This is a genomic window from Micromonospora sp. WMMD961 (genome assembly GCF_029626145.1).
GTDB lineage: Bacteria > Actinomycetota > Actinomycetes > Mycobacteriales > Micromonosporaceae > Micromonospora.
Map to the genome: position 1 here is coordinate 6,191,340 of NZ_JARUBJ010000002.1, position 56,600 is coordinate 6,247,939.

Sequence of the window (56,600 nt, forward strand, 5' to 3'; positions counted from 1 at the left end):
TGCCCGACCGACGCCTCGACTGGCGGAGCCCCGGCGCCCACGAGCTGTCGAGCGACGAGCGCGGCGTGGTGAGGTCGTACATCGACGCCCATGAGCGCAACGACCTCGACGGGCTGATGTCCCTGCTCCGCGACGACCTGCGCTTCGTGATGCTGCCCGAGGCGGGCACCTCGGTCGTCACGGCCAAGGACGCGGTGGACGGCTGGGTCTCCGGTGGGCTCTTCCAGCCCGGCTACGACGACTGGCGCTGTATCGCCACGACGGTCAACCGCATGCCCGCCGCCGCGCTGTACCTCCGCACCCCTGACGACCCGGAGTACCGGTTGTTCACCATGGCGGTCCTGCACATCGTCGACGGGAAGATCGCCGAGCTCACCGGATTCGACGCCACCGACAAACCATGGCTGGGCCTGCCCCCGATGCTGCGATCAGACAAGTCCCCGCCGTCGACGAGTCCGGCGCCACGGGCCGGCGTCACCGACGTCACCGCGGAATGAGCACCCCGACCAGCCGAACACCAACGCGACAACGCGAACACCACCGCCCCGCCGTCGTTGCCGGCGGGGCATCGTGATACCTGAAGAAACGTCAGGAAGGATGTCGACCCGGCCTCACGAACCGAGCAACTGGCCCGTGCTCATCGCCTCGTCTCGTATCGGGTCAGCACCACGCCGCCGGGAAACGTCCGCGTCTCCACCAGGTTCAGGTTCACCCAGCTGTCCAGGTCCGTGAAGAACGGCGTGCCGCCGCCCACCAGGACCGGGTATGCGACCAGCACATACTCGTCGATCAGCCCGGCCCGCATGGCCGCCCCGGCGAGCGTCGCGCCGACGATGTCCATCGGGCCGCCGGCCTCTGCCTTGAGCCGGGTGATCTCGGCGACCGCGTCGCCGGTGACCAGACGGGTGTTCGAGTCGACCTTGTCGATCGTCGAGGAGAACACCACCTTCGGCATGTCCCGCCAGCGGCGGGCGAACTCGATCTCCGCCGGGGTGGCGCCGGGCCGCTGGTCGGCGGTCGGCCAGCGGGAACTCATCGCCTCCCACAGCTTGCGCCCGTACAGCGCCAGGCCCGTCGCCCCCACCCGGTCGGACCACCACTGGAACAGCTCGTCGCTCGACGACGAGTCCGGTCCCTCACCCCCACTCCAGCCGAGGTCGTCGCCGGGCGCGGCGATGTAGCCGTCCAGGGTCACGTTCATGCCGAAAGTCAGTTTCCGCATCATGCCAGCCTCTCGTAGGTCGATCTCATACGTACAGACGGGCGCTGCGCGAGAACCTCATCGGTGCGCGCTGCTGGCCGGGGGCACCACGAGATCCTTCACCGGGCGCAGGAGCATGTCGGCTCCCCGCGCCCGGTTCTTTGCATCCGCTGCCCGGCAAGATCAATATTGTCGTCATGCTGTTTCTCGGATTGCTCCTCGCCGCGCTGGGCGGAGCCGTCACCGCGACGGTCCTCACCGTTCGTGGGCTGCGCGCGGTGTTCCGGAGGTCGGGGCGGCTGAGGGCCGCAGCACTCCTCGTCGGCGCAGCGACGGTCGCCGTGTACGCGTGGGGTCTGCTCCACCTCGGCTACGCGGTGATGCGGGCGGAGGACGGCGGAGCCGGCTCCTTCCCGATCGAACCCTGCCGGGAGGTCGGGCCGCGGGTGGCAAGCATGGTCGACGGGTACGACGTCAGCTTCCTTCCGCTGCACTTCGAGTGCCACCTCAGCGGCGGCGGGTCGTACGTCACCTCGTCGGTGCCCGGGTACGTCACCCCGACCACGATCGTCCTCGGGCTGGTTGCCGTTACCTGCGGAGCCCTCACGACCAGGGCGGCGGGGAGAACCTGACAGCCAGTCGCCGAAACCGGAGGCGGTCAGCCGCGGCTGAACCGCGGCGACCACCAGCCAGCCACCGAGCCGGGACAGGAGGCCGTCACCGGCCGACGTACGTCGCCAGGTGCTCGCCGGTGAGGGTGGAGCGGCCGGCCACGAGGTCGGCGGGAGTGCCCTCGAAGACGATCTGACCACCGTCGTGACCGGCACCCGGGCCGAGGTCGATGATCCAGTCGGCGTGCGCCATGACCGCCTGGTGGTGCTCGATGACGATCACCGACTTGCCGGAGTCGACGAGGCGGTCGAGCAGGCCGAGCAACTGCTCGACGTCGGCCAGGTGCAGACCGGTGGTCGGCTCGTCCAGGACGTACACGCCGCCCTTCTCGGCCATGTGGGTGGCCAGCTTGAGTCGTTGCCGCTCGCCGCCGGACAGGGTGGTGAGCGGCTGCCCCAGGCTCAGGTAACCCAGCCCGACGTCGGCGAGTCGGTCGAGGATGGCGTGCGCGGCCGGCGTACGGGCGTCACCCGCGCCGAAGAATTTCTCCGCCTCGGTCACGGACATCGCGAGCACCTCGCTGATGTCGCGACCGCCGAGCCGGTATTCCAGCACCGACGCCTGGAACCGCTTCCCTTCGCAGTCCTCGCAGGGGGCGGCGACACCGGCCATCATCCCCAGGTCGGTGTAGATGACACCGGCGCCGTTGCAACTCGGGCACGCGCCCTCGGAGTTGGCGCTGAACAGCGCCGGCTTCACCCCGTTGGCCTTCGCGAACGCCTTGCGGATCGGGTCCAGCAGCCCGGTGTACGTGGCCGGGTTGCTCCGCCGCGAGCCACGGATCGCGCCCTGGTCGATCGACACCACCCCCGCACCGGCCGGAATCGACGCGCGTACCAGGGAACTCTTGCCGGAGCCGGCGACACCTGTCACGACGACGAGCACGCCGAGCGGCACGTCGACGTCGACGTCGCGCAGGTTGTTGGCCGTCGCGCCGCGGATCTCCAGTGTGCCGGTGGGTGTGCGGACCTGTTCCTTGAGGGCTGCCCGGTCGTCGAGGTGACGGCCGGTGATGGTGCCGCTGGCGCGTAGGCCGTCCAGGCTGCCCTCGTAGCAGACGGTGCCGCCGTCGGTGCCCGCGCCCGGGCCGAGGTCGACGATGTGGTCGGCGATGGCGATGGCCTCGGGCTTGTGTTCCACGACCAGCACGGTGTTGCCCTTGTCGCGCAACTGGAGCAGCAGCTTGTTCATCCGCTGGATGTCGTGCGGGTGCAGCCCGATCGTCGGCTCGTCGAAGACGTAGGTGACGTCGGTGAGCGACGAGCCGAGGTGGCGGATCATCTTGGTGCGCTGCGCCTCGCCGCCGGAGAGGGTGCCCGACGGCCGGTCGAGCGACAGGTAGCCCAGCCCGATCTCCTCGAACGAGTCGAGGAGGTGCTGCAGCCCGGCCAGCAGCGGGGCCACCGACGGCTCCTTGATCTCGCGTACCCAGGTGGCCAGGTCGCTGATCTGCATCGCGCACGCGTCGGCGATGTTCTTTCCCTTGATCTTCGACGACCGAGCCTCCTTGCTGAGCCGGGTGCCGGCGCATTCGGGGCAGGTCGTGAAGGTCACCGCACGCTCCACGAAGGCGCGGATGTGTGGCTGCAACGCGTCGATGTCCTTGGAGAGGAAGGACTTCTGGATCGACGGGATCAGGCCCGCGTACGTCAGGTTGATGCCGTCGACCTTGATCTTGGTAGGCTCGCGGTGGAGCAGGTCGTGCTGCTCCCGCTTGGTGTACTTGCCGATCGGCTTGTCCGGGTCGAAGTAACCGCAGCCACGGAAGATCCGGCCGTACCAGCCCTCCATGCTGTAGCCCGGGATCGTGATCGCGCCCTCGTTGAGCGAGAGGCTGTCGTCGTAGAGCGCGGTCAGGTCGATGTCGGTGACCGCGCCCATTCCCTCACACCGCGGGCACATGCCACCGAGCCGGGTGAAGGTCGCCTTCTCGGTCTTCGTCTTGCCAGCGCCACGGTCGACGGTGATCGCACCGGTCGCCTTCACCGAGGGGACGTTGAAGGAGTACGCGTTGGGCGAGCCGATCTGCGGCTGCCCCAACCGGCTGAACAGAATGCGCAGCATCGCGTTGGCGTCGGTGGCGGTGCCCACAGTGGACCGGGAGTTGGCCCCCATCCGCTCCTGGTCCACGATGATCGCCGTCGTCAGACCGTCCAGCAGGTCGACCTCGGGCCGCGCCAGCGTCGGCATGAAGCCCTGCACGAACGCGCTGTACGTCTCGTTGATCATCCGCTGCGACTCGGCGGCGATGGTGCCGAAGACCAGCGAACTCTTGCCGGAGCCGGAGACACCGGTGAACACCGTCAGCCGCCGCTTCGGGATCTCGACGCTCACGTCCCTGAGGTTGTTGACCCGCGCGCCCTGCACACGGATCAGGTCGTGGCTGTCGGCGACGTGCGGCGCGGACCGCTGGGAGGCCGTGCTCATCGTGTCTCCATCTCTCGGGCGCGAATGACTCAGCGCACTTCCTGGATGCGGATCATGTTGCCCGCCGGGTCCCGGAACGCGCAGTCCCGCACGCCGTACGGCTGCTCGGTCGGCTCCTGCACGACCTCGGCGTCGCTGGCCTCCAGCTTCGCGAACGTGGCGTCCAGGTCGGGGGTGGCCAGGTTGACGCCGAAGTAGCTGCCCTTGGCCATGAGCTCGAGGATGGTCTGCCGCTCGTCGTCGGTGATGCCCGGGTTGGCGGCCGGCGGGTGCAGGACGATGGACGTGCTGGGCTGGCCGACCGGCCCGACGGTGATCCAGCGCATCCCCTCGTACCCGACGTCGAGACGGACCTCGAAGCCGAGCACGTCCCGGTAGAAGGCCAGCGAGGCCTCGGGATCGGTGTGCGGAAGGAAGCTCGAGTGAATGGTGATGTCCATGGCGATCACGCTAGTTGCGGGGCCGTGACCCGCGCTTCTCGATTCCTGACCGGTCTGGTCACCTGCTTCTCCACGCACGACGGAATCCCCGCCGTCGCCTGCGCCGCCTGCCGCCGGTAGACGCTGGGCGGCACGCCTACCAACTCGGTGAAGCGGGTGCTGAAGGTGCCCAGCGACGAACAGCCGACCGTGAAACAGACGTCGGTGACGCTCAGGTCGCCACGACGCAGCAGGGCCATCGCCCGCTCGATGCGCCGCGTCATGAGATAGCTGTAGGGGGATTCGCCGTAGGCGAGCCGGAACTCACGGCTGAGGTGCCCCGCCGACATGTGCGCGCCACGGGCCAGCGCCTCGACGTCCAGCGGCTGTGCGTACTCCCGGTCGATCCGGTCCCGGACCCGGCGCAGCCGTGCCAGGTCGGCGAGGCGCTGGGTCGCGTCGGCTTTGCTGCTCACCTGGGAAATCGTGCCACAACCCACCGACAAACCGCCGCCCGCCGGGCGCGAGCGGGGGGCCGCCGAGCCTGGTCAGCCGGCCTCGCGGCGGGCGCGGGCCCGGCGCTTCCCCTCGTGCATGGCCTGCACCCGGGCCACCGGGATGGTCCGACCCTCGGCGACCAGGTCGGCGGACAGTGCCTGCGGGGCAGGCATCAACGCAGCCCACGGGTCGGCGCCGGCGAGCAGCGTCGGCGCGGTCCGGATGGTGAAGTCGGCAGGGGTCACCTCGGTCAGGTCGGCCCAGTCGACCGGGAACGAGACCGGCATCCCGGGGCGCAGCCGAGGGCTGTACGCGGCGGCCACCGTCGCCCCGCCCGCACGGGTGGCGTCCACGAAGACCCGGCCGCCCCGGTCCTCCTTGATGTACGCCGTAGTGGCCAACGCCGGGTCGAGCCGCTCGGCCCGGACGGCGAGGGCCCGGGTAGCGGCGGCCATCTCCTCCGCCGTGGCTCCGTCGGCCACCGGGACGAAGACGTGCACGCCCTTGGCTCCGCTGGTCTTGACCGCACCGGCCAGGCCGGCGTCGGCGAGCGCCTGGCGGACCAGCAGGGCCGCGTCGACCGCCGCGCGGAACCCGTCGCCGTCCGGCGGGTCCAGGTCGAGGATCAGGTGGGTCGGGCGGTGCAGATCCGCCACGGTGGCCAGCGTCGGGTGGTACTCCACCGCCCGCTGGTTGGCGAACCAGAGCAGGGTGCGCCGGTCGTCGCAGAGGGCGTAGGAGATCTCCCGGTGTGACGCCTCCGCCCACACCGGTGCACGGCGGACCCAGTCCGGGGTGTAGCGGGGCAGGTTCTTCTGCATGAACGGTGGCTGGCCGGGGCGGACCCTGATCACGGACAGCGGCCGGCCCCGCAGCTGCGGAAGGATGCGGTCGTGGACCGCGTCGAGGTAGTCGACCAGGTCCCGCTTCGTCGCGTCGTCGCGGTCGGACAGCGGCTGGTCCAGGTTGGTCAGGGCCACGCCGTCCCGGGTCTCGTCAGCCTTGGTCACCCGACCACCCTCCCGGCCCCGGTGCCGCCGGTCAACCGGACCTGCCGATCGTCGTCGGTGCTGGACGTGTCCGGGTCCGACGGATCGGCGGGCCAGCGGGACGGGACGACACGGTCCATGGAACCTCTCCTTGGTGCACGGTTTGTTACCGAGGTCATCTTCTGTGACCATGAGCCGGAGCGGAAGGAGGCACTGTTGTGTCCCAGCGGAACAGCGACGTGTCCGCGCAGGTCGAGGGCGAGTTGACCTGCGCACCCGGGAACGTGCCGTTCACCGAGGGGCAGGCCCGCGCCTGCACCGTCCGCGAGGTGCTCGACCGGGTCGGCGGCAAGTGGAGCATCAGCATCCTGGTGTCCGCCTCGCACGGCCCGGTGCGCTTCACCGAGCTGGAGCGGCACGTCGAGGGGATCAGTCGGCGGATGCTCACGCTGACTCTGCGCAACCTGGAACGCGACGGCCTGCTGCACCGCACCGTCTATCCGACCGTCCCGCCCAAGGTCGAGTACACCGCCACCCCGATGGCGCTGGAGCTCTACGAGTCGCTGGTGGCGCTCACCAGCTGGGCCGAGCGGCACCGCCGGGCCATCGCCGAGGCGCGGACCAGGTACGACGCCGAGCACGCCGGGTAAACCCGACAGTGGTGTGGTGAACGCCACCGCTTCAGTCTGACCGATCGGTCAGGATCTGACCGATCGGTCAGGCATGCTGGTTCGCGGAGGTGGACCAGTGATGGCCAGAGCGGTGTCCGAGACGCACGGCGAGATCCTCGCCGCAGCGGCGCGGCGGTTCGCGGTGACCGGCTACCGGGGCACCTCGCTGCAGGACATCGCCCGTGAGGTCGGCTGTTCCAAGGCCACAGTGCTCTACCACTTCGCGAACAAGGAAGCCCTGCTCGCCGAGCTGATGGCCCCAGCGATCGGGGTGCTGCGGGACCTCGACGACCGGCTCACCGGCCTGACCGGGGCGGCCGCCCAGGAGGTCGCCGCAGAGGGCTTCGTCGACCTCGCGGTCCGTTTCCGGCGGGAGATCGCGGTGCTTCGCGGCGAGTTTCCGGAACTGCTCTGCCAGCCGGCCTTCGCGCACATCCAGGAGATCTCCGACCGGCTACGCGACGCGTTGGCCGGACACTCCGACCGGCCGGGTGCCCGGATCGCCGCGCTCGTCCTACTCGCCGGCATCTCCGAGGCGTGCGCCGAGTTCGTGGACATCCCCGACGACGAGCTGCGTCCCGCCCTGCTCGCTCTCGTCCGACGGGCCGTCGAGCCCGTCGCCGTTCCCCTGCCCCAACCACCCACGACCGAGGACAAGGACTCCTGATGGCCACCCTGCTCTACCGGCTCGGCCGGGGCGCGTTGCGCCGGCGACGGCTCGTCGTCGCGCTCTGGCTCGTCGTACTCGTCGTCGCCGGCCTGGCCGCGGCGACCCTGCGCGGCCCGACGGCGAGCAACTTCACCATGCCCGGCACCGAGAGCCAACGCGCTCTCGACCTGCTCGCCGAGCAGTTCCCCGCCGCCAGCGGCGCGACCGGGACCATCACGGTCAAGGCACCGGCCGACGGCCAACTGGCCACCCCGCAGGGCCAGGCCGTGGTGCGGGAGCTGGTCCAGCAGGCCTCCACACTGCCCGGCGTGGTCGGCGCCGTCGACCCGTTCCAGGTCGGCGCGGTGACACCCAACGGCCGGTACGCGCTGGTCCAGGTCCAGTTCGCCACCGGCGGGGACGAGGTGACCGACGCGCAGCGCACCGCGTACGAGGAGGTGGGCTCGGCGGCGAAGGCACAGGGTTGGCAGGTCGCCCCGGGCGGCGAGGTGCTCGGCGGCGAGCCCGAGATCGGCTCGACCGAGGCACTCGGCGTACTGGTCGCCGCGATCGTCCTGATCATCACGTTCGGTTCCCTGGTCGCCGCCGGCATGACCATGCTCAACGCGCTGATCGGCGTGGGCGTCGGGATGGCCGGCCTCTTCGCGCTCAGCGGGGCGATCCAACTGACCAGCACCGCCCCGATCCTGGCGCTGATGCTCGGCCTCGCGGTCGGCATCGACTACTCGCTTTTCATCACCTCCCGGCACCGGCAGAACCTGCTCGACGGCCTGTCCCCCGAGGAGGCGGTCGGCCGGGCGGTGGGCACCGCCGGTTCCGCTGTCGTCTTCGCCGGTGCCACAGTCGTCATTGCACTGGCCGGGCTTGCCGTGGTGAACATCCCGTTCCTCACCGTGATGGGTCTCGCCGCCGCCGGCACGGTCACCGTCGCGGTACTCGTCGCGATCACCCTCCAGCCGGCGCTGCTCGGCTTCGCGGGTCGTCGGGTACTCCCCCGCCGCCTGCGGGCGGTCGCCACCGACGGCACTGCGGCCACCGACGGCACTGCAGCCATCGACGGCACGCCGGACACCGGCGCGGATGTCAGCGACCGGCCGACCGCGACCGAGGACCAGTCCGCGTTCGGCTTCCGCTGGGCGCGGATGGTCACCCGGTTCCGCGTACCCGTCATCCTGGTCGGTCTGCTCGGCCTGGGCCTGCTCGCGCTGCCGACGCCGGACATGCGGCTGGCCCTACCGGGCGCCGCGACGGCCGCCGTCGGCTCACCCGCCCGGGTGGCGAACGACCTGACCGTCGAGGGCTTCGGAGCGGGCTTCACCGGCCGGCTCGCGGTGGTCGTCGCCGGTGACACACCGCAGGCCACCTCGGCCGCCGTGCCGCAGGTGACCGCGCTGCTGCAGCGCACCGAGAACGTCCTCGCGGTGGCCCCGCCGCAGCTCAGCCCGGACGGTCGGACGGCGCTGCTCGGGGTGGTGCCGAAGACCGGCCCGACCGACGAGGCCACCGAGACCCTGGTGCACGACATCCGCGACTCGGTGGGCGGGATCCGTGACGCGGACGTACTGCTCACCGGCGTCACGGCGATCGGCATCGACGTCTCCGAGAAGCTCTCCGACGCGCTACCGGTCTACCTGTTGCTGGTGGTCGGGCTCTCGGTGCTGCTGCTGATGCTGGTGTTCCGCTCGCTGCTGGTGCCGGTCAAGGCCGCGCTGGGCTTCCTGCTCACCGTCGCCGCCACGTTCGGCATCACGGTGGCGGTCTTCCAGCAGGGGCACCTCGCCGACCTGGTCGGCCTGGACACGCCGGGCCCGCTGATCAGCTTCCTGCCGATCCTGCTCATCGGCATCCTGTTCGGGCTCGCGATGGACTACGAGGTCTTCCTGGTGTCCCGGATGCGAGAGGACTTCGTCCACGGTGAGTCGGCCCGCCAGGCCACCATCAGCGGCATGGGGCACGGCGCACGGGTCGTCACCGCCGCCGCGCTGATCATGATCTCCGTCTTCGGGGGCTTCGTCTTCCTCGAGGACCCGGTAATCAAGTCGATGGGCTTCGCACTCGCCATCGGCGTCGCCATCGACGCGTTCGTGGTCCGGATGACCATCGTCCCTGCGGTGATGTCACTGCTCGGCGACCGCGCCTGGTGGCTCCCGCGCTGGCTGAACCGCGCGCTGCCGAACGTGGACATCGAGGGCGAGGGCCTACGCGCCCAGATCGAGGACCGCACCCCGACGCACGTCTGACCCACCCGCACCGTCGATCATGGAGTTGTGGTGCCCGCAGTGCCCCGATCGGAGGCATTCGTCCAGCAGCACAACTCCATGATCGACACGATCGGGCACTGCGTCAGACGCCCGCCGGGTAGGTCTCCATCTCGCCCGGAACCGCCGGGACCGGGAGCGGGTGCAGGGCTGTCGTATCGTCGCACCAGATGAAGGCGTCGTAACGGTCACCCAGGCGGGTCGGCACGTAGTTGCCCCAGGACTCGAACGACGGGTCGTAGACGACCCCGATCGCCCGATGGTCCGCGATGTCGGTGACCCAACCCGGCTGGTCGTCGCCACCGAAGATGAGGACCGCCCGCTCCGGCATCAGCTCGTGCAACCGCCGCTCGATCGACCCCTCCCGGGCCGGCGGCACCACCATCGCCTCGGGCGGCGAACCCCAGCGGGGAGCGGCGATCACCGTGCCCCGGTAACTACCGAAGCCGATCAGCGCCACCGCGTCGTCGCCGTGCCGTTCCCGGGCCAACTGTCCGATGTTGACCATTCCGTCGGCGGCCATGTCGGTGGCCCGGGCATCCCCGACGTGCGTGTTGTGCGCCCAGACGATCCCCCGGGCGTCCGGTCCGTACCGGTCCAGCAGCCGGTCCAGGGTGTCCTGCATGTGGGTGTCGCGGATGTTCCAGGAGTCCGGCCCGCCGGCCACCATCGCCCGGTAGTACCGCTCCGCGCCGGCCACCACCTCCGCGTTCTGCCAGGCCGAGAACCGATCCGGGCCGTCGGAGAGGGCGTGCTCGCGGGTGCGCGCGAGGAGCCGGACCACCTCCTCCTCGCACCGGGCGGAGACGAACCTGGAGGCCGCGCCGTACTCCTCGACCCTCTTGCCGTACGGCTCGAAGCAGCGGTACGCGTCCTGCGCCGCCTCCAGCGACTTCGGGTCCTCCTCCCCCAGGTAGTCGAAGATCGCCTGCATCGACTCCCAGAGGCTGTACACGTCGAGCCCGTGGAACCCGGCCCGTTGGTCCTCCGGCCGCTCCACGTTCCAGGCCCGCAACCAACGGGTGAACCGGCTCACCTCGGCGTTGGCCCACATCCACGTCGGCCACCGCTCGAACTCGTCGAGCGCGAGCTGCGGTTCGAGCGCACCACCCGGCGCGGCAGTCACCGATCGGTGCACCCGGTCACAGTCCGGCCAGTCACCCTCCACCGCGACGAAGGAGAAGCCGCATTCCGCGATCAACCGGCGGGTGAGCTGCTCTCGCAACCGGTAGTAGTCGTAACTGCCGTGGGTGGACTCGCCGATCATCACCATCCGGGCGTCCCGGACGCGCGACAGTAACGGGTCGAAATCGCTCGGCGCGCCGAGCCGCTGAACCAGCATGCCAGCGGCTACCCGGCCGCCACTGCGACAAACCGTGGCCACGGCCCCGACCACCCACCCCCACCCGAACCCCTCCGGCACCGCCCTTCGGCCCGGTGATCAAGAGGTTTGCGTCGCGACACGCCGTGCCGGATGACGAACCTCTTGATCACCGCGCGGAGCGGGGGCGCGGAGCGGGGGTCAGGCTGGGAGGGGGACGGTGCGGGATTCGGCGCGGGCGGTTTCGGCGGCGGCGATGATGCCGACCACCTCGCGGCCGAAGCGGACGTCGCAGCGGTGATCCCGCGTACCGGCCCGCACCTGCTCGATCAGTTGGTCGATGGCGACGCCGAACGCCGTCGCGGCGTCGTTCTCGCCGAACGGGACGTTCTCGATGCCGTTCTCGCCGTAGAACACGAACTCCCGGGTCATCGACTCGGTCGGGGCGTCCAGGGAGAGCGAGGCGCTGCTCGTGGCACCGCCCTCGTGGGTGAGCAGCAGGTGCACCATGCCACTCGGCCCGTCCATCGCCGCCACCTGGGTGACCCGGCCCAGCACGGGAAGGAGGATGGAGAGCGCGTGCGGGGCGATGTCCCAGAGCGCGCCGTGCTCCCGGCGCCACAACGAACCACCGTACGGGCTGCCCTCCTGGAAGATCGAGGCGAACGCGGTGGTCCGGCCGTGCTGCCAACCCCCGGCGGCAGCGGTAGCGGCGAGGAACGCGGTCACGTTCGGCTGGAAGCGCTGGGTGAAGAAGACGACCGAGGCGACCTCGGACTGCTCGGCGGCGGCTACCACCCGGTCGGCGTCGGCCACGCTGAGCGCCAGCGGCTTGTCCAACAGCAGGTGCCGTCCGGCGGAGGCGGCCCGCACCGCGATGTCGGCCTGGACGTCCGGCGGCAGCGCGACGGCGACCGCCTCGCACTGCTCGATCAGGGCGTCGACGTCGGCGAAGGCGGGCACCCCGTACCGTTCGGCCAGTGCGGCGGCGCGCTCCGGGTTACGCCCCCACACCCCGACCAACTCCGCGTCCGGGTGTGCGTGCAACGCCTTTCCGTGCGTCTCGATCGCCCAGTGACCGGTGCCGAACAAGCCGAACCGCAGCACGTGTACCTCCGCTTTTCCCCCGCCGCGGCGACGCCACGGACGTGATCCACGCTAGTCGCCCCGGCGGGGACATCGGCGGCGGGTCGACCAACCGGAGCAGCTCGGACCCCTCGCGGCACGGCGCTGACCTGGCGTGGCGAGTGCCTGTAGAGCGGTAGACACAGCCGGCCCGGCTGCGGGGCGCCAGTCGCAGCGCGCCCGGCTGCGGGCTCCGGTCGCAGCCGGGCCCGCCGCTCGCAGCCCGCCGGTCGCAGCCCGCCGCCCGCAGCCCGCCGCCCGCAGCCCGCCGCCCGCCGCCCGCAGCCCGCCGCCCGCAGCCCGCCGCCCGCAGCCCGCCGCCCGCAGCCGGGGACGTCGCGCTGCCAGCGTGATCTCGACGCCGATGGCGTGGTACGGCCGGCGACGGCCCGCAGATCTTGGAAACTTTCCGTTCCGCGCGAACGGAAAGTGTCCAAGATCTCACGACGCGCGGCCGAAGCAGCGCCGAGACGCGGCCGAAGCGCGGCGGGCGGTGCAGGACAGCCGGCCCGGCAGCGGTCAAGCCGAGACGCGGCCAAACCGAGCAACAGCCCACAACCGAGCAACAGCCACAACCGAGCAACAGCCCACAACCGAGCAACAGCCCACAACCGAGCAACAGCCCAGAGCCGAGCAGCGGTAATGCCCGGGTTCACCTGATTACTACGACGGTTAGTAGGCTGTGCCGGTGACCGAGGCAACGACCGGGTGGGTCCGGTGACCAGCGTGGGCACCGACTCGCCGGTGGACGGGATCGTCGCGACGGTGTCGATCGTGCTGTCGCTACTCGTCGCGGCGTGGGCGCTGGTCGTGGCGGTGCGTCAACGACCACCGGACCGGGTGCAGTTCGCCGGTCTGGCCGTACTCGAAGTGTCGTTGCTCGTGTTGGGCGTGCTGGCGCTCGTCGCGGTGGGCGGCGGGGACCGGCCCGGCGAGCCCGGCGCCTTCTTCGGTTACCTGCTCACGCTGGTCTGCCTGCCGCCGCTGGCCTGGGTGCTGGCCCGGATGGAACCGACCCGGTGGGGCTCGGCCATCGTGTGTGCGGTCTGCCTGGTGACCCCGGTGGTGGTGGTCCGGTTGCAGCAGACCTGGGAGGTGCTCGGTGGTTGAGGCCGATCCGGCTCGGGGCCGCACGAACTCCGGCCCGGGCCGGCTACTGATCGCGGTGTACCTGCTCTTCGCCATCGCCGCGACGAGCCGGGCGGGTCTGCAGATCGCGACCAAGTTCGACGAGGCGCCGGTGGCGTACCTGCTGTCCGCGCTGGCCGCGCTCATCTACATCGTGGCGGCGGTGGGGCTGGCCCGGGCCGGGCACACCGGCCGACGGGTCGCGCTGGCCTGCTGCTCCGTGGAGCTGGTCGGCGTGGTCGCGGTCGGCATCCTGAGCCTCGTCGACAAGGAACTGTTCCCGGACGAGACGGTCTGGTCGCAGTTCGGCAGCGGGTACGGCTACATCCCGCTGGTGTTGCCGGTGCTCGGTCTGATCTGGCTCTGGCGCACCCGCCGCGCCCCCAGCTGACCCGGCGGCGGGGCGCCCCCTACGCGAGGGAGCGCCCCCGCCGGGGGTACGGGTCAGTCCCGTGGGCCGCCGGCGACGTAGATGACCTGGCCGGAGACGAATCCCGCACCCTCGCTCGCCAGGAACGAGATGGTGTGCGCGACGTCCTCCGGCCGCCCCGGACGGCGCACCGGGATCTCGGCGGCGGCGTGCTTCTGGAAGTCGTCGAAGTCGACCTTCATCCGGGCGGCGGTGGCCGCCGTCATGTCGGTGACGATGAAGCCCGGCGCGACCGCGTTGACGGTCACCCCGAACGGCCCCAGCTCGATGGCGAGCGTCTTGGTGAAGCCCTGCAGGCCGGCCTTGGCGGCGGCGTAGTTCGCCTGGCCCCGGTTGCCCAGCGCGGAGGTGCTGGAGAGGTTGACGATGCGACCCCACTTGCGGTCCACCATGTGCTTCTGCGCGGCCTGGCTGAACAGGAACGCGCCGCGCAGGTGTACGCCCATCACGGTGTCCCAGTCGGCGCTGGTCATCTTGAAGAGCAGGTTGTCACGCAGCACGCCGGCGTTGTTGACCAGGACGGTCGGTGCGCCCAACTCGGTGGCGATCCGATCCACGGCCGCCTCCACCTGCTCCCGGTCGGAGACGTCGGCGCCCACGCCGAGTGACCGGCCACCGGCGGCGGCGATGGCGTCCACCGTCTCCTTGGTTGCCGACTCCTCGATGTCGACCACGGCGACGGCCATCCCGTCGGCGGCCAACCGGCGGGCGGTGGCCGCCCCGATACCGCGTGCGGCTCCGGTGACGATGGCGACGCGGGGCTCCTCCGACATGATTACCTCCGGGTAACTTGGGGTCGATCGAAGGAGCTTATCGTCAGCAGGCCGAGCCTCGGCATAGGCGAATCCACCGGTATCCGTGGCCGGAGACCTTCACCGCGCCGAGCTTGCCCAACTCGCCGTAGCCCCGATCGGCGAGCACGTCGATCGGGTGGTCGGCCTCGGGTTCGAGACTGCTCAGGTCCACCTCGGCGTCGTCGGTGCCCAGGTTGTGCAGGAAGACCATCGTCCCGGTCGGCCCGTCGGCCCGGTGCGCGAGCACTCCGGGTGGCACCGCCACGTCGATGTGGGTGGTCGAGCCGGAGCCGATCTCGGGGGCCTCGCGCAGCGTACGGATCATGCGCTCGAACCAGGCGAGCAGCGACTTCGGGTCGCCCCGCTGGGCGGTGACGTTGACGTTCTGGTAGCCGAACTCACCCTTGTCGATCACCGGGCGGACCAGCTTCTCCGGGTCCGCCGTGGAGAAGCCGGCGTTCGGCTGGTACGACCACTGCATCGGGGTACGGATCGCCTCCCGACCGGGCAGCGACAGGTCCTCGCCCATCCCGATCTCCTCGCCGTAGCGCAGCACCGGCGTGCCGCGCATCGAGAACTGCAGGGCGTACGCCAGTTCGAGGTGCCGCCGGTCGTTGCCGAGCATCGGGGCGAACCGGCGACGGATGCCCCGGTCGTAGATGCGCATCGTCTCGTCCGGACCGAACTGCGCGTACACCTGGTTGCGTTGTTCGGTGGTGAGCCGGGACAGGTCGATCTCGTCGTGGTTACGCAGGAAGGTGGCCCACTGCCCGCCGACCGGCAGTTTCGGGGTGTCCCGCAGCGCCTCGATCAACGACTCCGGGTCCTCCCGGGCCAGGGCGAGCATGAGCCGACCGTTGAGCATGAAGTCGAAGAGCATGTGGATCCGGTTGCCGGAGCCGCTGGCGTCGCCGAAGAACGTCGGTAGCTCGTCCGGCTCCACGTTCGCCTCGGCCAGCAGAACCGCGTCGCCGCGGCGCCACTGCACGTGCTGGCGCATCTCGGTGAGGAACTCGAAGTCCTTCGGAGAGTTCGGGTTGCCCGGCTCGGTCAGCTCGATGATGAACGGCACCGCGTCCATCCGGAAGCCGGAGACGCCGAGCTGGAGCCAGAACGACATGATCTTCTTGACCTCGGCCCGGACCTGCGGGTTGGCGAAGTTGAGGTCCGGCTGGAACTTGTAGAACCGGTGGTAGAACCACGCCTTGGCGGTCCGGTCGTAACTCCAGGTCTCGTTCTGCTCGCCGGGGAAGACCATGCCCTGGTGCCGGTCGTCCGGCTCGGTGTCGGACCAGACGTACCAGTCGCGGTACGGCGAGTCGGGCGAGGAGCGGGCGGACTGGAACCAGGGGTGCTCGTCGGACGTGTGGTTGACCACCAGGTCGATGATCACCCGGATGCCCCGGTTCTGCGCCTGGTGCAGCAACTCGGCGAAGTCGCCCAGGGTGCCGAAGCGCGGGTCCACGTTGTAGAAGTCGGTGACGTCGTAGCCGTCGTCACGGTTGGGCGACGGGTGGATCGGGTGCAGCCACAGGCAGGTCACCCCGAGACGGGCCAGATAGTCCAGTCTCCCGATCAACCCTCGGATGTCACCGACCCCGTCTCCGTCGGAGTCGGCGTACGTGTCGATGTCGAGGCAGTAGACGACGGCTTCGGAATACCAACGGTCACCCATGCCGAAGGAACATCTCCGAACGATCAGCGCCGCAAACCCTTGGTTTATCGTGCCGGTCATGGGAAACGACCTCGTGCCGCCGAGCGAACCGATGGACTGGTCCGAGGGCAGGTGGCTGCACCCGCCGGTACGCGTCGAGAAGAGCCCGACCGGTGAGCTGGTCGTGGAACCGGCTGCGGGGAGCGACCTCTGGCGGCGGACCAGCTACGGGTTCGTCCACGACGACGCTCCGGCGCTGTTGGCGCCGCTTTCCGTGGGCGCGGCCATGGAGGTGAGCTTCCGGCTCGACTTCTCGGCGCAGTTCGACCAGGCCGGTGTGCTCGTCCGCGTCGACGAACGGACCTGGACCAAGGCCGGCGTCGAGATGAGTGACGGCGAGTCGCAACTCGGCGCGGTGGTGACCCGGGAGTTCTCCGACTGGTCGGTGTCGCCGGTGCCGGAGTGGTCGGGCCGGGAGGTGACCGTGCGGGTCAGCCGGGCCGGCGACGCGCTGACCGTCCGCGCCCGGGCCGACGAGGCGCCGTGGCGACTGGTCCGGCTCACTCCGCTGGACCCGGCGGCCGAGGCGCTGGCCGGGCCGTTCTGCTGCGCGCCGTCCCGCGCCGGCCTGACCGTGGTGTTCACTGGTTGGCGGCAGGGGCCGGCGGACACCGCGCTGCACCCGGAGCACTGACCGCGGGTGTAGCAACGGCTGCAGTGGGTATGACCACCCGATCCCCGGGAGCACACTGCCCGGAAGCCCACGCGGAAGGACGACCATGGCGTACGCCCGGAGCGGCGACCCGTCCGAGTTCACCGGGCTGACCGGTTGGGTGGCCTCGGTGATCGAGGCGATGGGCCCGGTCGGCGTGGCGCTGCTGGTGGCGTTGGAGAGCATCGTCCCACCCATCCCCAGCGAGATCGTGTTGGCGATGGCCGGCTTCCTGGCTCACGAGGGCCAGTTCAACGTGGTGGTCGTGGTGGTGGCCGCGACTGTCGGTTCGCTCGTCGGTGCGCTGGTGCTCTACTGGCTCGGCGCGGCGCTCGGCGAGGAACGGCTGAAGCGTTGGCTGGACCGCATTCCGCTGGTGGACCGCGACGACCTGGAGAGGGCCGACCGCTGGTTCGAGCGGCACGGCCGGTGGGCGGTGTTGATCGGCCGGGTGGTGCCGGTGGTCCGCAGTCTGGTCTCCGTGCCGGCCGGCGCCAACCGGATGCCGCTGGGCCAGTTCATCCTGTTCACCACGATCGGCAGTGGGGTGTGGAACGGTCTGATCGTGGGGGCCGGCTACGCGCTGGGCAGCCGGTGGCAGGACGTCGAGCGCTACAGCGACTGGTTCAACTACGCGATCGTCGCGGTCTTCGTGGTGCTGGTTGTCGCCTGGGTGGTCCGTAAGCTACGGCGACGTCGGGACCGCGACGACCGGCGGTCGGTGACCGCCGGTCGCTGATCCGCGTCACCGCTGGCGCTTGCACACGCCGGCGGCGGTGGTCAGGGCAGGGTGTCCAGGTGCGGGGCCACCGTGCGGGCGAAGGTGTTGCCGTTGCTGACGTCCCAGTTCACCGACCAGGTCATCGCGCCACGGATGCCGGGGTACGTGCGCGGCGGCCGGAAGCTGCCGCAGTTGGTGCCCCGGGCCAGGCAGTCCAGCGCCGCGTTGACCACGCTGGGCGCGACGATGCCACCACCGGCCGCGCCCGGCCCGGCCGGCAGACCGAGACCGACCTGGTCGGGGCGGAGCCCGGCCTCCAACTGGATGCAGGCCAGCGCGACGATGAAGTTCACAGTGCCCTGGCCGTACGCGGCGTTCTGGTCGCAGCCGAGCATCGCCCCGGAGTTGTAGAACTGGGTGTTGACGACGGTGAGGATGTCCTTGATGTCGAGCGCCAGCTTGAAGTAGCCGCCGGCCGGGTTCTGCATGTCGATCGTCTGCGGCGCCATCGCGATGATCAGGCTCGACCCGACCTTGGCCCGGAGCGCGCGTAGCGCCTGCGCCATGTAGGTCGGGTTGAGGCCGTTCTCCAGGTCGATGTCGATGCCGTCGAAGCCGTACCGGGCGATCAGCGCGGCAGCCGTGTCGGCGAACGCGGTGGCCGAGGCCGCATTGTTGACGGTGACCCGGCCGGTCTCGCCGCCCACCGAGAGGATCACCCGCTTGCCCCGGCTGTGCAGGGTGCGTACGTCGTCGGTGAAGTCCGCCTCGGTGTAGCCGCCGAGCGACGCGGCGAGCCCGGGGTCGACGCCGAAGGTGAGCGCGCCGGGTGTCGAGGTGGCCTCGGCGAAGGCGACCGCCACCAGGTCGTACTCGGCGGGGACGTCGCGCAGCCGCAGTTCGACGGCCGGGTTGTCGAAGTTGTGCCAGTAGCCGGTGAGCAGGTGCTTGGGCAGGTCACCGGTGGGCGGGTTCGTCGGCGGTGGCGTGGTGGGCGGTGGCGTGGTCGGCGGCGGAGTCGTCGGCGGTGGCGTGGTGGGCGGGGTGCCGCCGCCGCACGACGCGCCGTTGAGCTGGCAGCCGCTGGGCGAGCCGGAGCCGCTGGCCAGGAAGCCGAAGGAGACCGAGGCGCCCGGGGCGATGGCGCCGTTCCAGGACCGGTTGGTGAAGGTGTGCCGCTGGCCGGCGGAGGTCAGCAGCGCGTCCCAGTAGCTGCCGAGGGTGGTGCCGGACGGCAGGTCGAAGGCGAGGCTCCAACCGTTGATGGTCGAGGTGCCACCGTTGGTGATGGTGTACTTCCCCTCCCAACCGGAACCCCACTCGGCGGTCTTGACGAAGTTGGCGGTCGGTCCGGCGGCGTACGCGGGCAGCGCCACCCAGGCCGCGCCGAGCGTGGCGGCGAGCGCGGTGACCAGGGACAGGACAAGTGGTCTGGAGCGTTTCATACGACCCTCCGAGCCCGGACGGGCATCTATGGACGTCAACGTTGGCGCTAATTATTAAGACAGTTAACTGTTTCTGTCCAGGGGGTCGTCACGGACACCGAGGCCGCCCGTCGCCTGGCCATGCGACGGGCGGCCTCGGACGATCCGCTCAGCGGCGGAACGTGAACCAGTTGACGTTGACGAAGTCGTTCGGCTGGCCACTGGTGAAGGTCAGGTACACGGCCTGCCGGCCGGTCACCGCGCCCACGTTGCCGGGCACCGAACGCCAGCTCTGCCACCCCCCGGTGTTGCCGATCGCGAAGCTGCCGATCGGTGCCGCTGTCGGGCTGCCCACCCGCACCTCGACGAGGCCGCTCGCACCGCCACCCGCGCCGGAGGCGACCCGGGCCAGGAAGTCCCGGGGGCCGGTGGAACCGAAGTCGACATTGTCGTAGCGCACCCAGTCACCGTTGCGCAGCGCCGCGATGTTCTGCCCGCCCTCCGAGCACGCCTCGACGAGCACGCCGTTCTGCCCGTTGAACGACTCGGCCTGGATCTGGGAGTACGCGTCCCTCGTGCCGCCGGGTGGCGGCGTCGTGGGCGGCGGGGTGGTGCCACTGCCGCGCTGGTACACCGCCACGTAGTCGACGAGCATCGGTCGACCGGGGACGGTGGCCGCGGTCGGCGTGCCGCTGCCGGCCACGCCGTTCGGGAAGGCTCCACCCATCGCGACGTTGAGCAGCAGGAAGTAGCCCTGGTGCGAGGTCATCTGCGACCAGGCGGACGCACCGACCTGACTGGACGTGACGGTGTGGTAGAGCTGCCCGTCGACGTACCAGCGCAGTTGTTGCGGGCTGATCGAGGCGTCCCACTCGAACCGGTACGTGTGGAACGCGGACTGGCAGCTCGAACCCGGACAGGCCCGGGACGCGCCGAGGCCGTTGGACTCGTTGCACGGCCCGCCCGGCGCGACGCCGCAGTGCAGCACGCCCCAGACCGAGTTGATGCCGTTGACGTTCTCCATCACGTCGAACTCACCGATGCCCGGCCAGTTCTGGTAGTTGCCCCGGTAGGGCGCCCCGAGTGCCCAGAAGGCCGGCCAGTATCCGGCGGCCGCCGCACCGGTGACGTTCGGCATCTGGATCCGGCCCTCGATGGCGAGCACGCCGCCGGACGGGGCCTTGAAGTTGCTGCGCACGGTCTCGATCCGGGCGGAGGTCCAGCCGCCACCGCTGTCGCGCAGTGGTGTGATCCGCAGGTTGCCACCACCGTCGTGGCTGACGTTGGCGGTGCTGGCGGTGTAGTTCTGGATCTCGCCGGTGCCCCAGTTGCCCGGACCACCGGGATAGTTGTGGCCGGTGTCGATGATCCAGTTCGCGGACGACGGCAGGGTTCCGGCGGCGCCGGTGAAGTCGTCGCTCCAGACCGTGCTCCAGCCGGTCGGCGGTGGCGGCACGGCCGCCTGCGCGGTGACGGTGACGCCGGCCAGGACGGTGGTGGTGGCGACGAGCAGGAGGGAGGCCAGCCGCAGCCGGCGTCGGACGAGCGGGGCGGCGGGGGCCGCCAATGGAGGTGCCATGGACGTGCCTCTCTGCGGAGACGGGTCGAGAGAGCGCTCTCTCAGGGTTGTACGCCTCCGCCCTGACATTTGTCAACGTCGATCAGTGTCGGCGTTCGCGGACACCGCCTGCGGCCGACGGAGCACCGCCTGCTCGACCGCCGACCACACACTCGTGGTCACCAGGTAGATCACCGCAGCGAGCGGCAGCACCAGCGCCACCAGCACGGTCGTGAACGGCAGCAGGGGCAGCAGCCGCCCGAGCACGGCCGCCCCCGGCCCCTCGGTGGGCGTACCGGCCACCGTGCCGACCGCCGCCGACGCCCGACGGGCCCGCCGCGACGACCACCAGGCCACCGCCAACAACACCGCCAGCAACACGGCGAAGAGCGGACCCGCCGCCCCGGTCAGCCCGTCGGTGAGGTGGTGACCTAGGGGCACCCCCGCAAGGCGCTCCTCCAGCAGCCCGGTGCCACCCTCGCTGGTGGTGAACAGCCGGTACAGGACCAGCAGGAACGGCGCCTGGAGCAGCAACGGCAGGCAGCCGGCGATCGGGTTCGCCCCAGCCTCCCGATACAACGCGAACACCTCTCGTTGAAGCGTGGCCGGGTCGTCGGCGTACCGCCGCTGGAGATCACGCACCTGCGGGGCGAGGGCCGCGCGGCGTCGCTCGCCGCGGACCTGCACCACGGTGAGGGGCGAGATCAGCAGGCGTATGGCGATGGTGAAGAGCACGATGGCGGCGGCGGTCGCCATGCCGCCGGCCAGCGGTTCGAGCAGATCGGTGAGCCAGGACAGTGCGGTGCCGGCAGCGCCGACAGCGCCGTGCAGTGGTGCGAAGGCAAGCATGGGAAACCCCTCGGTCCGATTCCGGTGAGGTCCTCCCTGCGGCGGCGTCCGCTCAGCAGGGGGACCGGTGACGGCGGGATCGGCCGCGCGGCGGCGTGGCGCTACGCGGCCGAGGGGTGCCCGGGAGCGCGGGGACGGGGTCGACCGGCGGCGTCCGGGTCGATCTGCCGGGGCATCCGTCGACCACGGGAACGAGCCCGCAGGCCGGCCCCACGGGGTCCGACGCCGGGTGCGCCCGAGCGGTCGCGTACCCGTGCCGCCAGCACCACGGCGAGCAGCACCAGCGCGGTCAGCGCGGCGCCCGCGAGCAGGTCGACCGGCCGGTCCGCGAGCAGGGTGAGCTGGGCGAACGCGTACACCCACGCGAACCCGAGGAATCCCAGCGGCACCGGCACGGGGCTCAGCATAGGACGCCGTGTCACGTCGTCCGGCCGGATCGCCGGCACGCGGGTAAGAGGTACCGCCGCCACGTTTCCCGCCATCGCCACGTTGGGTAACCAAGCGACGGACCGACGCGGACGGACCGCGAACGGTAGGAACGGACGGGTGATGTCGATGACCGGTCAGGTGGCGGAGGCGCCCAGCGACACGGCTGCGGCGACCGGATTGCTCACCGTGGGTGTCGAGGAGGAGTTCCTGCTCGTCGACCCGCACACCGGGGCCGCAGTCCCGGCCGTCGACCTGGTCATGGAGCAGGTGCCGGCGGAGTTGCGCGGACAGGTCGAGCGGGAGTTCCAGACCAGTCAGATCGAGATCGGCAGCCCACCCGGCCTGGAACTCTCGTCGATCCGGCATTCCCTCGGCGTACTGCGTCAGGCGCTCTCCGACGCCGCCGAGCGGGCCGGCGTACGCCTGCTCGCCATCGGCACCGGCCCGGTGGACGGCCCGGTGCCGCCGGTGGTGGACAAGCCCCGCTTCGACCGGATGATCGAGCGGTTCCGGCTGCTCGTTCCCGGCCCCGGCAACAACGGCATGCACGTGCACGTGGGGGTGCCCGACCCGGACACCGGCGTACAGGTGCTCAACCACGTACGGCCGTGGCTGCCGATGCTGCACGCGGTGACCACCAACTCGCCGTTCGCCCGCGGCGAGGACACCGGCTACGCGAGTTGGCGCTCGGTGGAGTGGGAGCGCTGGCCGTCGGTGGCGCCGACGCCGTTTCTGGAGTCGCACGAGCACTACCAGCGGCTGATCCGCCAGTTGATCTCCAGCGGGGTGATGCTCGACGAGGGGATGCTCTACTGGTACGCCCGCCTGTCGGCGAAGTACCCGACGGTGGAGCTGCGGATCGGCGACGTCTGCCCGTCGGTGGACGACTCGGTGCTGGTCGCCGCGCTGGTCCGGGCACTGGTGGCCACGGCCATGGCGGATGTCGAAGCCGGCCGGCCGGCGTTGCAGACCGACCACCACCTGCTGGTCGGGGCGCACTGGCGGGCCGCCCACGACGGCCTGGAGGGCGAGGCCGTCGACGTCACCACCGGTGAGCTGCGCCCGACCTGGGAACTGTTGGACCGGTTCGTGGGGCGGATGCGGCCGGCGTTGGAGGAGCACGGCGACTGGGCCGAGGTGACCGACCTGCTGGGTGGGTTGCGTCGGCACGGCAGCGGCGCGGCACGGCAGCGCGCGGTGTACGCGCGCACCGGCCGACTCATCGACGTGGTGCAGGACGTCGCGCGACAGACCCGCGGATGAACGCCTCGTGACAGGATGATCCTGTGGCGCAACGGTTGATCGTCATCGGCGGGGACGCCGCCGGCATGTCGGCGGCGTCCCAGGCCCGACGCCGCCGTGGCCGTGACGACCTGGAGATCATGGTCTTCGAGCGCGGCCACTTCACGTCCTACTCGGCGTGCGGCATCCCGTACTGGATCAGCGGCCTCGTGCCCGGCCCGGAGGCGCTGATCGCCCGGGATCCGGAGACGTTCCGCACCGAGTACGCGATGGACGTGCGGATGCGGCACGAGGTCACGGCCATCGACCTGGAACGCCGCGAGGTGGTGGCCCGGGACCTGGAGGGTGGCGGCGAGGTCCGCGAGCGCTTCGACGAGCTGATGTACGCCACCGGCGCGGTGCCGGTGAAGCCACCGTGGGCGGCCACCGACGCGGGTGGCGTGTTCGGCATGCAGACCCTGGACGACGGGGCGGCGCTGCGCGACTGGCTGGACACCGAGCCACGGCCGCGCCGGGCGGTGGTGGTCGGTGGGGGCTACATCGGCGTCGAGATCGCCGAGGCCCTGATCCAACGCGGCCTCTCGGTGACCCTGGTCGAGGCGGGCGCCCAGCCCATGTCGACGGTGGACCCCGACATGGGCGAGTTGGTGGCCGAGGCCATGCGCGGCCTCGGCATCACGATCCGCGCCGGCCTGCCGGTGACCGGCCTGGAAGAGCGGGACGGCCGGGTGTCCGCGGTGGTCACGGCCGAGGGGCCGATGCCCACCGACGTCGTGGTCCTGGGCCTGGGTGTACGCCCCAACTCCGCGCTCGCCGAGGCCGCCGGGCTGCCGATCGGGACGACCGGTGCGGTCCGGGTGGACCGCCGGATGCGAGTGCCGGGGATGCCCGGCATCTGGGCGGCCGGCGACTGTGTGGAGACGCTGCACCGGGTCAGCGGGATGCCGGTGCACGTGCCGCTGGGCACGCACGCCAACAAGCAGGGCCGGGTGGCGGGCATCAACATCGGCGGCGGGTACGCCACGTTCGCCGGTGTGATCGGCACGGCGGTGACCAAGGTCTGTGACCTGGAGGTGGGCCGGACGGGCCTGCGCGAGCGCGAGGCGGAGGCGGCCGGCTTCGACTTCATCTCGGTGATCGCCGAGTCGACCAACCGGGCCGGCTACTACCCGGGTGCCCGCCCGATGACGGTGAAGCTGATCGCCGAGCGTGCCGGCGGTCGGCTGCTCGGCGCGCAGATCGTCGGCTGGTCGGAGGCGGCGAAACGGATCGACGCACTTGCCGTCGCACTGTGGAACGGCATGACGGTGGACGATATGACAGCACTGGATCTGGGCTACGCTCCGCCGTACGCGCCGGTGTGGGATCCGGTGCTCATCGCCGCCCGAAAAGCGGTCGATGCGCTCGCCGCGCTCGACCGCTGACCCGCGTTCGCCGTGGAGGACCACCCCGTGACCCAGACCCCGACCCGGCCGACCGTGCGTCGACGCCCGACGATGGTCGACGTGGCCCGACGCGCCGACGTCAGCCTGAAGACGGTCTCCCGGGTGGTCAACGACGAGCCGGTGGGGCAGGAGTTGGTCAGCCGGGTGCTGGCCGCCATCGCCGAGCTGGGCTTCCGACGCAACGACATCGCGCGCAACCTGCGCTCCCGGCAGCTCAACGCCACCGTAGGGTTGCTCATCGAGGAGATCGCCAACCCGTTCTACGCGACCATCGCCAGTGTCGCCGCCGAGATCGCCGCCGCGCACGGCACGATGCTGATCACCGCCTCGTCGGAGGAGGACCCGGAGCGGGAACGCGCCCTGCTCCAGGACTTCACCCAACGCCGGGTGGACGGGCTGCTGGTGGTGCCGGCAGGCCCGGACCATTCGTTCCTGCGTCGCGAGGTCGAGTTGGGGATGCCTGTGGTGTTCCTGGACCGGCCGCCGCAGGGCCTACAGGCCGACGCGGTGCTGCTGGACAACCGGGGCGGCAGCCACGCCGGGGTGGGCGCGCTGCTCGACGAGGGGCACCGCCGGGTGGGCCTCCTGCTGGGTGCCCCGAGCGTGCCCACGATGCGCGAGCGGCTGGCCGGGGCGCGGGCGGCGTTGGACGCCGCCGGGGTCGAGCCGGACGAGTCGCTGGTCCGCGAGAGGCTGATCGCGCCGGAAGAGGCGGGGCGGGCGGTCGGCGAACTACTCGACCTGCCGAATCCGCCCACCGCGTTCTTCTGCGCCAACAACCGTCTCACCGTCGGCGCGCTCCAGGAGCTGCACCGGCGAGGCAGCGACGCGGCGCTGGTCGGCTTCGACGACTTCGAACTGGCCCACCTGATGCCCCGGCCGCTGACCGTCGTCGCGTACGACACCCGGGAGCTGGCCCGGGTCGCCACCGAGCGGTTGTTCGGCCGGATAGCCGGCGACGACTCGCCGCCCGCGACCGTGGTGCTCCCCACCCACCTGAGGCACCGCGGCCTGCCCTAACTCGGAAGTAGACCGACTTCCTCCCGATTAGGGCCGCTTCGCGCAGCGGAGCGACAAGGACTAACCCCCCGCCCCCGCACCCCGCACCCCCACCCCGGTCGATCATGGAGTTGTGGTGCCCCGCAAATGCCGCGGAACACCGTCAAACGACCACCACCACTCCATGATCGACCCGGTCGACCCGGTTTCTCAGATTTGCGGGGTCAGCAGGGCTTCGACCTCGTCGCGGCGGGGCGGGTCGGCGCCCCGGCGGCCACAGGTCAGCGCGGCCACCGTGGCGGCCTGCCGGAGCACCGCATCCCACTGCGGCTCGGTCACCGCGGCGAGGCGGTCGGCCGGTCGGTCGCCGAGCGCGTCGAGATCGGCCAGCGCCGCGAGCAGGCCACCGGTGAACGAGTCGCCGGCGCCGACGGTGTCGACCACTGTGGTGCGTACCGCCGCCGCCTCGTGCAGGGTTCCGTTCGGGGCGAGCAGCCAGGCGCCCTCACCACCCCGGGTCACCACCGCGCAGGACACCCCGGCCGCACGCCACTCGGCCATCACGTCGGCCACCGACCGGTCCGGGTAGAGCCAGGCCAGGTCCTCGTCACTGGCCTTGACCAGGTGCGCGAGGGGGACCTGCCGGCGTACCCGGTCCTGCTCCGCCTGCCGGTCGGTGACGATGCTCGGCCGCAGGTTGAGGTCGATCGAGAGGGTGAGCCCGTCCCGGTGGCGTTCGCGGGCGAGCAGGTCCTCCAGCACCTGCGCGCCGGGCGCCAGGGCGAGCGCGAGCGACCCGGTGTGCAACGCGGTCGCCGCAGACCCGGCAAGCTCGGGCAGCTCCTGCGGCGTCCACTGCCAGTCCGCCGCACCGGCCAGCCGGAACTCGTAGCTGGCCTGCCCGGTGGCGTTCAAGGTCGCCACGGCCACCGACGTGGGCTCCACTGCGCGGACCGCCCACTCCAGGTTCACCTGGTTGGTCCTCAGGTGCTCGGCGACCTGCCGACCGAAGTCGTCGGTGCCGAGCCGGGCCAGCAGTCGTACCGGCTGGTCCAGCCGGGCCAGGGTGACCGCCACGTTCGCCGGGGAGCCACCCGGCACGGCCCGCTCACCGTCAACGGTGACCACCAGGTCGATCAACGCCTCACCCGCGACCACGATCATGCGGCCACCTCCCCCGGTGCGAGCGGGCCGGCACCGCCGAGCCCGTCGGCCGCGCGGGACAGCAGCACCGCCTGGTACGCGTGGTAGACGTCCGGCCGGCCGTGCCAGACCGTGTCGGATGGCAGGTTCTGCGCGTCCAGCTCGTGTCGCCACCCGGTGCCGTCGATCAGGTGGCGGCGGGCGTACGCCCAGAAGACCCGGTACCAGTCGGCGTAGACCTCGTCGCCGGTGCGTCGGTGCAGGGTGATCGCCGCACCGACCGCCTCGGCGAGCACCCAGTGCATCCGGGAGCGGACCACCGGCTGATCGTCCCAGTCGATCGTGTAGACGAACCCGTCGGCGCCGTCGACCGCCCACCCACGTCGTACGGAGGCGGCGAAGAGGGCACGGGCGTCGGTGAGCAGCCAGCGTGGTGGCTGCGGGAGAACAGCCTCCAACTCCAGCAGCAGGCGGGCCCATTCCAGCCAGTGGCCGATGGTCGAGCCGTACGGCCGGAACGGGTCGGCGGGCTGGTCGGAGTTGTAGTCGGGCAGCGGCGTCCAGTCGGCGGTGAAGTGCTCGGGGAGCCGCCAGTCGTGCCGGGCGGCCTCGCCGTGGACCAGGTGGGTGGCGATCCGCAGCGCCCGGTCGGCCCAGCTCGTGTCGCCGGTCGCGGCGCTGGCCGCGAGGAACGCCTCGACCATGTGCATGCTGCTGTTGGCACCGCGATAGTCCTCGGTGACGGTCCAGTCCCGGTTCCACGATTCACGGACCGCGCCGGCGTCGTCGTCCCAGAACCGGTCACGCACCACGGCCAACGCGTCGGCGAGCAACTGCTCCGCACCCGGCCGGCCGGCGCGCACCGCGCTGGACGCGGCGAGCAGCACGAACGCGTGGTCGTAGCCGGCCTTGCGGTCGTTGACGGGTGCACCCTGTTGGTCGACAGCGCTGAACCAGCCGCCGTACCGGTCGTCGCGCAGCAGTGTGCTGAGCGCGGCGACGCCGTGGTCGACGAGGGCGGCGGCGTCCGGATCGCCGCCGCGGTGGGCGAGGGCGGCCACGTGGGTCATCCGGCAGGTGATCCAGGTGTACACCGGTTCGCCCCGATCCGGGGTGCGGTCGTCGGTGAGCCACCAGAAGCCGCCCTCGGGCCGGACCGACCGGCCGGCCGTGTCGAGCAGGGTGCGGGTCTGGTCGGCGAGGAACTCGGCCAGATCGGGCAGTTCGGGCGACCCGGCGGGAGCGGGCGTCGGGGCGGCGTCGGATCGGGGCAGGTCGGTCATCTCAGCTGGTCACCGTCGGGTAGGGAAGGGACATACGGCCAGGATCGGCGGCGGACCGGGTCCGCGCCGGGGAACGGTCAACAGGACACCGCGAACCGGCTGGCCGTACCGGTTGCGCCACCGGAAGGATCATGCGTACGGTTCCTTCCTTTTGTCCGTTGACATCGTTGTCACCCTCCAACCCTGCTCCGGTGGCGGGCCGACTGTCAATTCCGGTTGCGTCACACCGCACCGGAGCAGCATTCAGGGCCGACCGCGTCGACGGCGTCCTCGACGGCGAGACGGACGAGCCCGCCCCGGCCGTCGGCCCTCCGGTCAGGATCGGGCCCGGAACGGGGCGAGAGTGGCACGGATCTGGTCGCCCGCGCCCCAGTCGTCGTCGAACTGGGCCAGTACGGCGAGGTGCTGCCGCAGTTGGACGATCGGCATCCGGGCCCGCCAGTCGGCATCGAGACCGGTCAGCTCCGCGTAGACCGCGAAGAACCGGTGCGCCTCGGGCGGGGGCGCTGTCGACCACACGTGGGCGAGGTCGACCTCGGCCCACAGGTAGGACACCGCCGGGTCGATCAGCGCGGGCCGCCCGTCCGCGGTGGCCAGGATGTTCTGTGCCCACAGGTCGCCGTGCGTCAGGCATGCCGGCCGATCCGGCAGCAGGTCGGGCAGCCGGTGGCAGAGCCTCTCCAGCGCCACCCGATCGTCCCGGTCGAGGGCCGCCTCGACCCGGGGCTCCCCGAGCCACCGGAGCAGCCGGTGCTGGGCGAAGAACGCGAAGCCGTCGTCACTCCAGCCGTTGGTCTGCCGGCGGCGGCCCAGCCAGTTGTCCCGGTGCCAGCCGAAGCGTGGGTGCGTCGTGCTCAGGTGCAGGTGGGCGAGCATGTGCGCGAACCGCTCCCAGAAGGCCTCGCTGCGCGGCCTCGGCCGCAGCACCGACAACACGAGCAGCTGCCGGTCCGCCAGGATCACCTCGGGTGTCACCGCGCCGCCCACCTCACGCAGCGCGGCCAACCCTTCGGCCTCCGCGAGGAAGACGTCGTCGTCCGACGCCTCGGCGAAGGCCTTGACGAACACCGGCGGCGCCTCGCGGCGGGTGGCTATGCCCGCGACCGCCGCGAGCCCACCCGTCGCCGGCTCGACCGCGACGACATCGCTCATCCCGGCTTGCGCCAAACGGTCCCGCAGGAACGGCGCTGATTGCATCAGCACAGGATCCTTCATGTCCGGGCACGTGTTCAAGATCCGACCGTCAGGCAGGATGGCGGCATGATTCTGCCCGAAGGGCTCGACTGGGTACGCGGATCACCGACCGGCCGGAGCTGGCTGGCCTCCCTCCCGACCTGGCTGGCGGAGTGCGGCGAACAGTGGTCGCTGCGCCTCGGACCACCCTTCCGGCAGGCGTACGCGTCACTGGCGCTCCCCGCCGACCTGCCCGACGGCACGGCAGCCGTGCTCAAGCTCCAGTATCCCGACGAGGACAGCCGGCACGAGGCCGACGCGTTGAGCCATTGGGACGGTGACGGGGCGATCCGCCTGCTCGCACACGACCCGGGACGACGTGCCCTGCTGGTCGAGCGCTGCCGACCCGGCACTGCGTTGCACGAGCTGCCGATGGACCGGGCACTGGACGTGATGACGGGGCTGCTGCCCCGGCTCTGGCGGCCGGCCGGCGCGCCGTTCACCCCGCTCGCCGAGGAGGCCGCCGGCTGGATCGACCGGATGCCCCGCAGGTGGGCGACGAACGGACGCCCGTACGAGCGACGGCTGCTGGACGCCGCACTCGCCCTGCTCACCGATCTGGTGTCGAGTCAGGGTGAGCAGGTGCTGGTCAACCAGGATCTGCACGCCGGCAACGTCCTCGCCGCCGACCGCGAACCCTGGCTGGTGATCGACCCGAAGCCGCTGACCGGCGAGCGCGAGTTCTCGGTCGTACCGCTGGTGCGCGGTCGGGAACTCGGCCACTCACCGGCTGCCGTCCAGCACCGGTTGGACCGCCTGACCGCCGAGCTGAACCTGGACCGGGAGCGGGTCCGGGCTTGGACCATCGGGCACACGCTGGCCTGGAGCCTCACCGAGGACGCCGTCTTTCCGCACCAGATCGAGGTGGTCCGCTGGCTGCTCGACGGCTAGCGCCCACACCCCGCGCGGACCCGGAGCATGATCGTGCGCGAACCATGATGTAGTGGTCTGCTGCCCCGCCACGAGGCCACTACATCGTGGTTGCAGCACGATCAAGGGCGCGGGATCAGCCCGGCTGGCAGGTCCGGCACCAGTAGAGGTTGCGGCCGGCCAGCTCGCCGCGGCTGACCTCGGTGCCGCAGACGTGGCAGGGCGCGCCGGGGCGGCGGTAGACGTACACCTCACCGCCGTGCCGGTCCTCCCGGGCCGGCCGGCCCATCGCCTCCGGCAGGTGCACGTCGCGCACGGTGTCGATCCGGCCGTGCGCGACAGCTAGCCGCATCAGATCGACAAGGTCGGCCCAGAGCGCGTCCCAGCCGGCGCGGCTGAGCCCTCGACCGGGCATTCTGGGCGGCAGTCCGGCCCGGAACAGCGCCTCGGTCACGAAGATCAAACCGGTGCCGGCCACCACCGACTGGTCCAGCAGCAGCGCGGCCAGCGGCGTCGGGCTGCGGGAGATCCGGGCGTACGCCCGCTCGGGGTCGGCGTCTGCGCGCAGCGGGTCGGGCCCGAGGCGGTCCCGCAGGGCGGCCACCTCGGGTGGGGTGAGCAGTTCGCAGGCGGTGGGCCCGCGCAGGTCCAGCCAGTGCCGGTCGCTGGCCAGCCGCAGCCGCAGCTGACCGACCGGCTCGGGCGGCTCTCCCGGCCCGTCGGTGAACTTGCCGTACAACCCGAGGTGTACGTGCAGCGTCAGCTCGTCGGCGTAGTGGTGCAGCAGGTGCTTGCCGTACGCCTCGGTGCTCTCCAGCACTGTCCCGGAGAGCCGCGCGGCGCCCTCGGCGAAGCGGCCCTGCGGGCTGGCGGCGTGCAGCTTGTCCCCGGCGAACAGCTCGGCGTGCCGGGCCGCCAGGCGGTGGATCGTGTGTCCCTCTGGCACAGGTGCCAAGGATAGCCAGCCCCGCCCGGCCGGACGGCGCCGAACGACTCGGGCCCGCCGCGATCGACAGACCCCGCCGCGCTGATCGACTCGGCCCGCCGCGATCGACTCAGACCCCGCCGCGCTGATCGACTCGGCCCGCCGCGATCGACTCGCGCCCCGCCGCGCTGATCGACTCGCGCCCACATCCCGCTGATCGACTCGGGTTTCAGGAAACCGCAGTGTTCCGATGAGCGGGACACCGCGACTTCCGGGAAGGCGAGTCGATCAACGCGGGCGGGACGGTCAGCCCTGGCGCTGCTCCTTGACGCCGCTGACGAACGCGGCCCAGGTGGCCGGGGCGAAGGCCAGCGCCGCCCCGGTCGGGTCCTTGCTGTCTCGCACACCCACGACGCCGGGCAGGTTGTCGGCCACCTCGACGCAGTTGCCGCCACTCCCGCCGCTGCGGGTGCTCTTGCGCCAGGTGGCACCGGCAAGGTCAGTCATGATGCTCCTCGATGATCGAAATGATCATTTTCTCTGATTCTGCCTCACCCGACGCGAGCGCTTCCAGGTCCGACCAGACATGTTCGTAGGCGGCCACCTCGGCCGGCTTGTCGAGATACAGCGCTCCGGTGATGTTCTCGACGTAGACGGTGGTCGGCTCGGTCGACGCCCTTCCGAGCGCCTGCGGGAAGTCGAGCAGGACGAAGGTGCCGCTCTCGCTGGCCAGCGGCGGACCGGCGGCGAGCGGCAGCACCCGCAGACTCACGGTCGGCAGCGCGGCCACGTCGAGCAGGTGTCGCAGCTGATGAGTCATCGCCCGGTGGTCGGGGATCGTGCGCCGCAGCACGGCCTCGCTCAGCACCACCCGCAGGGTGGGCGCGGTGGGCAGCCGGCGAACGAGGATGCCCTGCCGTTGTAGCCGAACCTCCACCAACTTCTCCCGCTCGTCGGCGGTCATTGTCGGGTTCTTCCGGCGGAACAACTCGGTGGCGTACTCGCGGGTTTGCAGAAGCCCGGGGATCAACTCCGCATCGTATTGACGCAGCCCGGCAGCGGACGATTCCAGGCCGACATACAGCGAGAACCACGACGGAACCACGTCGCCGTACGAATGCCACCAACCTCTGGCGCGAGTCTCTTTCGCGAGGCCGGCAACGATCTCCCCCATGTCGTCGGTCACCCGGTAGAGAGCACACATCGCGCGGGCATCCACCACGCGCACCGGGACCAGCCCTTTCTCGATGCGCCACACCTTCTGCCGGGAGCAGTCCAACGCCTCGGCTGCGGCGTCCAGCGTCACCGAGGCTTCCTCACGGAGCTGCGTGAGCAGCCTCCCGAGCTGCCGTCGAGGGACCGTCGACCCGCTTGTTTCATCCGTCATGCAACATCACCGCTCTCCTCGTGCAACACGGAATGTTTCGCCACTCACGCATTTCCATTCCATCCCTCGTGCGTCATTTCGGCCTGAGAGTAGGGCGGGTCGGAACATTGCACAAGGTGGCCAGCATGGAACATGCTGTCACGCGTCATGGGAGCCCAGAAGTGACGTCGGAAATGGCGTCGGCAATAGCGCGCCCTCGGCAAGGAGCGCGCTATTCCTCGGGAGGAACGCCGCCATGCGCGTGTCGTACAACGAATACCTTTTGGTCACCGCGCTGACCCTTACCCGTCGACACCGGCCGGTCTGGAGTTGGGCGCGCTGGCGCACGGTGTGCCGGTGCGGCGCGGAACTGCCCTGCCGGGCCCGTCACCGCATCCCGATCAGCCGTGGGCACTGGCCCACATGACCGGCCTGAAGCCCGGCGATCTTCTGCTGATCGGCGAGGCGTGCTCGGTGCAGTTCGCCGACGACCGGGCGCTGCGCCTCCGGCTGGTGAGCATCGACCCGCGCCCGACGTACCAGGGGTGGGTCTGGCTGACGGGCTACGTCCTGAACGACAAGGGGCTGGCCGTCGACAAGCGCGAGGTGTTCGTGCAACAGGCCGGCGTGCGGATACTGCGCGCCGCGCCCGCGCTCACGCCCGCACCCCGCACCCGTGCCCGCCGCAGCGCACCCGCACCCGCACCCGCACCCGGCAAGTCGCCCACACCGGACAGGTCGGCTTCGGTCAGCGCGCCCACGCCGGGCAAGTCGACCCGGTCCGCCGCTGATCGACTCGCGTTCAAGGAAACCGGGGTGTCCAAGTAGGCGGGACACCCCGACTTCCAGGAAGGCGAGTCGATCAAGGCCGCGCCGAGCCGAGCCGGGACCAGAGCCGAGCCGGAAACCGAGTCGATCAAGGCCGAGCTCGGCGGCCATACCCGGAATTGGTGTCAGGAAACGTGCAGCGGGGTACTTCAGGGGCTGTACCGCGTGGGTGCCACCCTCTTCAGACGGCCACCACGCATTTATCAGGAGGTGTGTAGTGGTCAGGATTCCTTCGCTGTCCCGCCGGTCCGAGCCGGCACCGACGCGGGACGAGAACCTCGACGGCCGCGTGGACGGCCGCGACACCCCGGTCGCCGAGACCGGTCACTCCGACGACAGCGCCGGTCGCCCGGTGGTCACCGACCGGGACGCCGACCAGGCGACGTACCGCAGCGCCGGCGCGACCGGTGGCCAGACCAGCGAGGCCGAGCGGCGGGCCAACGAGCGGGCGGCAGTGGCCCGAGCCGCCACCGCGCGACCGGCGGAGACCGAGCCCCGGGGCACCGCCCGCCCGGTCGCGCCCGAGCCCGTGAACGGCACGGACCGCCCCGTCGCGCCCGAGCCCGTGAACGGCACGGACCGCCCCGTCGCGCCCGAGCCCCACACCGGCACCGCCCCCAAGGTGGAGACCGGGTCCCGGCCCGCCGTCGCGCCGACCACGGCGCGCACCGCCGAGCGCGACGCCGACCTCGACAGCACCACCCGTCGGCCCGACACGACTGACCGGGACACCACCGACCGGGACACCACCGACCGCCGGGTCGACCCGACCCCGGGCGTGAGCACGCCCGAGCCGCCGGTGGCGCGTGGCCCGAAGCCTCGGGCCAGCCTGCTGGCCACCCTCGGCCTGATCGTGTCCGTCGCCGGTGCGCTGTTCGTGCTGACCGGGACCCTGGCCGGGTACGGCATCGGGCTCGGCGCGTTCGGCGCGGTGCTCGCGGTGCTCGGCCTGATGGCCACCCGCCGTCGGCACGTCGCCGGCACTACCGACGCGCTGTTCGGCGTGCTGATCGGGCTGGCCGCGGTGGTGATCGGGGTCCTCGCGATGACCGGGCAGTTCGACTGGCCGACCACCGACGGCGACTGGGTGCAGCGCTTCCGCGAGTGGCTTGACTCACAGTTTGTCGATCGTTTCTAGCGGGCACTGTTCCGCTCGCCGGTGATGCACCGGCAGACAGCCGGCGGTTCGCCGGCAGCCCGAACAACCCGGTGGTTCACCGGCCGGGCACACACCCTTTCAGGGGCGGCGGTTCGCCGCCCCTGAAGTGTGTCGGGGCACGAGGACGCGGTGACGCGGCACACGAACCGGGCCCGGCAGATCCGTTTGTGCAACGAATCGAACCCGCCAGCCCCCCAGACGCAACGAATCTTCGGTCTGCGCAACTCTCAGTGGTGGATCCTGCCGCTGACGCCGCATAACGTTGAGCCACGGCGCCAGCCCGTGGGCCACGGTGGCCGGGCGCGCCCGACCCCTGGGAGCAGGACAATGACGATGGACGCCACCAGCCAGCGCCTGTTGATGTGCCGGCCGACGTACTTCGCCGTCGACTACGCGATCAACCCCTGGATGGACCCGACCGCGCCGGTCGACCCCGCGCTGGCCATCCGGCAGTGGGAGCAGCTGCGCCAGACGTACCGCGACCTGGGCCACACCGTCGAGGAGATCACTCCGGTGCCCGGCCTGCCCGACATGGTCTTCGCCGCCAACGGCGGCACGGTGATCGACGGCAAGGCGATGGCCGTGCAGTTCCGCGACCCGCAGCGCGCCGACGAGGCGCCGGCCTACCGGGCCTGGTTCGAGGACGCGGGCTTCGAGATGTACGACCCGAAGCACGTCAACGAGGGCGAGGGCGACGTCCTGCTGGCCGGCGATCACCTGCTGGCCGGCACCGGCTTCCGCACGGCGCACGCCTCGCACGCCCAGTTGCAGGAGGTCTTCGGCTACCCGGTGATCACCATGCAGCTGGTCGACCCGCGCTTCTACCACCTGGACACCGCGCTGACCGTGCTCGACGAGCAGACCGTGGCGTACCTGCCGGAGGCGTTCTCCCCCGGCAGCCAGGCGGTGCTGCGCCGGCTCTTTCCCGACGCCGTGCACGCGACCATGGCCGACGCCGAGGTGCTGGGCCTGAACGCGGTGAGCGACGGCCGGCACGTGGTGCTGCCGGCTCAGGCCACCGACCTGGCCGCCACGTTGCGCGACCGGGGCTACGAGACCATCGGTGTCGACCTGTCCGAGCTACGTAAGGCCGGCGGCGGACCGAAGTGCTGCACGCTGCGACTCCGTCAGGGAAAGGCAAGCAAGTGATAGTGGATGACATCCTGCGTACGCCGGGAGCGGTCCGGGACGCCGAGCGCTGGACGGCGCACAACTACCACCCGCTGCCGGTGGTGATCTCGTCCGCCGAGGGCGCCTGGCTCACCGACCTGGACGGCAAGCGCTACCTGGACTGCCTGGCCGGCTATTCGGCGCTGAACTTCGGCCACCGGCACCCGCAGCTGATCGCCGCCGCGCACGCGCAACTGGACCGGCTCACGCTGACCAGCCGCGCGTTCATCCACGACCAGTTCGCCGACTTCTGCCGGGAGCTGGCCGAGCTGTGCGGCAAGGACCTGGTGCTGCCGATGAACACCGGCGCCGAGGCGGTCGAGACCGGGATCAAGGTGGCCCGCAAGTGGGGCTACCAGGTCAAGGGTGTGCCCGCCGGGCAGGCCAACATCGTGGTCGCCGAGGGCAACTTCCACGGCCGGACCACCACCATCGTGAGCTTCTCCACCGACGAGGACGCCCGCGCCGACTTCGGTCCGTACACCCCGGGGTTCACCGTCGTGCCCTACGGCGACCTGGCCGCGCTGACCGCCGCGATCGACGAGAACACCGTCGCCGTGCTGCTGGAGCCGATCCAGGGCGAGCAGGGCGTGGTGGTGCCCCCGGAGGGTTACCTGCCGGGCGTACGCCAGGTCTGCACCGATCGGAACGTGCTCTTCATCGCCGACGAGATCCAGTCCGGTCTGGGGCGTACCGGCGCGACCTTCGCCTGTGACCACGAGGGCGTCGTGCCGGACATGTACCTGCTCGGCAAGGCGCTCGGCGGCGGCATCGTGCCGGTCTCCGCGGTGGCCGCGAACGCCGACGTGCTCGGCGTGCTCAAGCCGGGCCAGCACGGCTCGACCTTCGGCGGCAACCCGCTCGCCTGCGCGGTGGCCGTCGAGGTGGTGCGGCTGCTGGCGACCGGCGAGTTCCAGCGGCGTTCGGCGGAGCTGGGTGAGCGGCTGCGCGCCGGTCTGGAAGGGCTGGTCGGCAAGGGTCTGGTCGGGGTACGCGTGCGCGGTCTGTGGGCCGGTCTGGACATCGACCCGACGCTGATGAGCGGGCGGGAGGCGTGCGAGCGTCTGATGGAGCGCGGCGTGCTCGCCAAGGACACCCATGGCTCAACCATCCGGCTCGCCCCGCCGCTGGTCATCACCGAGGACGAGATCGACCTGGCGGTGGCCGCGCTCGCCGAGGTGCTGGCCGCCTGACGGACCGCACCGGCCAAGATCTGCGCAACTACAGGGAAAGTGCTGCCTCGACGTCGACCTCTGAGGCAGCACTTTCCCTGTTCTTGTGCGGATCTTGCCGCGTCCCGCGCCGCGCCTGCCCCGCGGCGGTGCGCAGCGGGCGGGGCGCGGGCGGGTCAGGGGCGCGGTAGGCGCATGGCCATCGTCGGGGCCTCGGCCATCACCGAGGTGGGGGTGAACGGCGCGCCAGCGGGCAGTTCCTCGGCTCGGCCGATCTGCACCCCGGGGTACAGCTCCACCATGTCGTTCTCACCGAGCACCCGGGACTGCTGCGGTGCCAGCGGGATCCGGTCCGACTCGGCCATCGAACCGGCCGGACGGATGCCGGAGCCGTTGGTGCTGACGTCGGTCACGATGACCTCGCCGACCCGCAACTCGAAGCGGACGTGACCACGGCTGATCCACCGCCGGGCCTCGTCGTTGAGCCACTGCCCGAGCATGATCCCGCCGTCCTGCTCGGGGGCCCGGCCGGCCACCAACGGCTGCTCCTCGCTCAGCACGAACCGCCGCCGGACCAGGCCGCCGATGCGTACCGCGAGGACCTCGGTGCGCGGGCGGGGCCCGGCGTCACCGAGGCGAACCCCGTGCCGGGGGCAGGTCGGTACGCCGTTGCGCAGCGCGGGCGGCGGCTGGGCGGCCGGGCTGCGGTCCGCACCCCCGGCAAGGTCGGCGAACGCGCCACCTCCACCACCGCCGCCGAACAACGCGCAACCCGACTCCGGGCAGCGCCACTGGCGGGCCAGCAGCTTCGCCCCGGTCGGTGAACGCTTTCCGGCCACCGGTGCGTGACCACCACCGACGTGCGCGATGAAGACCGGCCCGCCGGCGCCCGGCACCGCAGCGACCACCCGACCCGGCTGCTCGACCAGCCACGGGAACCGACCGCGCAACCCGTCGAAGCGAACACGGCTGAGCACCGGCAACCCGAGCAGGTCGGCCACCTCCAACATCCGGTCGCCCGGGTTGTCGAGCACCTCGACGAGCCCGTCGTCGGCCCACCGGCGGACGACCATCCGCTCGTTGGAGGTCAGGTCGGCGTCGGAGAGCAACGCCCGGTGCACCACCGCGTAGACCTGGACGCTGTCCTCCTCCAACTCACGGGAGAGCGCGTCGATGACCATGCCGAGCCGCAGCAGGCTGGCCGGCCGGCCGCCGTCGATGTCCTGGTAGCGGATCACCTCGGCCAGGTCGACCACGGCCCGGGCCAGCGACGGGTCGGTGCAGACCCGCCCCTCGATGGCGTCCAGCACCTTGCTGATCTCGAATCTCATGCCGCACTCCGGATGATCTCGTCGATCCGCCGGGCCAGCTCGAAGTCACGGTGGGTGACCCCACCGGCCGAGTGCGTGACGCAGCGGAAGGTCAGGGTCCGCCATCGGATGTCGATGTCGGGATGGTGGTCGAGCTCCTCGGCCACCGCCGCCACCCGGTCCACCACCCCGATGGCGGCCGGGAAACTGCTGAGCTGGGCGGTACGACCGATACCGGTCGGGTCGCCCGACCAGTCGGACAACCCGCTCAGCCCTTCTCGCACCGCGTCCGCGGTGAGCAGCTCTGCCATGAGCAGACCCTACCGGTGGCGCGTCCGACGGACCGGACGCGTCACCGGCACGGGGATGAGCGGCCGGACCCGCCGACGCGTCGGCGGGGCGACATCGGATGCCGCCCCGCCGACTCCCCCTCGCGTGGCCGCGAAGCGACCGCGTCGATCACGCCGCGCCGCGGCCGTACCTGATCAGCCGCGCAGCGGCCGGCCCACCTCGTGCAGGTGACCGAGCGCCTGCCGGTACGACTCGATCAGCCCGGTCTGCGCGTACGGGATGCCCTGCTCGGCGCAGTAGGCGCGGACGATCGGTTGGGCCCGGCGCAGGTTGGCGCGGGGCATGTTCGGGAAGAGGTGGTGCTCGATCTGGTAGTTGAGCCCGCCCAGCGCGGTGTCCACGAACCGGCTGCCCCGCACGTTGCGAGAGGTCAGCACCTGCTTACGCAGGAAGTCCAACTCGTCCTCGGCGGTCGGCATGGGCATGCCCTTGTGGTTCGGCGCGAACGCGCAACCCATGTAGAGGCCCCACAGTGCCTGGTGCACGACGGCGAACAGCAACGCCTTGACCGGCGACATGACCGCCAACAGCAGCGCCGCGTAGCCGACGGTGTGTGCGACGAGCAGTACCGCCTCGACCGCCCGGTGCCGCATCGGGGTGGTGTGCCGGCCGTCCGGCTCCCGCCCGACGATCGCCCGGATGCTGGCCACGTGCAGGCTCAGACCCTCCAGCAGGAGCATCGGGAAGAAGAAGAACGCCTGCCGCTGCGCCAGCCACCGGCCGAACCCACGGGTCTCCAGCGCCTGCTCGGGCGTCCACACCAGCGCGCCCGCTCCGACGTCCGGGTCCTCGTCCTCGTGGTTCGGGTTGGCGTGGTGGCGGTTGTGCTTGTCGACCCACCAGCCGTAGCTGAGCCCCACCGCCAGGTTGCCCGCGAGCAACCCGACCAGCTCGCTGGGCCCGCGCCGACGGAACATCTGCCGGTGCCCGGCGTCGTGACCGAGGAACGCGACCTGGGTGGTGGCCACCGCCATCAGGGCCGCCAGCGGCAACTGCCACCAGGAGTCGCCGAGCAGGAACACGGCCACCCAGCCGGCCACGAAGGCACCGAGGGTGAACACGATGCGGGTGACGTACCAGCCGGGACGCCGCTCCAGCAGGCCAGCCTGGCTGATGCGTCGGGACAACTGTGCGTAGTCACTGCCTCGCCGTCGTACCGGCGGTTCCGCCACCGCTCCGAGCGCCATCGCTGCTCCCGTTCCGCTTGCGCCCGGACCAGGGTGGTTCGGGCTTATTGTCAAGTCTCCCGATCGCCGTAGCGCTGAGTAACCCCGACAGCCCCCGAATGGGGGGTAGTGCAGGCCCTACCCCTACTGGTTCCCGACTCAGGTCAGCCGGCCCACCGCCGCGCGCAGCCGAGCCAGGTCACGTCGCCGCCGCTCGTAGGTGGCGGCCAGCCCGACCAGGGCGAGCCCGCCGACACCCAGGTAGATCCACCGGGGCAGCAGATCCCAACCACGGGCCAACTCGTGCAGCGCCAACAGCGCCAGCACCCCGCCGCCGAGCAGCACCGGCGCCTGCCAGCGGCGGGTCGCGCCGGCCAGCACCGCGCCCAGCGCCGCCGCGCCGAGGAGCAGTCGCCGCCACGGCTGCGGGTCCGGCCCAGTCAACACCGCCACGAGACTCGGCGACAGCGCCGCGACCAGCCCCGGGCCGAGAGCCGGCCAGCTGGTCAGCCCAGGCCGGGTCCGCAGCGCCAGCAGGCCCGCGCCGAGGGCGAGCCCCGCAGCCGGCACTGTGTACGCCTCCAGCACCGTCACCCCGCCGGCGGCCAACAGCACCCACGCGCCGAGCAACTCGCTGCCGGCGGCGATGCCGGCGAACGTCCACCGCCGGCCGGTCGACTCGCCCCGGCGCAGCAGCCGCACCGCGACGGCGACGCCCCAGAGCACGCAGATCGTGGCGAGTTGTCGCGCCGCCTCGACGGCGAGCACCGCCGCCACCAGCGCCACCGCCTGCGCCGCGGCGTCCAGCACCCGACCTACCAGCGCCCGTGTCGGCGTCGCCGCGGCGGCGACGGCCAGCACCAGCGCGGCCACCGCCAACAGCGGGTACGCGGCCCCCCGCAACGGCAGCCCGGCGACCAGCGAGCCGGTCACCGCCAGCGCGGACGCCGTACCCACCGCCGCGAGGCAACCGGCGACCCGCACCTCGGCCTTGCGTCCCCCGACGGCGACGACCACCGCCGCGACCAGCAGCGCTGCCTCGGCGGCCAGCGACCCGCCCCGGGTGGCCAACAGCCCCAGCACCCCGGAGGCGGTCAGCACCACCCCCAGGGGCACGGCGACCGGTGCGAGCGTCGGCCGGGGCACGGCCAGAGCGGCGAGCAGCACAGCGGCCAACCCGGCGAGCAGGACCACAGCCGGCAGCACCGGCCACGGCGTGCCGACCGCGACGAGCAGCACCGGCAGCGCCGCAGCAGCGAACGGCAGCGCGGGCAGCGCCGCAGCAGCGAACGGCAGCGCGGGCAGCGCCGCAGCAGCGAACGGCAGCGCGGGCAGCGCCGCAGCAGCGAACGGCGGCGCTGGCGGGCGGACCCGTCGACCACCGGCGAGCACCGCGGCGACCGCCAGCACGACCAACGCCAACCCGACGGGCAACGCCGCCGGATCGGCGACGACAGTCGGCGCCCCGGACCAGACCCCCACCCGATCGCCGTACGGCAGGACGAGCGCGGTGAACACCCTCGGCAGCGCCGCCAGGACAGCGACGATCGCGAGCGCAGCACCCACCACCGGCAACGAACCCGACCGGGCGGTCGCCGACGGCCCCCCGACCGCCGACGACCCCCCGACCGGCGGCCCCCCGACCACCGGTCCCACCGCCGGCGGCCCCCCGACCACCGGCACCTCAACCGGCGGCCCCCCGACCGCCGGTCCCCCCGCCAACGGCTCTTCGACCGCCGGCTCGACCGTCCGGTCCGCCTGGTCGGCGACCCCCTCCGGACGATCCCACCGGACGACGAGCGCCACGCCCAGCGCCGCCAGCGCGGCGTACAGCGCGATCGGCTCATCGCCCGCCACGACCAGCGGTGCGAGGCCGGGCACGGTCACGGCGACCACTGCGCCGGTCACCGCGTACCCGGTCAGCTCCATCCGGTGCCGACGCACCGGGAGGACCGCGACCAGCGCAAGCCCGGCGGCCACCAGCGCGACGCGCGCCTGCCACCACGGCGGCGCACCGGCGGCGAACAGCGCCACCAGGGCGATCCCGGGCAGCGCGAGCTGCGCGACCAGCAGACCCCCACCGGCCACCCGCGAGTACGCCCCGACGCCCCGCCGGACGACGAGCGCCAGCCCGACCACGACGATCACGCCGAGTGCCACCAGCACACCGGCCGGGGCGGCCAGCGCGACGAGCAGCCCGTGCCCGAGCAGGACGGCACCGCCCGACGCACAGGTGAGCAGGACCGCCGGACGGGCCGCCGGACGGGCCAGCACGGTGAGCAGCAGCACCACCCCTCCGACCAGGTCGACGGTCACCACCACCGGCCAGGAGGCCGCCCAGCCGGCGGGCAGGGCGAGCAGCACCGCCACCGCGCCCGCCGCGCCGAGCACCGTCTGCGCCTTCCGGGGCAGCAGCAGCGCCACCGCGGCTACCGCCAACGCCGTGGCCGGCGGCACCTGCCAGCCCCAGTCCAGGTCCGGTCCCGTCCCCGCCCCGCGCCAGGGTGGCAGCGAGCGGCCCACGGCGGCGACCGCCAACGTGGCGGTGACCAGTACGGCCACCTGCGCCACGCCCGCCACCACCAGCAACGCCCCCGCGCGCGGGCCGGTCCGCCAACCGCCGACGCCGGCCGCCCCCTCGTCGGTCCCGACCGGCAGGCTCCGCACCGCGACGGCCAACCCGAGCGCCACCGCCGCCGCCGCGAGCAGCAGCATCGACGGCCACAGCTCGGCCACCGGGCGCAGCAGGGCGACGGCCAGCACCGGCACCAGCAGCCCGGCGGCCACCCCCCGCAGCGCCCGCCCGCCGACCAGCCAGGCCGCACCGAGAGCGGTCAGCGCGACCAGCACCAGCGGCAACCCGGCCAGCAGTGGCGAACCGCCCGCCCGCCCGAGGGCCAACGGCACCAGAGCACCACCAGCGGCGGCGACGAGCGCACCGACGTGCCCGGTCCCCGCCAGCACCCGGCCGACGACCTGCGCCGCCCCGTCCCGGCCGCGCAGCCTGACCAGCACCACCAGGTTCCCCAACGCCACCCCGAGCAGGACCAGCGTCCAACCGGCCGGACCCGGTTCGGCCCCGACCGCGAGCAACGGCACCACCGGCTGCGCGGCCACCAGCGCGGCGAACCAGGGCCCGGTCAACCCACTCCACCGGCCGTACGCCACGGCGACCGCCGCGCTGGCCCCCCCGACCAGCGCGGCGTACCGGCTGCCCGGCCAACCGGCCACCCCGGCCAGGTTTACCGACCAGGCCGCGTAACCGTCCAGCAGCACCAGCAGCAACCCCAGCGCGGCGAAGGTCTCCGCCGTGCCGCGCAACCCCCGGCGAACCGCCAGCAACGGAACGGCGAGAGCGAGCACGGTGAACGCGGCCAGGATCATCGCCCGCCCGCCGACCCCCACCGTGGCCCAGGCCACCGCCGTGAACACGACCGCCGCGGTGCCCAGCAGAAGTCCACCGAGGACGAAGAGCACCCCCTGGACCGTCCGGGTGGACGTCTCGGCCGCACCCGGAGCCGAATGCGCGGTGGGAACCGGAGCCGGGCCACGACCAGGCACCGACAGTGCCACGGCGGACGCCGCCAACCCCGCCCGGACGACCGCCGCCAACTCGGACCGCCGTCGCGACAGGGCCGACAGGCGACCGGCCAGCTCGGTGTACGCCCGGCGGGCCCGGTCCACCTCCGGCTGCAACTGGGCGATCTCCCGCCCCAGTTGGACCACCTCGGCGGCGGTCGGGTCGGGCGCGCGCAGACAGCCGGTGCAGCCGGTGGTCAGATCGGCCGGTGCGCCACACGCGGGGCAGGGATAGCTGGTGTCGTTCACCCGGCCATCATCGAAAGCCCACCCGGGCGCGGCCCAGAGTGCGCGTACTCAGGGTCGGGTGTGCTCGTGCACCCAGGTCGCGTACGCCGGGTCGCCGCTCTCCACAGTGGACACCAGAATCTCCGGCACCTCGTACGGGTGGCTGACCCGGATCTGGTCCACCAACGCGGTGAGCCGGTCCGGTGCGGTCTTGAACTGCACCGACCACTCGGTGCTGGTCTCCACTCCGGACCTCCACCAGTAGGTGCTGTCCACCTGACCACCGACCTGGGCACAGGCAGCGAGCCTGCCGGCGACGGCCGCAGCCGCCAGCACGTCAGCGACCGAACGCGCATCCACCACCGTTGTCACGACGCAGATCTGGTCCACGACCCGCACCCTACGCGGCCGTACGCCGCTGAGCCCGTGTTTCGTTCGCGACCGCTACGCTCCGCATCGCCGCGCTCACCGGTTGGCGGCGATCCAGGAATCGATCTGCGCCCACCAGTCGAAGAGCCAGTCGATGCGTTGCTGCCGCCCGGTCGGCACGTCCTCCGGCGGCACCGACCAGAACCGCATCACGATCCGCTTGTCCATCGGAAGTTCCCGCCAGACGTCGGCCACTGTGAGCATCCGGTCCAACCCGGTGTGGGCGACGAAGATGACCCCGGCGTCCGGGGCGGCGTCCAGCGCGGCCAGCATCCCGCCGGGCTGCGGGGCGAGCACGTGACGCATCCGCTCGGCGCGCAACGCCATCCGTTCCAGCCCGAGGGAACGCAACCGGGCGATGGCACGCAGTCGCCGCGTGGGGGTGAAGTTGCCACCCTCGGGGAAGATCACGAACGCGTCGTTGTCGTCCAGGCCCGCGGCCAGGTGCCCGATCTGGCGTACCGTCTCCTCGCCGCGCTCCGGCGTCGGCGCGATGAACCGGTTGGGCAGCCTGTTGAGCAGCACGTCGATCGCCGGATCCCACTGGAGGCTGTCCTTCAGGACGATGCGTGGCTCCCGGTTGAACCAGTTGACCAGCCCGTGGATCAGGATGAACGAGTCGCCGGGCCCGGCGTGCCGGCAGAGCACCACCTCGGGCCGGCCGGGCAGCGCGGTGTCCGGGTCGGTGCCCGCCACGTCGATGCGCAACCGCAGTGTCCATCGTGCCTGCCAGAACAGCACCCGCAGGAACCAGCCGGCCAGCACGTAGTGCGCGCGTTGGAAGGCCGGGGAACGGGTCCGCCAGCCGAAGCCGGAGACGACCCAGAGCAGGAAGAGCGCGATCAGTGCGGCGGCGTCCCAGACCAGGTAGACGCAGCCGATCCAGAGCAGCCGCAGCGGCCGCAACCGACCCGGGACCAACGGAGACGCGGCTGCGGCGAGCAGCGCCCAGATCGGCAACGTGGTCACCACGACGAACGCGAGCGCCACCACGGCGGGGGCGATCAGCAACCGACGCAGCCACCTGGGGGGCAGCGGCATCATCGCTCCTGGTGGGTGGCGAGGTAGCGCCGGGAGGCGGTGTACGCCCGACTGATCCGCCGTCCGACGGCCGCCATGTCCCGGTACGCCCAGGGCGTGTCGTCGCGCGGGTTCAGCCCTCCGGTCGGCAGGACGTGCACCTCCACGCCCTCGGGTAGCGCCGCCATCTCGCGGAAGAACCGGTGCCGGCGGGAGATCTCGAACGCGACCTGCGCGATCTCCCACGGCCGTCGGGGCGGAGTCAACTCCCGTTCGATCCGGCCCACCTGGAGGACGTAGATACAGCGCGCGCCGACGGCCACCGCCTCGCCGATCGGGATGGAGTTGACGATGCCCCCGTCGACGTAGTGCGCGCCATTGATCTCCATGGGCGGCAACAGGCCGGGCACCGAGGCCGACGCCAGCACCGCCGGCACCACCGGGCCGCTGTCGAACCAGTGCTCGGCCGCCCGTTCGATGTGCGCGGCGCAGCAGCGGAACGGCACCCGCAGGTCGGCGAAGGTGGTGTCCACCCCCAGTTCGGTTTCCAGCAGCCGGCGCAGTGGACGAGGTGAGTGCAGATGGGTACGGGCGGCGAAGCGGCGCAACTGCCGGGCGACCGAGTCCCCGTACACCTCGCTCGCCTCCGGCGAGGCCCAGAGTCGGACCAGCCGGTCGGTCACCGCCTCCGTGGGGTCGGCGGCGACCAGCGCACCGTTCACCGCGCCGATCGAGGTGCCGAGCACCATGTCGGGCGTGATGCCGGCCCGGAACAACGCGCGCAACATGCCCACCTCGACCGCGCCGAGCACGCCCCCGCCGCCGAGCACGAATGCCACCGGTCCCCCCGCCATGCCCTCATCCTGGCACGACCGCGCAGCCGACCGGCCGGCCGCCGTCGCCGGGCGGTCGGCGCACCCCAGGCACCGCCCGCCGACCAGGGGTGGCGACGGCGTTGACAGGCAGGACACATTCGCGCAACCTGATACCGCTCCCACCCCTGAGGCAGGTGCGATCTGTGAAGGCAGCACTGCATCCGGGCCGGTTGCTGGCTCGCAGATACCGACTTCTCGACCAGATCGGCGCCGGCGGCATGTCGGTCATCTGGCGTGCACGGGACGAGGTGCTGGACCGGCTGGTCGCGCTCAAGGTCCTCGCTCCTTCGCTGGCCGCCGACGCGCGTTTTCGGGGCATGGTGCGCGAGGAGGCCCGGGCCGCCGCCCAGCTGGTGCACCCTCACCTGACCTCGGTGCACGACTACGGCGAGACGGTCGATCCGGACGGGTCGATCACCTCGTTCGTGGTGATGGAGCTGCTCGACGGCGAGGAGTTGGAGCTGCGCCTCACCGAGGGGCCGTTGCCGTGGGCCGAGGCGGTCCAGGTGGGCGCGCAGGTCGCGGAGGCACTGGCCGCCGCGCACCGGCTCGGCATCGTGCACCGGGACATCACCCCGGCCAACGTGATGATGACCGGGACGGGCGTCAAGGTGCTCGACTTCGGCATCGCCACCCGGATCGGCGCACCGGACGAGGACGAGGACGGCGAAACCTTCGGCACCCCTGCCTATGTCGCACCGGAACGCCTGGACGGTGCGCCGGCCCAGCCGTCCACCGACGTGTACTCACTCGGCGTGCTGCTGTTCGAGGCGCTCACCGGCCGGGTGCCGTACCCGGCCGACACCTGGGAGCAGCTCAGCGCCGCACTGACCGACGGCCCGCCACCGACGCTCGCGGAGCTGCCGGAACTGCCGCCGCCGGTGGCCCGGATCTGCCTGCGCAGCCTCGCCCGGAATCCGGCCGATCGGCCCACCGCCCGGCAGGTCGCCACCGTGTTACGCGGCCACCTGCTGCCGCCCGATCCCCCGACCGCGACCATCCGGGTGCCCACCCAGCCCCTGCCCCCGCAGCCGGTCCAGGTCGCGCCGACGTTCGACCGGGCAGTGGCCGGGTCGGGTTGGTCCCGAGGACGGCTGGCGCTGCTGCTCATCCTCGCGGTCGGTGTGACGCTCGCCGGCGTGGCCCTGCTGCCGGAGCAGCGGTCGACACCCCGCACGCAGCCGTCGGTCGGCCCGACAGCGACCTCGCCGAGCGATCCACCGGTCCCGGCCTCGTCCGCGCCGACCACGCCCCCGGCGACGAGGCCGAGCACCGGTGCGCCCACGTCGAGTCCGGGCAGCCTGGTCGAGGCCGCCAGTCGGGTCGACGGGCTGATCAGCGCCGGGCTGGGCGCCGGGGAGATCCGCGACGACGTGGGCCTCGATCTGCGCAACGAGCTGCGCAACCTGACCGCCGCGGTCAGCTCCGGCCGCGACGAGCTGGCACCACCGGTGGCCCGGCTGCGCGAGAAGGTCGCGGTGCGCCTCGGCGAGGGAGGCATCAGTCCGGGGTACGCGTCCCGACTCGACGCCGCCATCGTCGAGCTGGGCGCGGCCCGGGTCTGATCGGGGCAGGTCAGCGGGCCGAGACCCGGGCCGATTCGCGAATGTCGTACCGACCGGCGGCGAAGCGTCGGTAGACCTCGACGTAGTCGTCCGCCATCCGCTCGACCGAGAAGTTCTCCGCGACGTGCGCCACGCAGTCCTCCGGGTCGAGCTTCTCGACCGCGAGCACCGCGGCGGGTAGCTCCTCCGGCCGTTCGCAGACCAGGCCGGTCAGCCCGGGCCGCACCAACTCCGGCACCGCACCCCGGTTGAGCGCCACCACCGGCGTGCCGGTCGCCATCGCTTCCAGCATCACCATGCCGAACGGCTCGTCCCACTGGATCGGCATGATCAGGCAACGGGCGTCGACGAGCATCCGCAACGTCTCCGCGCGGTCGGCGTTGAACACGACTGTCACGTTCTCGTCGACCAGCGGCGCGACGACCTGCTCGTAGTAGCGACGCTCGGCCGGCTCGTTGCACTTGCCGGCCAGCAGCAGGGGCAACCCCGCCTCCCGGCAGGCCCGGATGGCTACCTCCGGGCCCTTGTCCGGGCTGAACCGGGCCAACCACAGCACCGGCCCCCGGCCGGGCTCGGTCTTACGCGGAAAACCACGGATGTCCAGTGCGTTGTGCACCGTCCCGGCCCAGGGCAGGTCGGTGTTCAACCGGCGTTGGGCGTGCGAGATCGCCACCAGGGCGACGCCCGGGTCGACATCGCTCAGCACGTCGCCGTACTCCCCCACGGGGTTGCCGTGCACGGTGGCGACCGTCGGCACGGCCCGGCGGCCGGCGACCAGCGGACCGATCGTGGTGTGGTCGTGGATCACGTCGAAGTCGGCCGCTGTGATCAGCCGGTTCACCCGGGCCAGGTGGGCCAGTTCCGGCAGTGACTCGCCGAGCCGCTCGTACTGGACCTCGGGAACTGTGGAGACGAATCCGCCGGCCGCCGTGCCGTGGTCGTTGCCGGCACCGAACAGCGTGACCGCGTGTCCCTGCGCGCTGAGCGCGTCCACCAGGGCGGCGACGACCTGTTCGAGGCCGCCGTAGCCGGGCGGCGGCACTGACAACCACGGCGGGACCACCATCGCGATGCGCAACGGCCGCCCTGTCGGCCGGTCCGCGGGCGGGTGGTTCAGGGCCACGAATCCTCCCCGTTGGTCCTCGGTGCGGCGCCACCGGCGGTCGAGACGGTCGGCGGCGAGTTCCCAGGGATGCCCCGGGTAAACCGGACAAGCCGGACGCTCACCCGCCCACCAGGAGTTGGTCGTGCACCACCCGTACGCCCGGCGCGGACCAGGCCACCCGCTCGACCTGGTCACGTTCCCACCAGGAGCGGACCACCCCGGCAAGGACGAGCGTGTCGCCGTCCACCTCGACGGTCACCCGCTCGGCCCCGATGGTGCGCGCCAGCGCCCGCTGTACGTCCCGACGCAGCCGCTCGGCCGGTGGCGCGGGCGGTCGTACCTCGATCAGGTTGGTGATCCCCCGCACGCCGTCGAGCCGGCGCACCTCCCCCTCGGCGGCACGCCGCTGCCACCCGAACTCGACCTCACCGCGGAGCATCAGCCACCCGTTGGCCACTGTCACGTCCAGCCGCTCGGCGGGCACGAAACTGTCCCACTCCAGCGCGCGGGCGGCGGCGATGGCGACCTCGGCGTCGGTACGCCCCGGTGTACCGGGCAGCCGCACCTCGATCTCGTCGGCCACCGCCCGGACTCCGCGAACCCGCTGGGCGCACCGCGTCGCGGCCCAACTGCGGGCGGCACCGTCGACGAAGCCGGTCAGGGTGACCACACCCCGGTCGACGCTCACGCCGATCTCGTTCGGTTGGAGCTGGGCGTCCCAGGCGAGGTGCGCCAGGACGTCGCGTTGGATCCGCTGGTCGTCGCGGACATCCACCACGTCGGTCATGACACCCACCCCCGGAATCCGGTCGCCGAGACTCGTGCGCCGAACGTGCCGGACAACCGGGTGACGGCGGTTCACCCGATCCGGGTGAACCGCCGTCCGGGCGGAAAAGAGCGGCGGGTGACGGAGCCGACCCCCTCGGCCCCGCCACCCGCCGCCGGAGGGAGGAGGCAGGTTCAGATATGTGTCACGGAGTCTCGGCGAGCGTCACGGTCACGGTCTTCTCGACACCGTTGCGCTTGAACTGCACCTCGACCCGGTCGCCGACCTTGCCGGCCTGCACCGCGCCGACCAGGTCGTCGGAGTCGTTCACCGGCTTGTCACCGAACCGGGTGACGACGTCGCCGCGCTGCAGGCCGGCCTTCTCGGCCGGGCTGTTCGGGGTGACCGACGCGACGAGCGCGCCGCCGCCCTCGGCCTGGTTGACGCCGACCCCGAGCGACGGGTGGCTGACCTTCTCGCCGCGCTGGAGCTTGCCCGCGACGTCCTTGGCCTTGTTGCTGGGGATGGCGAAGCCGACGCCGATGTTGCCGGTGCTCTGGCCGGAGGTAGCGATGGCGGTGTTGACGCCGATCACCTCGCCCCGGGTGTTGACCAGCGCGCCGCCGGAGTTGCCGGGGTTGATCGGCGCGTCGGTCTGGAGCAGGCCGGAGATCGAGCTGACGGTCTGGCTCTGCTGCTGGGTCGGGTCCTGCGGCTGACCCTCACCGGCCCGGATGGTGCGGTCGCGGGCGCTGAGGATGCCCGAGGTCACCGAGCCCTGCAGGCCGAGCGGGCTGCCCAGGGCCAGGACCTGGTCACCGACCTGCATGGCGTCGCTGTCACCGAACGTGGCTGGCTTGAGATCGTTCACCCCGTTGGCCTTGACCACGGCCAGGTCGGTCTTCGGGTCGGTGCCGATGACCTTCGCCTCGGCCTTCTTGCCATCCGCGAAGATCACCAACACGTTGCCGCCGGCGGCGGAGGCCACCACGTGGTTGTTGGTCAGTACGTACCCGTCGGCGCTGAGCACCACTCCGGAGCCCTCACCGCTGTCGGTGGTGATCGAGACGACGCTGTCCTGCACCGACGCGGCGATCTTCGGCAGGTCCGCGCCGTTGATCACCGGAGCTGCGGAGTAGGTGCGGGTGATACCACCGCCGTCGCCGTCGAGGGCGAGCGCGAGCGCCCCGCCGGCCACGCCGGAACCGAGCATCAGGGCGAACACCGCGACGCCGGCACCGGCGAACTTGGCGATCCGACCCGGTCGGGGACCGCTGCCGGGCGGCGCGACCTGCGGGCCCCACGGCGGGACCGGCTGGCCCGGGTGTTGCGGGTGCTGTCCGGGGTGCTGGGCGTGCTGTCCGGGGTGCTGCTGGTGCTGGGCGTACGCCATGCCCGGCTGGCCCCCGCCGGCCCAGCCGGACTGCTGGCCCTGGTACCAGGCAGCGCCGGGGTAGTGACCGGCGGCCGGCTGTGGGTAGCCGGGCTGGCCGGGCGCCGGGTGGCCGGAGACCGGGTACGGCGGCGCGGACGGAGTGGCGGCCGAGGGCTGGTAGCCGGTCGGCGGCTCGTACCCGGTCGGCGGAGCAGTAGCCGGCTGAGCGGCGGCCGGCTGAGCGGCGGACGCGGAGGAGCCGGCGTACCCGGCCGGGGTCACGGCGCTGGTCGGCGTGTCGTCACCGGCGGTGGAGACGACCTCGATGGGGGTGGTCGGGGAGTCGGACTGCACGCGCTCGTCGCGCGACAGCTCGGCGGTGGGGTGCGACGGCTCGGCGTCGGTGGGGGCCGGCCGGCGCTGCGGGTCGGACTCGAACTCGGTCATGTCACTACCTTCTCCCCCCGCACTGCGATCAAGCTGGAACCGTCCTGGAAGTTGGCTGAAAGTCACTCGCCGGCGTCGTCGGCCTGTGGCAGCAGCGGCAGCCGGACCCGGAAGGTCGCCCCGCCGCCGGGCGTCTCGGCCACCTCGACCGAGCCGTGGTGGGCGGCGACCAGCGCCGCCACGATGGCCAGGCCGAGGCCGGTGCCGGTGTTGCCGTCGGCTCGCCGGGTCCGCGCCGCGTCCGCCCGGTAGAACCGCTCGAAGACCCGTTCGGCCTGCTCCGGGGAGAGGCCGGGGCCGGTGTCGGCCACCTCCACCACGGCGAAGCCCCCCGGTTCGCTGTGCAACCGCACGCGGATCTCGGCGTCCGCAGGGGTGTGGGTCAGCGCGTTGGTGACCAGGTTTCCGATCACCTGTCGTAGCCGGGCGTCGTCGGCGGAGACGACGAGCGGGCCCGCATCGGGTGCGATCTCCAGCTCGATGCTCCGATCCGGGGCGATCGCCCGCGCGGCCTGCACCGCGTCGGAGGCGAGCACCGGCAACTCCACCGGGGTCAGCGAGAGCGGTCGTTCCCGGTCCAGTCGGGCGAGCAGCAGCAGGTCCTCCACCAGCAGCCCCATCCGGGCCGCCTCGTCCTCGATCCGGCGCAGCAGGCCGGCGGTCTGCTCCGGCGCACGGGCCGCACCCTGCCGGTACAGCTCGGCGAAGCCCCGAATGGTGGTCAGCGGGGTCCGCAGTTCGTGCGAGGCGTCGGCGACGAACTGCCGCATCCGTTCCTCGGAGCGGATGGCCCGCGCCTCGGACGCCTGAGCCGCGGCGGCGGCGTCGCGGGCGGCGCTCTCCGCCCAGCGCGCCGAGGTCTCCGAGGCGGCTCGGGCGGTGAACGCCGCCTCGATCTGGGTGAGCATCGCGTTCAGCGCGCGGGAGAGCCGCCCCAGCTCAGAGGTGGGATGCTCCTCCCCTTGCTCCGGGTCGGGCACCCGGCGGGTCAGGTCACCGCCGGCGATGGCGGCGGCGGTACGTTCGATCTCCACCAGCGGTTTGAGGCTGGTCCGGACGATCGCCGCACCGACCGAGGCCAGCATGATCAACACCGCGCCGCCGACCAGCAGGTCGATCCAGGCGAGTCGCTTGACGGCTAGGTCGACGTCGGTCAGGTGCTGGCCGATCGCGGCCACCTGACCGTTGGGCAACTCGGTGTAGAGCATCCGCCAGCGCACCGAGCTGTCCCGGGCCCGGACGGTGCGTGGGACGCCGCCCTGGGCCGCCTCCTGCGTCTGGAAACCGCTCGCGTCGCCCGGCCACGGTGGCAGATCGTCCACCCGGAAGCGGGTCGTGTCGTAGACGGGGATCTGCACCTGGCCGGTCCTCGGGTCGGTCAGCACGACCACGTAGTCGCTGGGCAGCGAGACGGAGTTCGTCTGCGGCGTGATGGACTGGATCCCCTTGGCGGAGCTCTTCAGCTCCCAGTCGATCTGGTCGACCAGGTAGTTGTGCAGGAAGTACGCGGTCGAAACGCTGATCACCAACAGCGCGACGGCGACCAGCGCCAGCACCGAGGTGACCAGCTTGATCCGCAGTGGAACCCCGCGCACCCGTCCCTTCGCCTGCTGGACCGGGTTCACGCCGCCGGCTTGCGCAGGACGTACCCGACGCCACGCAGGGTGTGGATCAGCCGGGGTTGGGTGGTGTCGACCTTGCGCCGCAGGTAGGAGATGTAGGACTCGACGATGTTGTCGTCACCACGGAAGTCGTAGTTCCAGACGTGGTCGAGGATCTGCGCCTTGGACAGCACCCGGTTGGCGTTGAGCATCAGGTAGCGCAGCAGCTTGAACTCGGTCGGCGAGAGCTGCACCCGCTGCCCGGCCCGGTGCACCTCGTGGGTCTCCTCGTCCAACTCCAGGTCGGCGAAGGTGAGCCGGGACGGGGCCTGCTCGCCGGTCGTGGTGCGACGCAGCACGGCCCGGATCCGGGCGGTCAGCTCCTCCAGGCTGAACGGCTTGGTGACGTAGTCGTCGCCGCCCAGGGTCAGCCCACGGATCTTGTCGTCGGTGGCGTCCCGGGCGGTCAGGAACACCACCGGGGTACGCGTGCCGCCCTCGCGGAGCATCCGGATGACCTCGAACCCGTCCAGGTCGGGGAGCATCACGTCGAGCACCACCAGGTCGGGCCGGTGGTCCTTGGCGGCGTTGAGCGCCGCGCTCCCACTGGTCGCGGTGGCCACGTCGAAGCCCGCGAACCGCAGGCTCGCGGAGAGCAGTTCGAGGATGTTGGGGTCGTCCTCGACCACGAGGAGTCGCGCCTCGGTCTGGGTAGCGGGCATGGGCCCATCATCGGTGACGCGACTGCGTCGGCGCTGGACGGTTCCTGCAAAAACCCTGTGAGTCGAGGCCGACCGGTGGTCCGGCTCAGCGCAGCAGGCGGCGCAGCCCGTCCAGGGCACCGTCGAGCAACCGGATCGCGGTGCGTAGCTGCGTTTCGCTGAACCGTCGGGCCCGCACGAGTCGGCCCACCTCGGTGGTGAACGCGGCCAGCCGCTTGTCGAACTCGTCGAGCAGCGCGGCGTCCGGCCCGGCGGCCGACGCCGGACGGGGCGACGGAGCGGGCGTCTCCCACCGGGCACGCCGGGTCTGCCGGGTGGCCTCGCTCAGCTCCCGCTTGAGATCGCGCACCGACCCGCGTACCTCGCTGCGGATCTCGCCGGCCAGGCTGGACAGGTCCGCCACCGAGGCGGCGATGTCGGCTTCCAACTCGGTCAACTCGCCGGCCCGCTGGTGCAGCTCGGCACGGCCGGCGTCGGTGATGTCGTACGTCTTGCGGCCGCCGGCTGCGGTGTGGCTGACCAGGCCCTCGGCCTCCAGCCGTTGCAGGCGGGGATAGATGGTGCCGGCGCTGGGCGCGTAGAGCCCGAGGAACCGGTCCTCCAGAAGGCGGATCAGCTCGTACCCGTGCTTCGGGCCGTCGTCGAGGAGCTTGAGCAGGTAGAGCCGGAGCCGTCCGTGGCTGAACACGGCGGTCACGGCAGCTCCTCGGAATCGTCGTCGACGGCTCGGGCGAGCAGGGCGATGCTCCCCGAGGTCGCGGAAGCCCAGAGCTTACCGTCGCCCGCTCCGAGCACTCCCTCGCTGCTGCGCAGTGGGAATGTCGAGGTGCGGATCTGCGGGAACCCGCTGGTGATCCGGCCGGAGGCGGTGTGCAGTTGGACGGCGAGATCGCTGTCCTCGCGGACCCGGACGGTGATGCCGCCCGAGATGGTGGTCAACCGGATCTCGCTGCGCCGAGGGTTGTCCAGGTCGCAGGTGATCGCGCCGGAGACGGTCTGCGCGCGCACCCGGTCGGCGGCGCTGTCGGCGAGGATCACCTCCCCGGAGACCGTCTCCAGCGTGAGGTCGCCACGGACGCCGAGCGCCTCCACCGGCCCCGAGGTGATGGTCGCGGAGGTGTTGCCGCGCAGGCCCATCAGGGTGATCTGACCAGCGGTGACGTGCACACTGGTCTGCCGGCGCAGGCCGGAGGCGACCACCGAGCCGGCGACCAGGCCCAGGTCGGCGAGGACGTCGGCGGGCACGGCTACGGAGACGTCCACCCGGGGGTAGCGGTGGATCATCCGGAACCAGCGCCGGACGTCCGCCCAGCCGTGGCCGCGCTCCTGGCGGATGCTGAGCCGGCCGTCGGAAAGATCGATCAGGACCGGCCGACGACCGACCTGCGTGACGTCGATCCGGGTCGGGCCCTCGGTGGCGACCACGTTGAGCCGTCCGCTCACCAGCCGGACGTCGAGCCGGGTGACCGGGCCGTCCATGGTGAGCCGCTGCGGGCTCTCGATCGTCCACCCGGCCATTGCGTCCCCCTCTCGACGACGCGCGGACGCACGCCGAACAGGAGAAGAATGTAACGCGATACATCGCGACATCACAAGACTGTCGCGAGTCTCGTGGCCCACCGTGCCCCGCGCCAAGATCGCCCTTGATCCTGGATCCAGTGGCATCCCGCGCTACCGAGGCCACTACTTCCTGAATCGAGCGCGATCCTTGGCGCGGGGCAGGGTGCGGGCGCAGGGATGCGGGCGCGGGGGCGGGGGCGCGGGGATGCGGGGGCGGGGTTGCGGGCGCGGGGTTGCGGGCGCGGGGGCGCGGGGTGCGCTCGCGGGGTCGTTCCCGTCAGGCCGCCAGGTCCAACTCGCGACCGGCGGCGGCTGGGACCGGCACCGCCGGGGTCGGGGTGGGAACCGCACGCAGCCGGGTCCGCGCACCCGGCGCGGGCGTCAGGTGTACGGCCGACTCGGCGGCCCGGGCCAGCAACCGCCGGTCGGCGTCACGGGCGGGGTGCAGCGCGGCGGTGATCGTCACCGAGACCACGATCTCCCGCGCCGCGACCACCCGGGCCACCGACCGCAGCAGGGTGTCCGCGCCGAGGAAGGCGGTAGCCGTGGTCGCGGAGCCGGTGGCGGCGCAGCGGTAGGCGAGCCGTAGCGGCACCACCGGGCTGCCCGCGTCGATGGCCGCCTGGAACGTCGCGGGCCGGAAACCACCACCGGGGCGGCAGTCGGCGGCGCCGTCACCCGCACACCAGGTCGTACCCTCCGGGAAGACCGCCACCGACCGGCCGGCGCGCAACGCGTCGGCGACCCTGCCGACGGTGTCCGGCAGCGCCCGCGGCCGGGCGCGGTCCACGAAGACCGTGCCCGCCGCCGCCGCCAACAGGCCGACCACCGGCCAGGAGCGGATCTCCCGCTTCGCGACCATCCGGGTCGGCGCGACGGCCAGCACCGCGAGGACGTCCAACCACGAGACGTGGTTGGCGACCAGCAGCGCCCGCCGTCGCGGCAGCCGACCCCGGATCACCAGCCGGACGCCGAAGGCCCGGGTGGTGGCCCGGGCCCAGCCGCGTACCGCCGCCTGCCGTTCCCGGGTCGGCAGCACGGGCAGCAGCAGCACCAGACCGACCCCGGCCACCACCATGCCGGCCGCCGCTACCAACCGCAGGACCCGACGGGCGACCGGCACCGTGGGCACCTCGCCGGCCTGTGGCAGGCAGTCGTCGTCGCAGCCCGAGGAGGGCCGCCACAGGTCGTCCGCGACGGCGGTCACCGCTGCTCCCCGCCCAGGAAGTGCCGCAGGTAACGCGGGTTCATCCGGTCCAGCGAGAAGAGCACGTAGAAGTCCGCGCACCCGAAGTCACTGTCGTACGCCGGCTCGCCGCAGATCCACGCGCCGAGCCGGAGGTAGCCCCGCAGCAGCGGCGGCACCACGACGCGCCCGGCCGGCTCGGTGGGGGTCACCGGCGCAGCGGCGGCCGGCTCGGCGAACCAGGGGCGCAGCGGGCGGACCCGCAGCGGCGGCGGCGACAGGTGCCGGGTCTGCGCCTGGGCCCAGACCTCGGTGACCGTCCGCCCACCATCGTCCACCGGCACCGAGGCGCAGCCGCCGAGCCAGCGGGAACCGCGCAGATGCAGGTAGCGGGTGAGGCCAGCCCACATCAGGTTGATCACCGCACCGGAGCGGTGGTCCGGATGCACACAGGACCGGCCCGTCTCCACCAGGTCGTCGCGGAGGGAGTCGAGCGCGGTGAGGTCGAACTCGTCCTCCGCGTACCGCCG

At 71.9% G+C, this 56,600-nt stretch carries 53 protein-coding genes and 1 pseudogene (2 of these 54 cut by a window edge); 18 read left to right on the top strand and 36 right to left on the bottom strand.

Annotated elements, in window-relative coordinates; translation table 11 throughout:
- Window positions 1-497, top strand: the 3' end of a protein-coding gene (locus tag O7614_RS28205; RefSeq protein ID WP_278141433.1) for an RNA polymerase subunit sigma-70. 580 nt of this gene lie to the left of the window's left edge; the window shows 497 of its 1,077 coding nt (coding positions 581-1,077); its start codon lies off the left edge, out of view; it ends in the stop codon at window positions 495-497.
- A 140-nt stretch (window positions 498-637) separates the two neighbouring features.
- On the opposite strand, the gene O7614_RS28210 is transcribed toward O7614_RS28205, so the two are convergent.
- Window positions 638-1,222, bottom strand: coding sequence for a dihydrofolate reductase family protein (locus O7614_RS28210; protein ID WP_278141434.1), 585 nt, complete (start codon window positions 1,220-1,222; stop codon window positions 638-640).
- A gap of 176 nt (window positions 1,223-1,398) precedes the next feature.
- Here O7614_RS28210 and O7614_RS28215 point away from each other — a divergent pair, with 176 nt between their 5' ends.
- The gene (locus O7614_RS28215) at window positions 1,399-1,833 is read left to right on the top strand and encodes a hypothetical protein (protein WP_278141435.1); all 435 of its coding nucleotides are present in this window, start codon (window positions 1,399-1,401) and stop codon (window positions 1,831-1,833) included.
- Between the two features lie 85 nt (window positions 1,834-1,918).
- On the opposite strand, the gene O7614_RS28220 is transcribed toward O7614_RS28215, so the two are convergent.
- From O7614_RS28220 to O7614_RS28240, 5 genes are all read right to left on the bottom strand, one after another.
- Window positions 1,919-4,300, bottom strand: coding sequence for an excinuclease ABC subunit UvrA (locus tag O7614_RS28220; RefSeq protein ID WP_278141436.1), 2,382 nt, complete (start codon window positions 4,298-4,300; stop codon window positions 1,919-1,921).
- A gap of 29 nt (window positions 4,301-4,329) precedes the next feature.
- The gene (locus O7614_RS28225) at window positions 4,330-4,740 is read right to left on the bottom strand and encodes a VOC family protein (protein ID WP_278141437.1); all 411 of its coding nucleotides are present in this window, start codon (window positions 4,738-4,740) and stop codon (window positions 4,330-4,332) included.
- Between the two features lie 5 nt (window positions 4,741-4,745).
- The gene (locus O7614_RS28230; protein ID WP_278141438.1) at window positions 4,746-5,195 is read right to left on the bottom strand and encodes a helix-turn-helix transcriptional regulator; all 450 of its coding nucleotides are present in this window, start codon (window positions 5,193-5,195) and stop codon (window positions 4,746-4,748) included.
- A 72-nt stretch (window positions 5,196-5,267) separates the two neighbouring features.
- Window positions 5,268-6,227, bottom strand: a complete 960-nt coding sequence (locus O7614_RS28235; protein WP_278141439.1) for an ATP-dependent DNA ligase — start codon at window positions 6,225-6,227, stop codon at window positions 5,268-5,270.
- Window positions 6,224-6,346 carry a hypothetical protein gene (locus O7614_RS28240; protein ID WP_278141440.1) on the bottom strand — a complete coding sequence of 41 codons (123 nt, stop codon included), beginning with the start codon at window positions 6,344-6,346 and terminating at the stop codon, window positions 6,224-6,226. Before O7614_RS28240 ends, O7614_RS28235 begins: the two co-directional genes overlap by 4 nt.
- A 123-nt stretch (window positions 6,347-6,469) precedes the next feature.
- Here O7614_RS28240 and O7614_RS28245 point away from each other — a divergent pair, with 123 nt between their 5' ends.
- The 3 genes from O7614_RS28245 (at window position 6,470) to O7614_RS28255 (ending at window position 9,787) form a co-directional block, all read left to right on the top strand.
- Window positions 6,470-6,856 (top strand): helix-turn-helix domain-containing protein, encoded by a 387-nt coding sequence (locus O7614_RS28245; protein WP_278142410.1) that lies wholly within the window; start codon window positions 6,470-6,472, stop codon window positions 6,854-6,856.
- A 100-nt stretch (window positions 6,857-6,956) separates the two neighbouring features.
- Window positions 6,957-7,544: a TetR/AcrR family transcriptional regulator gene (locus tag O7614_RS28250; protein WP_278141441.1), complete on the top strand. Its 588-nt coding sequence runs from the start codon at window positions 6,957-6,959 to the stop codon at window positions 7,542-7,544.
- Window positions 7,544-9,787 carry an MMPL family transporter gene (locus O7614_RS28255; RefSeq protein ID WP_278141442.1) on the top strand — a complete coding sequence of 748 codons (2,244 nt, stop codon included), beginning with the start codon at window positions 7,544-7,546 and terminating at the stop codon, window positions 9,785-9,787. Before O7614_RS28250 ends, O7614_RS28255 begins: the two co-directional genes overlap by 1 nt.
- Before the next feature lie 103 nt (window positions 9,788-9,890).
- Here O7614_RS28255 and O7614_RS28260 read toward each other — a convergent pair whose 3' ends face one another.
- Both O7614_RS28260 and O7614_RS28265 read right to left on the bottom strand, forming a co-directional pair.
- Window positions 9,891-11,147 (bottom strand): erythromycin esterase family protein, encoded by a 1,257-nt coding sequence (locus O7614_RS28260; protein WP_278141443.1) that lies wholly within the window; start codon window positions 11,145-11,147, stop codon window positions 9,891-9,893.
- A gap of 180 nt (window positions 11,148-11,327) precedes the next feature.
- Window positions 11,328-12,233, bottom strand: a complete 906-nt coding sequence (locus tag O7614_RS28265) for a Gfo/Idh/MocA family oxidoreductase (RefSeq protein ID WP_278141444.1) — start codon at window positions 12,231-12,233, stop codon at window positions 11,328-11,330.
- A gap of 700 nt (window positions 12,234-12,933) precedes the next feature.
- On the opposite strand from O7614_RS28265, the pseudogene O7614_RS28270 reads away from it, so the two are divergent.
- Both O7614_RS28270 and O7614_RS28275 read left to right on the top strand, forming a co-directional pair.
- Window positions 12,934-13,361: pseudogene (locus O7614_RS28270) on the top strand (hypothetical protein).
- Window positions 13,354-13,770, top strand: a complete 417-nt coding sequence (locus tag O7614_RS28275) for a hypothetical protein (protein WP_278141446.1) — start codon at window positions 13,354-13,356, stop codon at window positions 13,768-13,770. Before O7614_RS28270 ends, O7614_RS28275 begins: the two are co-directional and overlap by 8 nt.
- Before the next feature lie 53 nt (window positions 13,771-13,823).
- On the opposite strand, the gene fabG is transcribed toward O7614_RS28275, so the two are convergent.
- Both fabG and O7614_RS28285 read right to left on the bottom strand, forming a co-directional pair.
- Window positions 13,824-14,582, bottom strand: coding sequence for a 3-oxoacyl-ACP reductase FabG (gene fabG / locus O7614_RS28280; RefSeq protein WP_278141447.1), 759 nt, complete (start codon window positions 14,580-14,582; stop codon window positions 13,824-13,826).
- Between the two features lie 43 nt (window positions 14,583-14,625).
- Window positions 14,626-16,278, bottom strand: coding sequence for an alpha-amylase family protein (locus O7614_RS28285; RefSeq protein ID WP_278141448.1), 1,653 nt, complete (start codon window positions 16,276-16,278; stop codon window positions 14,626-14,628).
- 58 nt (window positions 16,279-16,336) lie between these two features.
- Here O7614_RS28285 and O7614_RS28290 point away from each other — a divergent pair, with 58 nt between their 5' ends.
- Both O7614_RS28290 and O7614_RS28295 read left to right on the top strand, forming a co-directional pair.
- Window positions 16,337-16,951 carry a DUF1349 domain-containing protein gene (locus tag O7614_RS28290; protein WP_278141450.1) on the top strand — a complete coding sequence of 205 codons (615 nt, stop codon included), beginning with the start codon at window positions 16,337-16,339 and terminating at the stop codon, window positions 16,949-16,951.
- Window positions 16,952-17,036: 85 nt separating this feature from the next.
- Window positions 17,037-17,708 carry a DedA family protein gene (locus O7614_RS28295; RefSeq protein WP_278141451.1) on the top strand — a complete coding sequence of 224 codons (672 nt, stop codon included), beginning with the start codon at window positions 17,037-17,039 and terminating at the stop codon, window positions 17,706-17,708.
- A gap of 41 nt (window positions 17,709-17,749) precedes the next feature.
- On the opposite strand, the gene O7614_RS28300 is transcribed toward O7614_RS28295, so the two are convergent.
- From O7614_RS28300 to O7614_RS28315, 4 genes are all read right to left on the bottom strand, one after another.
- Window positions 17,750-19,135, bottom strand: a complete 1,386-nt coding sequence (locus O7614_RS28300) for a cellulose binding domain-containing protein (RefSeq protein WP_278141452.1) — start codon at window positions 19,133-19,135, stop codon at window positions 17,750-17,752.
- Window positions 19,136-19,283: 148 nt separating this feature from the next.
- Complete coding sequence (locus tag O7614_RS28305) at window positions 19,284-20,693, bottom strand: carbohydrate-binding protein (RefSeq protein WP_278141453.1); 1,410 nt, start codon at window positions 20,691-20,693, stop codon at window positions 19,284-19,286.
- 72 nt (window positions 20,694-20,765) lie between these two features.
- Window positions 20,766-21,521, bottom strand: a complete 756-nt coding sequence (gene yidC, locus O7614_RS28310; RefSeq protein WP_278141454.1) for a membrane protein insertase YidC — start codon at window positions 21,519-21,521, stop codon at window positions 20,766-20,768.
- Between the two features lie 101 nt (window positions 21,522-21,622).
- Window positions 21,623-21,916: a DUF6412 domain-containing protein gene (locus O7614_RS28315; protein WP_278141455.1), complete on the bottom strand. Its 294-nt coding sequence runs from the start codon at window positions 21,914-21,916 to the stop codon at window positions 21,623-21,625.
- Between the two features lie 160 nt (window positions 21,917-22,076).
- On the opposite strand from O7614_RS28315, the gene O7614_RS28320 reads away from it, so the two are divergent.
- The 3 genes from O7614_RS28320 to O7614_RS28330 all read left to right on the top strand — a co-directional run bounded on the left by O7614_RS28320 (window position 22,077) and on the right by O7614_RS28330 (window position 25,657).
- A complete protein-coding gene (locus O7614_RS28320; RefSeq protein ID WP_278141456.1) occupies window positions 22,077-23,213 on the top strand; it encodes a glutamate--cysteine ligase in 1,137 nt (378 codons plus the stop codon).
- Between the two features lie 23 nt (window positions 23,214-23,236).
- Window positions 23,237-24,616: an FAD-dependent oxidoreductase gene (locus O7614_RS28325; RefSeq protein ID WP_278141457.1), complete on the top strand. Its 1,380-nt coding sequence runs from the start codon at window positions 23,237-23,239 to the stop codon at window positions 24,614-24,616.
- Between the two features lie 72 nt (window positions 24,617-24,688).
- Window positions 24,689-25,657, top strand: a complete 969-nt coding sequence (locus O7614_RS28330; protein WP_278142411.1) for a LacI family DNA-binding transcriptional regulator — start codon at window positions 24,689-24,691, stop codon at window positions 25,655-25,657.
- Window positions 25,658-25,846: 189 nt separating this feature from the next.
- Here the strand turns inward: O7614_RS28330 and O7614_RS28335 are convergent, their stop codons facing one another.
- The 3 genes from O7614_RS28335 to O7614_RS28345 all read right to left on the bottom strand — a co-directional run bounded on the left by O7614_RS28335 (window position 25,847) and on the right by O7614_RS28345 (window position 29,214).
- A complete protein-coding gene (locus O7614_RS28335; RefSeq protein ID WP_278141458.1) occupies window positions 25,847-26,800 on the bottom strand; it encodes a carbohydrate kinase in 954 nt (317 codons plus the stop codon).
- On the bottom strand, window positions 26,797-28,062 hold the full coding sequence (locus tag O7614_RS28340) for an AGE family epimerase/isomerase (RefSeq protein ID WP_347404382.1): 1,266 nt from the start codon (window positions 28,060-28,062) through the stop codon (window positions 26,797-26,799). The genes O7614_RS28335 and O7614_RS28340 overlap by 4 nt, the downstream gene beginning before the upstream one ends.
- A gap of 315 nt (window positions 28,063-28,377) precedes the next feature.
- A complete protein-coding gene (locus O7614_RS28345; RefSeq protein WP_278141459.1) occupies window positions 28,378-29,214 on the bottom strand; it encodes a fructosamine kinase family protein in 837 nt (278 codons plus the stop codon).
- Window positions 29,215-29,322: 108 nt separating this feature from the next.
- Between O7614_RS28345 and O7614_RS28350 the strand changes: the two genes are divergently transcribed.
- Window positions 29,323-30,186: an aminoglycoside phosphotransferase family protein gene (locus O7614_RS28350; protein WP_278141460.1), complete on the top strand. Its 864-nt coding sequence runs from the start codon at window positions 29,323-29,325 to the stop codon at window positions 30,184-30,186.
- Window positions 30,187-30,301: 115 nt separating this feature from the next.
- Here the strand turns inward: O7614_RS28350 and O7614_RS28355 are convergent, their stop codons facing one another.
- The 3 genes from O7614_RS28355 to O7614_RS28365 all read right to left on the bottom strand — a co-directional run bounded on the left by O7614_RS28355 (window position 30,302) and on the right by O7614_RS28365 (window position 32,477).
- A complete protein-coding gene (locus O7614_RS28355) occupies window positions 30,302-31,111 on the bottom strand; it encodes a DNA-formamidopyrimidine glycosylase family protein (RefSeq protein WP_278141461.1) in 810 nt (269 codons plus the stop codon).
- 285 nt (window positions 31,112-31,396) lie between these two features.
- The gene (locus tag O7614_RS28360) at window positions 31,397-31,597 is read right to left on the bottom strand and encodes a DUF397 domain-containing protein (RefSeq protein WP_278141462.1); all 201 of its coding nucleotides are present in this window, start codon (window positions 31,595-31,597) and stop codon (window positions 31,397-31,399) included.
- On the bottom strand, window positions 31,590-32,477 hold the full coding sequence (locus O7614_RS28365) for a helix-turn-helix transcriptional regulator (protein WP_278141463.1): 888 nt from the start codon (window positions 32,475-32,477) through the stop codon (window positions 31,590-31,592). Before O7614_RS28365 ends, O7614_RS28360 begins: the two co-directional genes overlap by 8 nt.
- Before the next feature lie 336 nt (window positions 32,478-32,813).
- On the opposite strand from O7614_RS28365, the gene O7614_RS28370 reads away from it, so the two are divergent.
- The 4 genes from O7614_RS28370 to rocD all read left to right on the top strand — a co-directional run bounded on the left by O7614_RS28370 (window position 32,814) and on the right by rocD (window position 36,806).
- Window positions 32,814-33,284 (top strand): hypothetical protein, encoded by a 471-nt coding sequence (locus O7614_RS28370; RefSeq protein ID WP_278141464.1) that lies wholly within the window; start codon window positions 32,814-32,816, stop codon window positions 33,282-33,284.
- 217 nt (window positions 33,285-33,501) lie between these two features.
- Window positions 33,502-34,422, top strand: a complete 921-nt coding sequence (locus tag O7614_RS28375; RefSeq protein WP_278141465.1) for a thrombospondin — start codon at window positions 33,502-33,504, stop codon at window positions 34,420-34,422.
- A 354-nt stretch (window positions 34,423-34,776) separates the two neighbouring features.
- A complete protein-coding gene (gene ddaH, locus O7614_RS28380; protein WP_278142412.1) occupies window positions 34,777-35,592 on the top strand; it encodes a dimethylargininase in 816 nt (271 codons plus the stop codon).
- Entirely contained in the window at window positions 35,592-36,806 is a 1,215-nt protein-coding gene (gene rocD, locus O7614_RS28385; protein ID WP_278142413.1) for an ornithine--oxo-acid transaminase, read from the top strand. Before ddaH ends, rocD begins: the two co-directional genes overlap by 1 nt.
- 155 nt (window positions 36,807-36,961) lie before the next feature.
- Here rocD and O7614_RS28390 read toward each other — a convergent pair whose 3' ends face one another.
- The 7 genes from O7614_RS28390 to O7614_RS28420 form a co-directional block, all read right to left on the bottom strand.
- The gene (locus O7614_RS28390) at window positions 36,962-38,116 is read right to left on the bottom strand and encodes an FHA domain-containing protein (protein ID WP_278141466.1); all 1,155 of its coding nucleotides are present in this window, start codon (window positions 38,114-38,116) and stop codon (window positions 36,962-36,964) included.
- A complete protein-coding gene (locus tag O7614_RS28395) occupies window positions 38,113-38,406 on the bottom strand; it encodes a 4a-hydroxytetrahydrobiopterin dehydratase (protein ID WP_278141467.1) in 294 nt (97 codons plus the stop codon). The genes O7614_RS28390 and O7614_RS28395 overlap by 4 nt, the downstream gene beginning before the upstream one ends.
- A gap of 174 nt (window positions 38,407-38,580) precedes the next feature.
- Window positions 38,581-39,633 (bottom strand): acyl-CoA desaturase, encoded by a 1,053-nt coding sequence (locus tag O7614_RS28400; protein ID WP_278141468.1) that lies wholly within the window; start codon window positions 39,631-39,633, stop codon window positions 38,581-38,583.
- 138 nt (window positions 39,634-39,771) lie between these two features.
- Window positions 39,772-43,440 carry a hypothetical protein gene (locus tag O7614_RS28405; protein ID WP_278141469.1) on the bottom strand — a complete coding sequence of 1,223 codons (3,669 nt, stop codon included), beginning with the start codon at window positions 43,438-43,440 and terminating at the stop codon, window positions 39,772-39,774.
- Between the two features lie 48 nt (window positions 43,441-43,488).
- A complete protein-coding gene (gene cutA, locus O7614_RS28410) occupies window positions 43,489-43,809 on the bottom strand; it encodes a divalent-cation tolerance protein CutA (protein WP_278141470.1) in 321 nt (106 codons plus the stop codon).
- Window positions 43,810-43,884: 75 nt separating this feature from the next.
- Entirely contained in the window at window positions 43,885-44,889 is a 1,005-nt protein-coding gene (locus O7614_RS28415; protein ID WP_278141471.1) for a 1-acyl-sn-glycerol-3-phosphate acyltransferase, read from the bottom strand.
- Window positions 44,889-45,722 (bottom strand): patatin-like phospholipase family protein, encoded by an 834-nt coding sequence (locus O7614_RS28420; protein WP_278141472.1) that lies wholly within the window; start codon window positions 45,720-45,722, stop codon window positions 44,889-44,891. The genes O7614_RS28415 and O7614_RS28420 overlap by 1 nt, the downstream gene beginning before the upstream one ends.
- Before the next feature lie 164 nt (window positions 45,723-45,886).
- Between O7614_RS28420 and O7614_RS28425 the strand changes: the two genes are divergently transcribed.
- Complete coding sequence (locus O7614_RS28425) at window positions 45,887-47,308, top strand: serine/threonine protein kinase (RefSeq protein ID WP_278141473.1); 1,422 nt, start codon at window positions 45,887-45,889, stop codon at window positions 47,306-47,308.
- 10 nt (window positions 47,309-47,318) lie between these two features.
- On the opposite strand, the gene O7614_RS28430 is transcribed toward O7614_RS28425, so the two are convergent.
- The 9 genes from O7614_RS28430 to O7614_RS28470 form a co-directional block, all read right to left on the bottom strand.
- Window positions 47,319-48,374: a glycosyltransferase family 4 protein gene (locus O7614_RS28430; RefSeq protein ID WP_278142414.1), complete on the bottom strand. Its 1,056-nt coding sequence runs from the start codon at window positions 48,372-48,374 to the stop codon at window positions 47,319-47,321.
- 157 nt (window positions 48,375-48,531) lie between these two features.
- Window positions 48,532-49,200: a BON domain-containing protein gene (locus O7614_RS28435; RefSeq protein ID WP_278141474.1), complete on the bottom strand. Its 669-nt coding sequence runs from the start codon at window positions 49,198-49,200 to the stop codon at window positions 48,532-48,534.
- Between the two features lie 184 nt (window positions 49,201-49,384).
- Window positions 49,385-51,001 (bottom strand): trypsin-like peptidase domain-containing protein, encoded by a 1,617-nt coding sequence (locus tag O7614_RS28440; protein WP_278141475.1) that lies wholly within the window; start codon window positions 50,999-51,001, stop codon window positions 49,385-49,387.
- Window positions 51,002-51,063: 62 nt separating this feature from the next.
- Complete coding sequence (locus O7614_RS28445; protein WP_278141476.1) at window positions 51,064-52,626, bottom strand: HAMP domain-containing sensor histidine kinase; 1,563 nt, start codon at window positions 52,624-52,626, stop codon at window positions 51,064-51,066.
- Window positions 52,623-53,324, bottom strand: coding sequence for a response regulator transcription factor (locus O7614_RS28450; RefSeq protein ID WP_030336721.1), 702 nt, complete (start codon window positions 53,322-53,324; stop codon window positions 52,623-52,625). Before O7614_RS28450 ends, O7614_RS28445 begins: the two co-directional genes overlap by 4 nt.
- A gap of 85 nt (window positions 53,325-53,409) precedes the next feature.
- Window positions 53,410-54,021 (bottom strand): PadR family transcriptional regulator, encoded by a 612-nt coding sequence (locus O7614_RS28455; RefSeq protein WP_278141477.1) that lies wholly within the window; start codon window positions 54,019-54,021, stop codon window positions 53,410-53,412.
- A complete protein-coding gene (locus O7614_RS28460; protein WP_278141478.1) occupies window positions 54,018-54,842 on the bottom strand; it encodes a DUF4097 family beta strand repeat-containing protein in 825 nt (274 codons plus the stop codon). Before O7614_RS28460 ends, O7614_RS28455 begins: the two co-directional genes overlap by 4 nt.
- Window positions 54,843-55,161: 319 nt before the next feature.
- Window positions 55,162-56,091, bottom strand: a complete 930-nt coding sequence (locus O7614_RS28465; protein ID WP_278141479.1) for a lysophospholipid acyltransferase family protein — start codon at window positions 56,089-56,091, stop codon at window positions 55,162-55,164.
- On the bottom strand, window positions 56,088-56,600 hold the 3' portion of the coding sequence (locus O7614_RS28470; protein ID WP_278141480.1) for a GNAT family N-acyltransferase. 264 nt of this gene lie beyond the right edge of the window; 513 of the gene's 777 nt are visible here — the last part of the coding sequence; its start codon lies beyond the right edge, outside the window; its stop codon occupies window positions 56,088-56,090. The genes O7614_RS28465 and O7614_RS28470 overlap by 4 nt, the downstream gene beginning before the upstream one ends.

Bases quoted from the DNA above. Each gene is read 5' to 3' on its own strand.
- O7614_RS28440 (WP_278141475.1), bottom strand. From the start codon at position 51,001: ATGACCGAGTTCGAGTCCGACCCGCAGCGCCGGCCGGCCCCCACCGAC.
- O7614_RS28415 (WP_278141471.1), bottom strand. From the start codon at position 44,889: ATGCCGCTGCCCCCCAGGTGGCTGCGTCGGTTGCTGATCGCCCCCGCC.
- O7614_RS28400 (WP_278141468.1), bottom strand. From the start codon at position 39,633: ATGGCGCTCGGAGCGGTGGCGGAACCGCCGGTACGACGGCGAGGCAGT.
- O7614_RS28250 (WP_278141441.1), top strand. From the start codon at position 6,957: ATGGCCAGAGCGGTGTCCGAGACGCACGGCGAGATCCTCGCCGCAGCG.
- O7614_RS28215 (WP_278141435.1), top strand. From the start codon at position 1,399: ATGCTGTTTCTCGGATTGCTCCTCGCCGCGCTGGGCGGAGCCGTCACC.
- O7614_RS28260 (WP_278141443.1), bottom strand. From the start codon at position 11,147: ATGCTGGTTCAGCGGCTCGGCGCGCCGAGCGATTTCGACCCGTTACTG.
- O7614_RS28290 (WP_278141450.1), top strand. From the start codon at position 16,337: ATGGGAAACGACCTCGTGCCGCCGAGCGAACCGATGGACTGGTCCGAG.
- yidC (WP_278141454.1), bottom strand. From the start codon at position 21,521: ATGCTTGCCTTCGCACCACTGCACGGCGCTGTCGGCGCTGCCGGCACC.
- O7614_RS28345 (WP_278141459.1), bottom strand. From the start codon at position 29,214: ATGAGCGATGTCGTCGCGGTCGAGCCGGCGACGGGTGGGCTCGCGGCG.
- O7614_RS28340 (WP_347404382.1), bottom strand. From the start codon at position 28,062: ATGACCGACCTGCCCCGATCCGACGCCGCCCCGACGCCCGCTCCCGCC.
- O7614_RS28220 (WP_278141436.1), bottom strand. From the start codon at position 4,300: ATGAGCACGGCCTCCCAGCGGTCCGCGCCGCACGTCGCCGACAGCCAC.
- fabG (WP_278141447.1), bottom strand. From the start codon at position 14,582: ATGTCGGAGGAGCCCCGCGTCGCCATCGTCACCGGAGCCGCACGCGGT.
- O7614_RS28435 (WP_278141474.1), bottom strand. From the start codon at position 49,200: ATGACCGACGTGGTGGATGTCCGCGACGACCAGCGGATCCAACGCGAC.
- O7614_RS28450 (WP_030336721.1), bottom strand. From the start codon at position 53,324: ATGCCCGCTACCCAGACCGAGGCGCGACTCCTCGTGGTCGAGGACGAC.
- O7614_RS28305 (WP_278141453.1), bottom strand. From the start codon at position 20,693: ATGGCACCTCCATTGGCGGCCCCCGCCGCCCCGCTCGTCCGACGCCGG.
- O7614_RS28225 (WP_278141437.1), bottom strand. From the start codon at position 4,740: ATGGACATCACCATTCACTCGAGCTTCCTTCCGCACACCGATCCCGAG.
- ddaH (WP_278142412.1), top strand. From the start codon at position 34,777: ATGGACGCCACCAGCCAGCGCCTGTTGATGTGCCGGCCGACGTACTTC.
- O7614_RS28350 (WP_278141460.1), top strand. From the start codon at position 29,323: ATGATTCTGCCCGAAGGGCTCGACTGGGTACGCGGATCACCGACCGGC.
- O7614_RS28240 (WP_278141440.1), bottom strand. From the start codon at position 6,346: ATGGACCGTGTCGTCCCGTCCCGCTGGCCCGCCGATCCGTCGGACCCG.
- O7614_RS28295 (WP_278141451.1), top strand. From the start codon at position 17,037: ATGGCGTACGCCCGGAGCGGCGACCCGTCCGAGTTCACCGGGCTGACC.
- O7614_RS28420 (WP_278141472.1), bottom strand. From the start codon at position 45,722: ATGGCGGGGGGACCGGTGGCATTCGTGCTCGGCGGCGGGGGCGTGCTC.
- O7614_RS28255 (WP_278141442.1), top strand. From the start codon at position 7,544: ATGGCCACCCTGCTCTACCGGCTCGGCCGGGGCGCGTTGCGCCGGCGA.
- O7614_RS28365 (WP_278141463.1), bottom strand. From the start codon at position 32,477: ATGACGGATGAAACAAGCGGGTCGACGGTCCCTCGACGGCAGCTCGGG.
- O7614_RS28300 (WP_278141452.1), bottom strand. From the start codon at position 19,135: ATGAAACGCTCCAGACCACTTGTCCTGTCCCTGGTCACCGCGCTCGCC.
- O7614_RS28395 (WP_278141467.1), bottom strand. From the start codon at position 38,406: ATGGCAGAGCTGCTCACCGCGGACGCGGTGCGAGAAGGGCTGAGCGGG.
- O7614_RS28285 (WP_278141448.1), bottom strand. From the start codon at position 16,278: ATGGGTGACCGTTGGTATTCCGAAGCCGTCGTCTACTGCCTCGACATC.
- O7614_RS28360 (WP_278141462.1), bottom strand. From the start codon at position 31,597: ATGACTGACCTTGCCGGTGCCACCTGGCGCAAGAGCACCCGCAGCGGC.
- O7614_RS28335 (WP_278141458.1), bottom strand. From the start codon at position 26,800: ATGATCGTGGTCGCGGGTGAGGCGTTGATCGACCTGGTGGTCACCGTT.
- O7614_RS28210 (WP_278141434.1), bottom strand. From the start codon at position 1,222: ATGCGGAAACTGACTTTCGGCATGAACGTGACCCTGGACGGCTACATC.
- O7614_RS28390 (WP_278141466.1), bottom strand. From the start codon at position 38,116: ATGAGATTCGAGATCAGCAAGGTGCTGGACGCCATCGAGGGGCGGGTC.
- O7614_RS28430 (WP_278142414.1), bottom strand. From the start codon at position 48,374: ATGGTGGTCCCGCCGTGGTTGTCAGTGCCGCCGCCCGGCTACGGCGGC.
- O7614_RS28320 (WP_278141456.1), top strand. From the start codon at position 22,077: ATGACCGGTCAGGTGGCGGAGGCGCCCAGCGACACGGCTGCGGCGACC.
- O7614_RS28460 (WP_278141478.1), bottom strand. From the start codon at position 54,842: ATGGCCGGGTGGACGATCGAGAGCCCGCAGCGGCTCACCATGGACGGC.
- O7614_RS28330 (WP_278142411.1), top strand. From the start codon at position 24,689: ATGGTCGACGTGGCCCGACGCGCCGACGTCAGCCTGAAGACGGTCTCC.